Genomic DNA, 56,629 nt, shown 5'->3' with positions numbered 1-56,629 from the left:
GGGCCGGCCCCGCCCGACCGTGGTCGCGGTCACCGCGAGCGTGCTGCCCCAGGACCGCGCGGCGGCCCTGGAGGCCGGCTGCGACGGCTTCCTTGACAAGCCCTACGCGGCGGCGGACCTGGTGGCGACCGTCGCCGACCACCTGACCCGCCGCCATCAGCCGGGAGCGGCAGGGCAGCCCGAGGCAGGGCCGCCCTAGGCAGGGGCGAGCACGATCTCGGCGCGGGCCTTGCCGCCGCGCTCCGAGACGATCGCCAGCACGTCGCCGGCGGCGTCGAAGACCGCGTAAGGCCCCTCGATGCCCACCGGCTCGAGCGGACCGCCGTGGCTGAGCACGCGGGCCTCCTCGGCGTCGGCCGCGCGCTGCGGGAAGGCCCGGCGCGCCGCGTCGGCCATCGGCAGGGAGATCACGTCGGGGGCGCGCTCCTCGAGCTCCGGCAGCGTGGCCGCCTCGGCGAGCGACAGGCCGCCGACCGCCGTACGCCGCAGAGCGGTGAGGTGGCCGCCGACCCCGAGGGCGCGGCCGAGGTCCCGGGCGATGGCCCGGATGTAGGTGCCGCTGGAGCAGATCACGTCGATGTCGACGTCGACGACGTCACCGGCCCTGCGGACGTCGAGCACGTCGAGCCGCGAGACGGTGACCCGGCGCGCCGCCAGCTCGACCTCCTCGCCGTCGCGGACCCGCTTGTACGCCCGCTGCCCGTTGACCTTGATGGCGCTGACCGCGCTGGGCACCTGATCGATCTCGCCCGTCTGTGCGGCGAGGCCGGCCCGGATCCCCTCGTCGGTGACCCCGGCCGCCGGGACGGTCGCGGTGACGTCGCCCTCGGCGTCGTCGGTGACGGTGGACTGCCCGAGCCGGATCGTGGCGGTGTAGCTCTTCTGCGAGCCGATCACGTAGGTGAGCAGCCGGGTCGCCCGGTTGACGCCGATGATGAGCACCCCGGTGGCCATCGGGTCGAGCGTGCCGCCGTGCCCGACCCGGCGGGTCTTGGCCAGCCGCCGCACCCGCGCGACGACGTCGTGGGAGGTCATCCCGGCCGGCTTGTCCACAACGATGAGCCCGTCTGTGTTGATGGTCTCGCTCCGCTCGACGGGCAGTGCGCCCTTTGACGTCGTTGTCGGGGGCACCGCGACTTTCGTTGCGCTTAAACCTAGTTGGGCGCAGGGCCGATGAGTCAGCGGGTGGCGCCGAGGACGGCCCAGTGGGAGCCGCGCCATCGGATCACGATGAACACCAGCCTGATCAGCATGAACAGCGCCAGGCCGAACCAGACGCCGGCCAGGCCTCGGTCCAGCGCGTAGGCCATCCAGATCGCCGGTAGGAAGCCGAACAGGGCCGCCGCCAGCGTCATCGTGCGCAGGAACCCCACGTCCCCCGCGCCGATCAGCACGCCGTCCAGCGCGTAGACCACGCCCGCGAACGGCAGCATGCCGACGAACCACGGCCAGACGATCGCCGCCTGTTCCAGCACCGCCGGGTCGCCCGTGAACCAGCCCGGCACCGCGTCCGCGCCCGCCGCCGCCAGCGCGGCGAAGGCCAGCCCCGCAACCGCGCCGACCGAGGTCACCCGGCGGGCGACCGCGCGCGCCGAGGACTCGTCGCCCGCGCCCAGCGCCGCGCCGACCAGCGACTGCGCCGCGATCGCCACGGCGTCCAGCGCCAGCGCGCAGAAGAACCAGAGCTGGAGGCCGATCTGGTGGGCGCCGACCGCCGCGACCCCGAAGCGGGCCGCCACCGCCGTCGCCGACAGCCAGCAGGCCTGGAACGCCGCGCCGCGGATCAGCAGGTCCCGGCCCAGCACCAGCTGGCGCACGATGATCGCCGGGCTGGGCCGCAGCGGCGCCCGCTCCCGGAACAGGGCCCACAGGAAGAGACCGCCGGAGAGCGACTGCGCCGCCACGTTCGCGACCGCCGAGCCGGTCAGCCCCCACCCGGCGGTGTAGACGAGCAGCGGACAGAGGGCCGCGGAGAGCACGTTCGCGCCGAGCACGAAGACCAGCGGGCGCCGGGTGTCCTGCACCCCGCGCATCCAGCCGTTGCCGGCCGCCGCCAGCAGCAGGCCCGGCGCACCGAGGACGGCGATGCGCAGCCAGCCGGCGGCGGCCGCCGCGGTCTCCGGATCACCGGCCAGCGCCCGGGCGAGCGGGTCCGCGAAGAGTTGTGCGAGCAGCACCAGCAGCGCCCCGGTGGCCAGGGCCAGCCAGGAGGCCTGCACGCCCTCGGCGACGGCGGAGGTCCGGTCTCCCGCGCCGAAGCGGCGGGCGGCCCGGCCGGTCGTGCCGTACGCCATCAGCGTGCCGAACCAGACGGCGACCGACATCACGGTGCCGCCGACGGCGACGGCGGCCAGCGGTACGCGGCCGAGGTGGCCGACCACGGCCGTGTCGACCAGCACGTACAGCGGCTCGGCGGCCAGTACGACCAGGGCCGGCAGGGCGAGAGCGGCGATCCGTCGCGTCAGCGTGCGCTCGTCAACAGCGGCGGGCGGGCTCATGACTCCACATGATGCCCGCCGAGCCGTAAGGAGCGCAATGCGCTCGGAGACTTACCTACTGACGCGTGTCCATGGACGTCTGCAGCGCGCGGCGGGCCTGCTCGCGGGCGTCGTCGGACGGCTGAGGCTTGGGCTTGGCAGCCATGATCGTGGTCCTTCCACGGCGGGACGGGTGCACGGCACCCATTGATCGATCGAGCGGGGCATCGCGAGAGGCCGGCCCGGGATCACCGGACGGGAACGGGGCGACGCGCCCGGGAGGGTGGGCCCGGGGTGGCTCGAGGCAGCTGCGGCGTGCGGTGGTAGCGCCCGTGCAGAAACCAAATCACCGTTCAATCAAACTATCGTTCAGTCCCGCTTGATGCGATAAGCATCCCGCCGTACGGGACACGAAAGAATGACAAAAGGCCGGCCTGCGGGCCGGCCCTTGACGAGAAACATGACTAAATGAGATGATTGTCCAGTTTGTCGCTTACGGCGATGACGATGTCGCCCGGCGCGCCGTGGCCGGTGAAACCCGCCGCCAGCCGATGCCCGCCGCCGCCCAGCGCGACCGCGACGGCACTCACGTCGACCGCGCCCTTGCTGCGCATCGACACGGCCCACACGCCGTCGGACTGCTGCTTGACCACGATGGACACGTCCACCTCGGCCACGCACCGGACCGGGTCGATGAGGGCGTCCAGCACGTACGGCCGCTGGTCGTGCCGCTCGAGGTCCTCGAGCGTCGCGTAGGTCCACACCATGCCGTGCCCGGCCGCCGCCGCGGGATCGAGCTGCGCACGGCTCAACACATCGGCGAAGAGCTTCATGGCGCCGAACGGCCGGCTGTCGAAGATCCGCCGGGAGATCTCCCCCGGCCGCAGCCCGGTCGCGATCAGCCGGGCGGCCATCTCGTGCACCTGCGGCGTGGTCATGTCGAAGCGGAACGAGCCGGTGTCGGTCGCCAGCGCGACGTAGAGACACTCCGCGATCTCCACGTCCAGCGGCACGTCGAGGCGCTCGAGCAGCTCCTCGACGACCACGGAGGTGGCGGCCGCGGTGGGGTCGACCAGGTTGACCGAGCCGAAACCCGTGTTCGAGGCGTGGTGGTCGAGCACGACCGTCGCCCGCGCGGCCGGCAGCCGGTCGACGAGCGCGCCGAGCCGGGACTCGGCGGCCACGTCGAAGACCAGCACCAGGTCGGGCGCCGGCCAGGCCCGCGCCTCCGGCACCAGCAGGTCGAGGCCGGGCAGCGCGGTGAACGGCTCCGGAATCTCGAACTCACCGGGGAACGTCGCCTGCACCTGCGCGGCGCCCAGCCGGCGCAGCCCCAGCGCGAAGCCGAGCATGCTGCCCAGCGCGTCGCCGTCCGGGTTGACGTGGCAGATCAGCAGCACCCGCCCGGCCGGCGCCAGCTCGCGGATCGTCGAGACGGCCGCCGACCAGTCGGCGGCGGCGGGCTTGGCCGGGGCGGCGACCGCCTCGGTCACCCCTGATCCTCGCGGGCGCCGACCCGCTCGTCGGCCTCCTCCACGTCCTCTTCCTCGACCTTGTACGGGTCCGGGTCGCCGGCGTACTGCTTACCGGCGGCGAGCCGCTGTACCTCCTCGTCGCGGTGCCGGGCCGCGGCCAGCAGATCGTCGATCTCCTTTGCGTGGTCCAGGACGTTGTCCAGCACGAAGGTCAGGCTCGGCGAGTGCCGCAGGCCGAGAGCGTGGCCGACCCGGGAGCGGAGCATGCCCTTGGCGCTCTCCAGCGCCGCCGCGGTGGCGGCCTGCTCGGTCTGGTCGCCGAGCACGGTGTAGTACACGTGCGCGTCACGGAGGTCTCCCGTGATCCGGGCGTCGGTGATCGTCACCATGCCGAGCCGGGGATCCTTGATCTCTCGCACCAGCGATGCCACCAGCTCGCGGATTCGCTCCGCGTGCCGACGCGTCTTGGCCGGATCCGACATATCGCCCACCTCCGACAACTTTCCCTGCGGGTGAACCACCCCGCCCAACGCCTGAAGCCTACCCATGACGACCGCACGCCGAACGTCCCGGCCGTCCGTCACCGCCCCGCCCCACCAGCGCGGATCAGTCCTCGTCGCCGTGTAGCCGTCGCCTCACGGAGAGCAGTTCGATCTCCGGGCGCCCGGCGACCTGGTTCTCACAGGTGTCGATCACCGCATGCGCCTGGTGCGCCTCGGCGGCGACGACGGCCACCCCGATCTGGGCGCGTCCGTGCAGGTCGTGCGCGCCGACCTCGGCGACGCTGACCTCGTATCGGCGCAGCATCGCGATGATCGGACGAAGGTAGGAACGCTTCTGCTTGAGCGAGCGGGAGTCGCCGGGCAGGAGCAGGTCAAAGAGCGCGGATTCGATATACATCAGCGAGCAGGGTACGCCCGTCGCCGGTGAAGATCAGCCGGATTTCCGGGCCACCACGACGTCGCGCTCGATGCCCTGATCGACACGGTGGCTCAGCTCCTCGTGCGCGACGAGTTCGAGGCCGTTGGCGAGCAGGATGTCCTCGGCGAGCTCCCGCTTCGCCACCTTGGTGTTCCAGGACAGCCCGATGGCGCCGCCGGGACGCAGCAGCGCCAGCCACTGCGGCACGGCCCGCTCCAGCAGGTCGAGCGGCCGGCGGGACATGCCGCCCTCGTCGTCGTAGCTGCCGTGCGCGACGCCGTACGGCAGGTCCGCGACCAGCACGTCGACGGTGTTGGCCCGGATCAGGCCGTCCAGCGCCGTGGTGTCCGCGTTGAGCACCGTCAGCCGCTGCACCACGCCGGCCTTGTGATCCTCCTTGCTCGCCGCCATCGTGATCTCGAGGCGGCGGGCGGCGCGGCGGCCCTGGCGGCGGACCGGCACCAGCTCGGCGGTGTGCTTGAGGCGCTTGCGCTTGAGCCAGGTCTGCAGGAACAGCTTGTACGCCTCGACGTCCTTGCCGTCGATCTCCACGCCGATGGCGTCGTAGCCGTACATGAGGGCCTGGTTGAGCGTGGTGCCGCGGCCCGCCAGCGGATCACCCACGACGAGGTGGCCGTCGAGCATCCGCGACGCGGAGGCGGAGGCCAGCAGCGTGAGGTTGAGCAGCAGCTTGGTGAACTGCTCGTTGGTCTTGCCGGCGTACTTCGGAATGGTGATCAGGTCGCTGTCGTAGCGGGCCAGCGGCGTGAGCTCGACCGGGCGCAACAGGTCGTCACCGACCCGCTCGAAGAGGGCGTAGGCCGCCGACATGTTCGACAGGTAGGCGACGTCGCGCGGCAGCAGGTCGGCGTCGAAGGTCAGGTACTCCACCCCGCCGATCGCCTCGGCGTCGACGTCCGTGACGTCCCCCGACAGCACCGGCCGGAACGCGGCCAGCTCGGCCCGGGAGAGGCGGCCGGCCTGGTCGGCGTACACACGGTTGGCGGAGGGCGCGAGCAGCATGGCATAGCGAGACATTCCAGTAGTAAAGACAACGGCCCCCGGCGCCGAAGCGCCGGGGGCCGTCAGCCGGGGTTTGTTACGCCCGCGGCTTCTCACGCATCTCGAAGGTCTCGATCACGTCGCCGGCCTGCGGCGAACCGAAACCGGTCAGGGTCAGACCACACTCGAAGCCCTCGCGGACCTCGGTGGCGTCGTCCTTGAACCGCTTCAGCGAGCTGATCGTGACGTTGTCCGCCACCACGGTGCCCTCGCGCAGGATGCGCGCCTTGGCGTTGCGGCGGATGAGACCGGAGCGGACCAGACAGCCGGCGATGAGACCGATCTTGGACGAACGGAACACCTCGCGGATCTCCGCGGTGCCCAGCTCGACCTCCTCGAACTCCGGCTTGAGCAGGCCCTTGAGCGCCGCCTCGATCTCCTCGATGGCCTGGTAGATCACGCTGTAATAGCGGATCTCCACGCCGGCGCGGTCGGCCATCTCCTTGACCTTGTTGCTGGCCCGGACATTGAAGCCGATGATCGTTGCGGTCTGGTCCGAGGAGGCAGACGCCAGGTTGACGTCGCTCTCGGTGATCGCACCGACGCCGCGGTGGATGACCTTGAGCTGCACCTCGTCCGGGATCTCGATCTTGAACAGCGCGTCCTCGAGCGCCTCGACCGAACCCGATCCGTCGCCCTTGAGCACCAGGGTGAGCGACGTCTTGTCGCCCTCCTTGAGCTGCTCCAGGATCGTCTCGAGCGTGGCCTTGCCCTTGGAGTTCGCGAAGCTCGCCGCGCGACGGCGAGCCTGCCGCTGCTCGGCGATCTGCCGGACCGTGCGGTCGTCCTCGGCGGCCAGGAACGTGTCGCCGGCGCCGGGCACCGACGTCAGACCCAGGACGAGCACCGGCCGGGCCGGACCCGCCTCGGTGACCTGCTGACCGTTCTCGTCGAGCATGGCCCGGACGCGACCGTGCGCGCCACCCGCCACGATCGAGTCGCCGGCCCGCAGCGTGCCCCTCTGCACCAGGACGGTCGCGACAGCACCGCGGCCCTTGTCGAGGTGTGCTTCCACCGCGACACCCTGCGCCGGCCCGTCGATCGGAGCGGTGAGCTCCAGCGACGCGTCGGCGGTCAGCAGGACGGCCTCGAGTAGGTCGTCGATGCCGATGCCGGGCTTGGCGGCCACGTTCACGAACATCGTGTCGCCGCCGTACTCCTCGGCGAGCAGGCCGTAGTCCGTCAACTGCTGGCGGACCTTGTCCGGGTTGGCGTCCGGCTTGTCGATCTTGTTGACCGCGACCACGATCGGCACGTCGGCCGCCTTGGCGTGGTTGAGCGCCTCGACCGTCTGCGGCATGACGCCGTCGTCGGCCGCGACCACCAGGATCACGATGTCCGTCACCTGGGCACCACGGGCACGCATGGCGGTGAACGCCTCGTGGCCCGGAGTGTCGATGAAGGTGATGGCCCGGTCCTCGCCCTGATGCGGGACGACGACCTGGTAGGCACCGATGTGCTGGGTGATGCCACCCGCCTCGCCGGCGACCACGTTGGTCTTGCGGATCGCGTCGAGCAGCTTCGTCTTACCGTGGTCGACGTGACCCATGACGGTCACGACCGGCGGACGGGTGACGAGGCGGTCCTCGGCGATCTCGGCGTCGAGGTCGATGTTGAACCGCGACAGGAGCTCGCGGTCCTCGTCCTCGGGGCTGACGATCTGCACGTCGAAGCCCAGGTGCTCGGCGAGCAGCAGCAGCGTGTCGTCGGAGCACGACTGCGTCGCCGTCACCATCTCGCCCAGGTTGAACATCTCCTGGACCAGCGAACCCGGGTTGGCGTTGATCTTGTCGGCGAAGTCGGAGAGCGACGCACCACGCGACAGCCGGACCTCCTGGCCCTGGCCGCGGGGCGCACCCGACGACATCTGCGGAGCCGACAGGTTGTCGAACTCCTGACGCCGCTGCTTCTTCGACTTGCGGCCACGCGTCGGCCGGCCACCGGGACGCCCGAAGGCACCCGCCGCACCGCCGCCGCGACCGCGACCGCCACCACCCGGACGACCGGGAGCACCGGCACCGACCGGGCCGCCGCCGCCGGGACGGAAACCGCCACCGGCACCGCCGCCACCGCCGCCGGGACCGCCGCGGTAGCCACCGCCACCGCCGCCACCACCGGGACCGCCGCGGTAACCGCCACCGCCGGCGCCACCTGCGCCACCGGGACGGAAGCCGCCACCTGCGCCGCCGCCGGGACCGCCACGACCGCCACCGGGACCGCCGGGACGACCTGCGCCGCCGCCGGGACCGCCACGACCGCCGCCGGGACCGGCGGGGCGCTGTGCGGGCATGGACGCGGGGCTGGGACGCGGCGGCATCGAGGCAGGGCTCGGCCGCGGCGGCATGCCGGCCTGGTTGGGCCGGGGCATCGCCGACGGGGTCGGCCGCTGGGCGCCGCCGGAGACGCCGAACGGGTTGTTACCGGGACTGCGGGCCGGCGGGCGCGGCGCGCCACCCGGGCCGGGTCGGCCGGTAGTGGGCGCGCCCGGGGCTCCGGGACGCGTAGCCGCAGGCGAACCGGGACGCGGCGGAACCGTGCCCGGGCCCGGGGGCCGCGGACGGGAGGCCCCGTCGGCCGGGGGCTGCTGCGCCCGGCGCTCGGTGTCGCGCTGGCGGGCGGCCTGTGCCGCCTTGACGGCGGCCTCCTGCTCGGCCTTCAGCGCCGAGGCGCGCGCCTCGGCGGCCGCCACCTCGATGTCGTGGGCACTCGCCGGCTTGGCGACCGGACCGGGCGTGGGGCCCGGACGGCCGGGAACCGGCGGCTTGGGCCGGACCATCGAGCCGGGTGACGGCGCCGGGGACGTGGGCGCGCTGGTGGGCGCTCCCTCGGCCGGGGCGGCGGGCCGGCGCGGCGGCTGCGGCCGCGCGGTCGATGGAGTGGCCCGGGGGGTGCTGGGCGCGCTCGGGGCGCTCGGCGCGGCAGCGGCGGGTGCCGCCGGAGCGCCACCGCCCTGTGCGTCGAGGGCACCACGAAGTCGCCGGGCCACCGGGGCCTCGACCGTGCTGGATGCGGATTTGACGAACTCGCCCATCTCTTTGAGCTTGGCGAGAACGGTCTTGCTGTCGACCCCGAGCTCTTTGGCGAGCTCGTGAACGCGGGCCTTGCCTGGCACTGCACTCCTCACTTCGAGGTCGTGCGAGCAGCGCCCGCCGACCTCACTCGTGCACTAGAAGCCTGGTCATTTCAGGGACTTCATCGTGTGCTCATCTGGGTCGTCCTACCTTGCTGGACATGGATGGGGCACTTACCGCTCCATCATCGGTTGTTCCACGCGGCACGGAGACCGCGCGGATGTGCTCGGCAAGCAATCCGGTGTCAGCAACACCGGTGAGTCGCAGCGCGCGCCCGAAGGCACGACGCCGCTCCGCCTGCGCGAAACAGGCCGGATCAGGATGCAGATGCGCTCCCCGACCCGGCAGTCGACGGCCCGGATCGGGCTGAAGCCGGAGGTCACCCTCCGCTCCGACCGCGACGAACCGCAGTAAATCGGAGGCCGGCACGCGTGAGCGACACCCAACACAGGTTCGTGTCGGACCGGCCACCCGAAAGTCTACCCCCCGTACCGGACGCTCGCGTATCCGGTCAGCTTCCGGTCTCTGCGGCATCGCGCTCCACGGCCGGGTCCGGCTCGTTGTCCGGGCGGATGTCGATGCGCCAGCCGGTCAGCCGGGCGGCCAGCCGGGCGTTCTGCCCTTCCCGCCCGATCGCCAGGGAGAGCTGGAAGTCCGGCACGGTCACCCGGGCGGTCCGGGTGGCCGCGTCGACCACCTCCACCCGCAGCGCCTTGGCCGGCGAGAGCGCGTTTCCGACGAAATGCGCCGGGTTCTCCGAGTAGTCGATGATATCGATCTTCTCGCCGTGCAGCTCGCTCATGACGGCCCGGACGCGCTGGCCCATCGGGCCGATGCAGGCGCCCTTGGCATTGACGCCGGTCACCCGCGAGTGCACCGCGATTTTCGTACGGTGACCTGCCTCACGCGCGATCGCGGCGATCTCCACCGTGCCGTCGGCGATCTCCGGCACCTCGAGGGCGAAGAGCTTCTTCACCAGCGCCGGGTGGGTCCGCGACAGGGTGATCTGCGGGCCGCGGAAACCCTTCGCGACGTGCACCACGACGCAGCGGATCCGGGAACCGTGCTCGTAGGTCTCCCCCGGCACCTGCTCGGCCTGCGGCAGGACCGCCTCGAGCTTGCCCAGGTCGACGATGACGATGCCCTTCTCGGCGCGCGCCGCGTCGGCCTGCACGATGCCGGTGACCAGGTCACCGTCGCGGCCCGCGTACTCGCCGAAGTGCACCTCGTCGGTGGCCTCGCGCAGCCGCTGCAGGATGACCTGCTTGGCGGTCATCGCGGCGATGCGGCCGAAGTCGTGCGGTGTGTCGTCCCACTCGCGCACGATCGTGCCGTCGGCGTCCAGTTCCTGGGCGAAGACCTGGGCGGCACCGTTCTTACGGTCGATCTCCACCCGGGCGTGGCTCTCGGCCCCGTCCGTGTGCCGGTACGCGGTCAGCAGCGCTGTCTCGATCGCCGCGAGGATCGTCTCGAACGGGATCTCCCGCTCGCGCTCCAGGGCGCGCAGCGCCGCGAGGTCGATGTTCATCTCCCCTCGCCCTCCCCATTCTCGTCGTCGTCTTCATCTTCATCTTCGTCAACGGGCTCGTCGTCGTCCGGCTCTTCCTCGTCCGGGAAGACGGCCTCGTCCAGCCGCTTGAACTCGATCTGGACCTTGCCGGGCCCGAGGTCCGCGTACGGGACCTCACTGCTGCTGCCGTCGACGTCCAGCACGATGCCGTTCTCGTCGGCGGAGGTCACGCGGCCGGTCAGCGACCGGCCCGCGACGGTGACCGTCACCAGCCGGCTCACGTTGCGCCGCCAGTGCCGGGGCTGGGTCAGCGGCCGGTCCACGCCGGGCGAGCCGACCTCCAGCTGGTATTCGCCCGCCAGCACCTCGCCGCCGGTCTCCTCGGCCGTGTCGAGGGCCTGGGAGATCTCCCGGGACACCACGGCGACGTCGTCCAGGCTGATGCCGCCGTCGGCGTCGACCAGCACCCGGACCACGTGCCGCCGGCCCGCGCGGGACAGGCTTACGTCCTCGAGGTCGAAACCCGCGGCGACGACGACCGGCTCGATCACCGCGCGCACCCGGGACCTCGCGGCCACCAGGTCGATGCGGGGAGCGGCGGGGGCTCGGGTCTCTGCGACGGCATCGCGGCTGCGGCCGCCACTGCGGCGGTTGGCCGGCCGGGCACCGCCGCGATCACGCTGCGTCATCGGGCCCAACCCTTCTGCTCGAATGCGGCGGGCGGAGAGGGCTCCGCACGCCGAACGCCGGGAACACCGGGATGCCACCGGGGCGAAATCCCCGGCGGCTGACGCAGAGCGTAACGCGCCGCTGGCGCGGCCCGGCCGCCGCCGCTCCGAATCCGCGCCATGCGCAGGTCAGCGGCGTCCGCGCCGGGGCATGGCCACGATGGTGTTGACTTACCGCGTGAAAAGACGTCAGCTGATCCGCCTGGCGGCCGGCACGGCGCTGAGCGCGACGGCGCTGGCGGGCTGTGGGCTCCTCGACGACGACCCGGAGCCCGTCCCGCCGCCGGACGCGCTGCAGCCGGTGCTGGACGAGGCATTGCAGCTCGCAGCGGCGTACGACCGGGCGGTGCTGGCCGAGCCCGGGCTCGCGAAGCGGCTCCAGCCGCTGGCCGAGGACCACCGGGCACACGCGGCCGAGCTGGCCCGGGTGATCGGGGTGACGCTGCCCTCGGGCGCGCCCGCGTCGAGCGCGCCGGTGGCGGGCGGCGACGCGGCCGACTCGGTGGCGACCCTGCGCAAGGCCGAGCTGGCGGCGCTGAAGACGGCGTCCGCGGCCTGCCGCACCGCACCGGCCGCCCGCGCCGGTCTCGCCGGCTCGATCGCCGCCGCCCGCGCCACCCACGCGGAGGCCCTGCGATGAGCGCGGAACTGTCGGCCGCGCTGGCCGCGGAGGAGGCGGCCATCTACGCGTACGGGATCCTCGGTGTGCAGTTGACCGGCGAGGGTGACCTGGCCGAGGCCCGCGCGGCCGAGGCGGCCCACCGGGCTCGGCGGGACGCGCTGGTCAGCCGCCTCTCCGCGTTGCAGGCGAGCGCCGCGCCCGCGCCCGCCGGCTACGACCTGCCGTTCGAGGTCACCGACCGGGCCGGCGCGCTGAAGCTGGCCATCCAGGTCGAGGACGGCGTCGCGCAGGCCTGGCGGGCGGTGCTGCCGGCCAGCGAGGGCGCCGACCGGGCGACCGCGCTGAACGCACTGATCGACGCGGCCGTCCGCGCGACCCGGTGGCGACGCCTCGGCGAGGTCACCCCCGCGACGATGGCCTGGCCGGGAAGAGCCTGAGGAGCTTTCACACTTCGGGTTCTTGCCCGAGAATGACGCAGGTGTCGCAGGACGAGTACGACCTGGCCAACCCCCGCTGGCACCTGGCCACCCGGCTCCGTGACGTGATCCTGCGCCGCTGGTCGGCCGAGGTGCGGGCCATCGGCGTGCATGGCTCGATGGCGCACGGCGACGACTCCGACAGCAGCGACCTCAACCTGCACGTCGTCACGTACCGGCCGAACGCCGGGCCGCGCGCCGCCCTGCGCCGGGTCGACGGCATCCTGGTCGATCTCAGCGTCGGCACCGCCGACGAGGGCCTGCGCCGGGCCACGGAGCTGACCCCGCGCTGGCCGCTGGAGGCGGACCGTTACCTGACCACCCGCGACCTGTTCGACCCGCGCGGCTGGTTCGGCGCCCAGCGCGACGCACACCTGGGCAAGCTCGCCGAGACCCGCCCGGGTGAATTCTCCGGGCTCGCCCGGCGCAACTGGTGCGTGGCCTCGGCCGCGCACGCCCGGGCGGTCCGGCTGGCCGAGTGGTACGAGACCGACGCCGCCCTGATCCTGCTGGCCGAGGCGCGGCTGCACGCCGCCATGGTCAGCGGCCTGCTCAGCCGCACGTACTTCCGCAACCGCGCCGACGCGGTCAAGCGCACCGGCCTCGCCGGGGCGGACGCGACCGAGCTGGCCGCCGTCCTGCACGCGCAGGCGGAGGACCTGACCGCCCGGGGCCGCCCGGTCGACGGCCCGCTGGGCGCCCTCTTCGAGTAACGCACGGGAGATCCGCGCCAGCGCGTGTCCTAGGCGATGCCGACGCCGATCAGCGCGCCGACCACATAGGTCGCGCCGGCCGCCGCGGCACCGAGCGTCAGCTGCCACAGGCCGCCGCGCCACCAGGCGCGGCCGGTGAACCGAGCGAACAGGACGCCGGCCCCGAACAGGCCGGCGCCGCCGACCAGCAGAGCGGCGGGCAGGCTGTCGAAGCCCAGCAGGTACGGGAGCAGCGGAACCCCGGCCCCGATCGCGAAGCACACGAAGGATGACGCCGCGGCCGTCAACGGGCTCGGCAGCTCGTCCGGTACGACACCGAGCTCCTCCTGCGCGTGCACCCGCAGCGCCTGCTCCGGATTCGCCTTCAGCACGTCGGCCACCTGGCGCGCGAGCGGCTCGGGCAGGCCCCGGGCGGTCCACAAGCCGACCAGTTCGTCGGCCTCACCCTCCGGGTCGACCCGCAGCTCGTGCAGCTCCTTGTCCAGCTCGGCCGCGACCTGGTCGTTCTGGGTGCGGACGCTTGTGTACTCGCCGATGCCCATGGAGATCGCGCCGGCCACCAGGCCGGCCACGCCGGTGAGGACAAGGGTCTGCCGGCCGACGCCGCCCCCGCCGACGCCGGCGATCAGGGCGATGTTGGTGACCAGGCCGTCCATCGCGCCGAAGGTGGCCGCCCGCAGCCACCCGCCGGAGACGTCATTGTGGTGCTCCGTCGCCGTCACGGGAGGGTCAGAATCTCGTAACCCTCCTCGGTCACCACGAGCGTGTGCTCGAACTGCGCCGTCCACTTGCGGTCCTTGGTGACGACCGTCCAGCCGTCGTCCCAGGTCTCGTAATCGTGGGTGCCGAGGGTGATCATCGGCTCGATGGTGAAGGTCATGCCGGGCTCCATCGCCACGTCGAGCCGCGGGTTGTCGTAGTGCGGGATGTAGAGCCCGCTGTGGAACGTCTCGCCGATGCCGTGTCCGGTGAAGTCGCGGACCACGCCGTAGCCGAAGCGGCGCGCGTAGGCCTCGATGACCCGGCCGATCGCGTTGATCTGCCGCCCGGGTGCCACCGCCCGGATGCCGCGCATCATCGCCTCGTGGGTCCGCTCGACCAGCAGCCGCGCCTCCTCGCTGACGTCGCCGACGCAGAAGGTCGCGTCGGTGTCGCCGTGCACCCCGCCGATGTACGCCGTCACGTCGACGTTGACGATGTCGCCGTCCTCGAGCACCGTCGTGTCCGGGATGCCGTGGCAGATGACCTCGTTGAGCGAGGTGCAGCACGACTTGGGGAACCCCTTGTAGCCCAGCGTCGACGGATACGCACCGTGGTCGCAGAGGAACTCGTGGACCACCCGGTCGATCTCGTCGGTCGTCACGCCCGGCTTGCAGTGCTCCCCGGCGAGCTGGGTGGCCTGCGCGGCGATCCGCCCGGCGACGCGCATCCGCTCGATGGTCTCGGGGGTCTGCACGTGCGAGCCGCGCCACTCCTTCGGACGCTTCTTCCCGACGTATTCAGGGCGGGTGATCTGCGGTGGCACCGCCCGCCACGGCGACTGCTTTCCCGGCACGAGAGGGGCACGAACGGTCATCGGCCCAGCTTATCGCCGCCCGCCTGCGGCACCCCTGCGGTGTGACGGTAGATAACAGCTCGGTTGACCCTGATGACCGGTTGTTGCCGCCCCTGGGCCGCTGTGTAATCGTGTCAGCGTGGATCAAGACAGCGCCGAGACGATCTTCTCGGCCAGCACCTCGACGGACGGCGACCGTGCCACCGTCGTGGTCAGCGGCGAGGTCGACATGTCCACGGCCGACTCCATGTTCGCGGCGGCGACCGGCGAGGGTACCGGCGGCGTCACCCTGGACCTGCGCGCGGTCACCTTCTTCGACTCCGCCGCCATCCACGCGCTGATCAGGCTCGCGGAGCGCTATCCGGGCACCCTCGAGGTGATCCCGTCGCCACAGGTGCACCGGGTGCTCGACATCTCCGGCCTGGCCGGCCAGCCCTGGCTCCGCCGGCGCGGCTGAGCCGGCCCGTCAGGACCGGCTGATCGGCCGCCGCAGGGTCACGGCCGTGCCGGTCTCCGAGCGGTCCACCGACAGCTGCGACAGCGCGCCGATGAGCGCCAGCCCGCGCCCGCGGAAGCCGGCCGAGGTCGCCGGCCGCCAGGTGCCGGTGTCCCGTACGGTCGCCGTCACCGCGTCGTCGCCGACCGACACCTCCACTGTGATCACCGGCTCGGCGGGCTCGATCGGGTGCTCGATCGCGTTCGCCGCCGCCTCCGATACGGCCACCGTCAGATCGAAGACGTCGTTCTCGGGAACGCCGTTCGCCGCCAGGAAGTCCTCGAGCCGGCGCCGCAGCACGCGCAGCCGGGTCGGGTCGGCGGGCAGCCGCAGCGCGAACTCGCGCGGCTCGGTGGCCTGCAGCGCGAGCAGCGCGATGTCGTCGCGGCGGGTCTGCTGCGCGGCACGGGCGAGCAGGCCGTCGAGCAGGTCCTCGACGTGCTCGGTCGGCTTGGCGAGGTCGGTACGCAGCTCGGCGAGGCCCGCGTCGATGCCCCTGCGCCGGTCCTCGATCAGGCCGTCGGTGTAGAGCAGCAGCCGCTGCCCGGGCGCCAGCTCCGCCTCGCGGGTGGGGTAGCTGACGTCGCGGAGCGCCCCGATCGGCGGCCCGAGGGCCTTCGCGTACAGCAGCTCGCCCTCCTCGCCGGGCAAGGCCACCATCGGCGACGGGTGCCCGGCCGAGGAGTAGTGCAGCCGCCGGGTACGCGGGTCGAAGCGGACACAGACGACGGTCGCGAACTGGCGCCCGCCGAGGTTGTCCACCAGCCGGTTGAGCCGGCTCAGCGACTCGCCGCAGTCGAAACCCTCCAGGATGTACGCCCGCAGCGCGTTCCGGAGCTGGCCCATGCCGGCCGCGGCCTGCACGCCCTTGCCGACCACGTCCCCGATCACCAGGAAGAGCTGCTCGTCCGGGGCCAGGAAGACGTCGTACCAGTCGCCGCCGACCTCGGCCTCGGTGCTGCCGGGCAGATAGCGGCTCGCCACGATGGCCCCGGGCACCCGCGGCAGCGTGTGCGGCAGGAGGCTGTGCTGCAGCGTGCTGGCGATGCGGTGCTCCGCCTCGTAGAGCCGGGCGTTCTCCAGCCGCAGGCCGATGAGCCGGGCGAGCTGGGTCAGCAGCACCGGCTCGGGCGGGCCGTCCGCACCGGACCAGACGCTCAGCTCGCCGAGCGTCGCACCGGACGTGTCCGGCAGCGGCAGGACGGCGTCCGCGGCGTCCGCGGCGGCGGCACCGCCGTCCACCTCGGCCCGGGCGCCCGGCGTGGTGACCACCACGCGGCCCGCCGAGGTCATCGCCCGCACATGCCGGGCGGCGACGTCGAGCACCTCGGCGGTGGTGCGGACCGTGTTGACGGCCGCGGCCGCGTCGACCAGGCCGCGCAGCCGGCTGATGATCTGCCTGCGGGCCTGGCCCAGCTCGAGGTTGGCCCGGACCCGGGCGGTCAAGTCACGCACCGAGAACGGCTTGACCAGATAGTCGTCCGCGCCCGCCGAGAGCCCTTCCACCGAGGACTCCTCACCGGCCCGGGCGGAGAGCACCACGATCGGCACGTCCCGGGTGCGCTCGTTGGCCCGCAGCGCCTTGATCAGGGCGAAGCCGTCCAGCCGCGGCATCATCACGTCCGTCAGGACCAGGTCGAAGTGCTCCGTCCGGGCCCGCTCCAGCGCGTCGACGCCGTCGACCGCGGCAGTGACGTCCCAGTGCGGCCGGAGCAGCCGGGCGACGTGATCGCGCAGATCGGCGTTGTCGTCCACGAGCAGCACCCGCCCCCGCCGGGCGTCCTGTACCCCGCCCGGGTCGGCCTGCGCGGGCGCGGACTCGTCCAGCCACCAGTGCGCCTCCTCGACGTAGAGGCGGGCCTGCTCGTCCGGTACGGCCGTCGAGCCGTCGCCGATGACCCGGTCGGCGGGCAGGTGCGCCGTCCCGAGCGGGATCTCGACGGTGAAAGTGCTGCCGACGCCCGGCTCGCTCCGCGCGGTCGCCGTGCCGCCGTGCAGCTCCGCCAGCTCGCGGACCAGGGCCAGCCCGATGCCCGTGCCCTCGTGGCTGCGGGACCAGGCGCCGGTGACCCGGTGGAAGCGGTCGAAGAGCAGGCGCTGCTCGGCGGCGGAGACGCCGACGCCGGTGTCGCTGACCTCGAGCACTGCGGAACCCGCGCGCTCGGCTATGCCGATCGTGATGCCGCCGGCGGGGGTGAACTTCACCGCGTTGGAGAGCAGATTGAAGACGATCTTCTCCCACATCTCGCGGTCGACGTACACCGGCGCGGGCAGCGGCGGGCAGTCGACGTCGAAACTCAGCCCCGCCCGCTCGGCCGCGGACCGGAACGTGCTGGCCAGCCGGGCGGTGTAGTCGGCAAGATCGGTGGGCCGGTACGCGGCGCTGAGCCGGCCGGACTCCAGCCGGGAGAAGTCGAGCACGGTGTTGACCAGCTTGAGCAGCCGCATGCCGTTGCGCTGCATCGGCAGCAGCCGCTCCCGCTGGTCGTCGCTGAGCCCGGAGCCGCCGAGCAGTTCCTCGAGCGGGCCGAGGATCAGCGTCAGCGGGGTGCGGAACTCGTGGCTCACGTTCGAGAAGAAGTTCGTCTTCGCCGAGTCCAGGGCGGCCAGCTCGGCGGCCCGCCGGCGTTCCTGCTCGTAGGCGCGCAGGTTGGCCACCGCGCGGGAGATCTGTGCGGTGGCCAGGTCGAGGAAGTCGCGGTAACCGCGGTCCAGCGCCAGGAACCGGCTGACCCCGACGACCAGCACCCCGACGTCGCTGGTGCCGGCGCCGACCGGCAGCACGAGCGCCTCGGCCGCGGCGGCCGCGGGCGGCGGGTCGGCCGCGTCGGCGACCGGCAGGGTGCCCGGCCGGTGTGAGCGCATGACCTCGTCGACGACCGTGTGCGCGGCGGAACCGATCGGCCAGCAGGCGGACGGCGGCACGCCGCAGACCCCGGCCAGGGCCAGCTCGCCGCCGCCGTCGGGATCATCGAGGTAGAGGGCGGCGAACGGCACGTCCGCGTCGTTCTCGCCGAGGACCTGCGCGACCTGGGTGCCCAGCGCGGCCTGATCGGGCGAGTCGGCCAGGCGGGAGCCCAGGGCGCTGAGCGTACGCACGCGGCGGTCGGCCAGGACCCGTCGCGTGGTGTCGCTGACGATGCAGAAGACGCCGCCGACGCTTCCGTCGCGGAGCCGGATCGGGTCGTAGGAGACGTCGAAGTACGTCTCCTCGAGGAAGCCGTAGCGCTCGAGCATGAACAGGTGGTCGGCCGCGTAGAACGCCTCGTCGCGGGCCACCACGTCGTGGAAGAGCTCCTGCAGAAGCGACCAGGTCTCGGCCCACATCTCCCGGCCCGGGCGGGCCAGGTGGCCGGGGTGCTTGCTGCCCATGGTCGGCAGGTAGGCATCGTTGTAGAGCGCGCAGTGCTCCGGGCCCCAGAAGAGGATGATCTGCGCCCTGGAGGCGAGCATCGTGCAGACGGCGTCGGCCAGCTCCGGCGCCCAGCCGGCCGGCTCGCCGAGCGGTGTCGACGCCCAGTCCAGCTCGTGCATGCGGCGGCCCATCTCGCCACCGCGCTCGAACGCCGTCCGCAGCCGCTCCGGCACGGCGCCGTCCGCGCTCGCCCGCATGCGTCCTCCCGCGGATGGTTCGGCCGTCAAGTTCTGGCACGGTAACACCCGGCCGTCGGCGCTTTCAGCGGTAGCCGGGCCGTGGCTAGCGTTGCGCCGTGATGTCTTCCGTGCTTGATCTCGCTCTGACCGAATCGTCGTTGCGTCCGCTGCCCGGGCCGGCGGCCGAACTGCTGCGCGAGCTGAACGCGCCGCCGCGGCTCGGCGCGCACCTGCGGATCGTGCACGACGTGGCGTGGTCGCTCACGGACACCCTGGGACGCCGCCGGCCGGACCTGGAATTCGACACCACCGCCGTGCTGTTCGGCGCCGCGACGCACGACATCGGCAAGATCATCCACGTCGGGGAGCTCTCCGCTCCGGGGCACGCGCACGAGGAGGCGGGCCGGGACCTGCTCCTGCGGTACGGCGTGCCGGCGCACCTCGCGCGGTTCGCGGGCAGCCACGCCTCCTGGGACGACCCGCACGTCACGCTCGACGATCTGCTGGTCAGCCTCGCGGACAAGGTATGGCGCGCGGCCCGGGTGGAGGAGCTCGAAAGGCTGGTGTGCGCCCTGCTGGGCGGGGCGCCGTGGGAGGCGTTCCTGGAGCTGGACGACGTGCTCCGGCAGCTCGCGGCGGGCGCGGACGCCCGCCTCGCGTTCCAGGCGTCGTACCCGATACTCCCCTGACCCGGCTGGTCCCGGGCCGGCTCAGGCCGCGATCGCGGTCGCGCCCAGCCCCGACCGGCCGGCCGCGGCATCGACCAGGGCCGCGAAGACGCGCAGGTCACCGGTGCGCTCGGGGTGCCACTGCACGCCCAGGGCGAAGTACCGGTCGCGGTCCTCGATGATCTCCACGACCCGGTCCTCCGGGCACCATCCGGCCACGGTGAAGCCGCCCGGGTCGTCGATCGCCTGGTGGTGGAACGAGTTCACGGTCAGCCTCGGCCCGAGCAGCGCCCGGGCGACGGAACCGGACTTGAGCACCACGTCGTGGCGCCCGAAGTCGGAGGAGTCGGCGGCGAGCGGGTCGGTGCCCGGCGCGGCCCGGTGCCGCTCGTGGCCGATCAGGTCGGGCAGGTGCTGGTGCAGGGAGCCGCCGGTGGCCACGGCCATCACCTGCAGGCCGCGGCAGACGCCGAGCACGGGAAGATCCGCTTCGAGGGCGGCGCGCATGAGCATCAGCTCGGAGGTGTCCCGGACCGGGTCGGACTCGGTGGCGGGGTGCGGTTCGGCGCCCCAGTTGGCCGGATCGACGTCGCCGCCGCCGGCGAAGACGATGCCGTCCAGCGACTCGAGCACGTCCGTGCCGGGATCGTCAGGCGTGATCAGTACCGCGCGGCCGCCGGTTGCGTGCACCGCTTTGACGTAAGACATCGGCAGCATGCCGACCAGCTGGTCGTTGGTGCCGTACCTGACCTGCTGGGCGTACGCGGTCAATCCGATCAATGGCCTGCGCATACTCCTGCGATCCTCCTTCGCCTGCAAAACCTGCGTATCGGCGGCCGCCCGGCGTTCCTTAGCCTCCTGCGGCGGCCACCAGGGCGCCGAACAGCCTTTTGTCCCGTATCACCTCCGGGTGCCACTGCACGCCGAGCACGAAGCTCCGCGACGGATCCTCGACCGCCTCCGGCACGCCGTCCTCGGCCCGGCCGGTGATCGTCAGCGAGCCCGGATCGTCGACACCCTGATGGTGGAAGCAGTGCACCCGGTTGTCCTCGCCCATCAGGCCGGCGATCCGGCTGCCCTCGGCGAACCGGGCCTCGTGCATCCCGTAGACGCCCGGCGCGGGGCGGTGGCGCTCGTGCCCGAGCAGGTCCGGCAGGTGCTGGTGCAGCGTGCCGCCCGCGGCGACGGTCAGTAGCTGCATGCCACGGCAGACGCCGAGGATGGGCAGGTCACGGGCGAGCGCGGCGCGGGCGAGCAGCATCTCGGCGGCGTCCCGCTCCGGCCGGACGACGGTCCGGGGCGCCGGTTCGGCGCCGTAGAGCTCGGGACCGAGGTCGGCGCCGCCGCTGAGTACGAGTCCGTCGAGCAGGCGCAGCACGTCGGCGTCGAGGTCGTCGGGCGGGATCAGGACGGCCCGGCCGCCGGCCTGGGTCACGGCGGCGACGTAGTCGTGCGGCACCAGCGTGGTGGGCAGCTCGTGCCACACCCCCCAGGTGGCAGGCTCCACATAGGTGGTGATGCCGATGACAGGTCGCATCTTTCCTACGGTATCCAGGTCCGGTTACGGATCAGGTCGCCCGAGCGGATGATCCGGACGCCGAACCGGACGCAATTCCGCAACGCCCGGATCCGGGTGCGCGGCGCCCGCTCTGGAAGCCGAACGCCGCGCCCGGACCCTCGGACCGCCCGTGCAGCGATTGCAGCGTGCATGAGCGGAGATGCGGCCCCTTCGCCCGGCGCGAGCCGGGCGTACAGGGTCGTTGCCCGATGTAAAGACTTCTTAAACAATTACAGAGGTGTTACGTAGGCACCCGTGATACCGCCGTCGACGACGAACTGCGAAGCGGTCATGAAGGACGCGTCGTCGCTGGCCAGGAACGCCACGGCCGCCGCGATCTCCGCGGGCTCCGCGAAGCGGCCCATCGGTACGTGCACCAGGCGCCGTGCCGCGCGCTCGGGGTCCTTGGCGAAGAGCTCCATCAGCAACGGGGTCGCGACCGGGCCGGGGCAGAGCGCGTTGATCCGGATGCCCTCCCGGGCGAACTGCACGCCCAGTTCGCGGGTCATCGCGAGCACGCCGCCCTTGCTGGCCGTGTACGCGATCTGCGACGTCGCCGCGCCCAGCAGCGCCACGAACGACGCGGTGTTGATGATCGATCCCTTGCCCTGGCGCTGCATGTGCGGGATCGCGTACTTGCAGCAGAAGAAGACGCTTGTGGTGTTCACCCGCAGCACGCGCTCCCACGCGTCCAGGCCGGTGACCAGGATCGAGTCGTCGTCCGGCGGCGAGATGCCGGCGTTGTTGAAGGCGATGTCGACCCGGCCGTGCCGCTCGGCCACCCCGTCGAAGAGCGCCCGGACTGCCGCCTCGTCGCTGACGTCGCAGGCGACGAACTCCCCACCCACCTCATCGGCCGCCGCCTTGCCGGCATCCGCCGAGATGTCGACGCAGACGACCCTGGCACCCTCGGCGGCGAACCGGCGCGCGGTGGCCAGTCCGATGCCGCTGCCGGCGCCGGTGATGACGGCGACCCGATCCTGCAAACGTTCCACAGATGACCTCTCAGCTGTCCGTCGAGATGAAGACGTTCTTGACATCGGTGAACGACAGCAGCGCGTCGGGACCCAACTCGCGGCCGAGACCGGACTGCTTCATGCCGCCGAAGGGCGTCCAGTAGCGCACCGACGAGTGCGAGTTGACGCTGAGGTTTCCGGTCTCGACGCCCCGCGAGACGCGCAGCGCCCGGCCCAGGTCACGGGTCCAGATCGAGCCGGAGAGGCCGTACTCGGTGTCGTTGGCGAGCCGGATGGCCTCGGCCTCGTCGCGGAACGGCAGCACCGACAGGACCGGCCCGAACACCTCCTCGCGCCAGTGCGGGTCGCCGGCCGAGCGGGCGAGCAGCACCGTGGGCGGGAACCACCAGCCGTCGCCGGTGGGCGCCTCGCCGGCGAACGCGATCTCGGCGCCGGCCGTGTAGGAGGCCACCTTGGCGCGGTGCCCGGCGGAGATCAGCGGGCCCATGTCTGCCGTCTCCAGCGCGGGGTCTCGTACCCGGAACGCCTTGACGGCCGGCTCGAGCAGGGCGAGGAAGCGGTCGTACACCGAGTCCTGCACGAGCAGCCGCGACCGGGCGCAGCAGTCCTGCCCGGCGTTGTCGAAGACGCCGGCGGGTGCGCTCGCGGCCGCGCGCTCCAGATCGGCGTCGGCGAACACGACGTTCGCGCTCTTGCCGCCCAGCTCGAGGGTCACCCGTTTCACCTGGTCGGCGCAGCCCGCCATGATCGACTTTCCGACCTCGGTCGAGCCGGTGAAGCAGACCTTGCGCACGGCGGGATGGGTGACGAAGCGCTGCCCGACCACCCGGCCCTTGCCGGGCAGCACCGTGAAGACGTCCTCGGGAAGGCCGGCCTCGAGCGCCAGCTCGGCGAGGCGGATCGCGGTCAGCGGGGTCAGCTCGGCCGGCTTGAGCACCACGGTGTTGCCCGCGGCGAGCGCGGGTGCGAAGCCCCAGCCGGCGATCGGCATCGGGAAGTTCCACGGCACGATGATGCCGACCACGCCGAGCGGCTCGTGGAACGTGACGTCGAGGCCGCCGGCCACCGGGATCTGACGCCCGGACAGCCGCTCCGGCGCCCCCGCGTAGAAGTCGAGCACGTCGCGGACGTTGCCCGCCTCCCAGCGCGCGTTGCCGATGGTGTGGCCCGAGTTGCGCACCTCCAGGCCGGCCAGCTCCTCGATGTGCTCGCCCACCACCGCGGCGAAGCGCCGCAGCAGTCGCGCCCGGTCTCCCGGGGCGACGTGGCGCCACGAGAGGAAGGCGCGCTGCGCCCGCTCGATCGCGGCGTCGGTCTCGGCGAGTCCGTTCGACGGCACGGCCGCGAACACCGCCCCGGTCGCCGGATTGATCACATCGGTGCTGTCCACACGCCACCTCCCACGTTGATCATCACACGCTGCGGGTCACAGGCGCTCGAATCCCCGGCGTAGCTCCCAGTCGGTGACGGCGGCGTCGAAGGCGGCGACCTCGACCTTCGCCATGTTCGTGTAGTGCGCGACCACGTCGGCGCCGAACGCGTCCGCCGCGACCGGGCTCAGGTCCCACAGCTCGAGGGCGTCCCGCAGCGTGCCGGGCACCCGCGGCGCGGCGGCGTCGGAGTAGGCGTTGCCCCGGAACTCCTCCTCGAGCTCCAGCTCGTGCTCCAGCCCGTGCAGCGCCCCCGCGACCAGCGCGGCGATCGCCAGGTACGGGTTGACGTCGCCGCCGGGCACCCGGTTCTCCACCCGCATGCCCTGGCCGTGCCCGGCCATCCGCAGCGCGCAGGTGCGGTTGTCGACGCCCCAGCGCAGCGCGGTCGGTGCGAACGAGCCCGGCTGGTACCGCTTGTAGGAGTTGATGTTCGGCGCGAAGAGCAGGCTGAACTCGCGCATGGTGGCGAGCAGCCCGGCCACGACCCGCTGCCCGGTGACGCTCAGGTGTGCGGGCCCGTCGCCGAGCATCGCCGAGCGGCCGTCGTCGCCGCGCAGCGAGAAGTGGATGTGGCAGGAGTTGCCCTCGCGCTCGTTCGGCTTGGCCATGAAGCTGAGCGCCATGCCCTCCTGCGCGGCGATCTCCTTGGCGCCGTTCTTGTAGATGACGTGGTTGTCGGCGCAGGTCAGCGCGTCGGCGTAGCGGAAGGCGATCTCGTGCTGGCCGAAGTTACACTCGCCCTTGGCGCTCTCCGGCACGAGGCCGGCGCCGTACATCTCGTTGCGGATGCGGCGCAGCAGCGGCTCGACCCGGGCGGTGCCGAGCAGCGAATAGTCCACGTTGTACTGGTTCGCCGGGGTCAGGTTCCGGTAGTTCCGGCTGAAGGCCTGCTCGTAGGTGTCCTTGTAGAGCACGAACTCGAGCTCGGTGCCCGCGTAGGCCGTCAGCCCGTGCTCGGCGAGCCGGTCGAGCTGCCTGCGCAGGATCTGCCGGGGCGACGCGTAGACGGCCTCGCCGTCCGTGGTCGCGAGGTCCGCGAGGACCATTGCCGTGCCGGGCTGCCACGGCACCCGGCGCAGCGTGGCGAAGTCGGGCCTCATCACGAAGTCGCCGTAGCCGCTGCTCCACGACGACATCGCGTAGCCGTCCACCGTGTTCATGTCGACGTCGACCGCGAGCAGGTAGTTGCAGCCCTCGCTGCCGCCCGTCACGACCTCGTCCATGAAGAAGCGGCCGTGCAGCCGCTTGCCCTGGAGCCGCCCCTGCATGTCGGTGAGCGCGAGCAGAACGGTGTCGATGCTGCCGTTCGCGACGGCGACGTCCAGGTCCTCTAGTTCCATGGGAGAAGTCCTATCGCATCGGGCCGGCGTTCGGGGGCCGGACCGGCAGCCCGGCCCCCGCGTACCGATCACTCGGTCGGCTGGATCGGTTCCCCGTGCGCGGCCTTCTCGATCAGGTTCGACCTCGGGCCGGTGAACCACTTCCGGGCACTGGCGAACCACCAGACGGTGGCCGCGCCGACCACGACCAGCACGGCGACGATCGTGTAGTTGAAGGTGGTCGCCGTGATCGGGCTGGCCGTCGGCAGGATGAACAGGACACAGATGACGACGACCCAGACGATCGCTATCCAGCCGACCGGAGCGCTCCACTTGCCGAGGTTCCACGGCCCGGGCTGGAATTCCGGATTCATCCGGCGCAGCAGCACGGGACCGACGTAGGCGATGTAGAGCCCGATGACGGCGATGGAGGTGGCCGCCAGGTAGGCGGTGGTGTTCCACAGCGACGGCAGCACCAGCAGCGAGGAGATCGCCACGCAGAGCCAGATCGAGTTCGTCGGGGTGCCGGTGCGGGGGTTCACCTTCTTCCAGATCGAGGAGCCCGGCAGCGCGCCGTCGCGGGAGAACGCGTACGCCATCCGCGAGTTGGCGGTGACCGACGCCATGCCGCAGAACCACTGGGCGACCATGCAGATGAAGAGCAGGAAGGTGCCCGAGTTGTGCCCGACCGCGTCGATGAAGATCTGCGCGGGTGGTAGGCCGAGGGCGGTCGTCCGCGCGGTCTCGTAGTCCTGGATCGACCAGGTGATGGCGACGAGCAGGACGAATCCGGCGACCACCGAAACCACCACGGAGAGCACGATGCCCCGGGGAGCCGCCCGCGCGGCGTCGTGGGTCTCCTCCGCCACGTGCGCGGAGGCGTCGTAGCCGGTGTACGTGTACTGAGCCATCAGCAGACCGATGAGGACGGCGTAGACGCCGGCGCCGGCAAAGGTGAAGCCGGTCTCGTTGCGTACCTCGAAGAACACCTCGGAGATCGGCTTGTGCTGGTCGGGCAGCACGGTGAGCATCACCACGATGACCGCGACGCCGATCAGGTGCCACCAGGCGCTGACGTCGGAGAGCAGCCGGACCAGGCTCACGCCGAAGGTGTTCAGCAGGCCGTGCACCAGGATGATGATCAGGAAGATCACGAAGGTGCGGGCCTTGGTGACCTCCATGTCGAAGGTCAGGCTGAGGAACGCCGAGGTGGTGATGGCCGCGCCGAAGTCGATGGCCGCGGTGACGGCGACCTCGCCGAGGAAGTTGAACCAGCCGATGAACCAGGCCCAGGCGGCCTTGTTCTTCCTGGCGAGCGCGGCCGCCCACCAGTAGAGGGCGCCGGCGGTCGGGTATGCGGAACAGACCTCCGCCATCGCGAGCGCCACGAAGGTGACCATGATGCCGATGAAGAGCCAGCCGAGGGTGATGGCCATCGGCCCGCCCGCGGTCATCGCGATGCCGTACGACGTGATGGCGCCGGCCAGAATGGAGATGATCGAGAAGGAGACCGCGAAGTTGGAGAAGCCGGACAGTCGGCGGTGCAGTTCCTGCTGGTAGCCGAGCTGGGCGAGTCGTTCTTCGTCGGTGCTGGGTGCAGGGTTAACGCTCATTGCGACTCCCTTGACCGAGGGGCAGCTGTGACCTGGGCCACTGCTGTTCGGTGATGATCTACCCGGAGTGTTACGGCCGTCAATGAGCCGCGTTAATTGAGTTGTCCGGCGCGAAGGGCAACCCGCACACTCGTAGACATGTCAGGGCATCGAATCGCGGAGCGCGGCTCATCGCGCCGAATCTCCCGCGCGGCCCTGCCGGTGTTCTGAGCGCTGCGGAGCAGCGACCGGGCCCTCGGCAGGCCCGGCGAACACCCGGGGCGCCTCCGGCGCCCCACACCCGCGGCGACGCGGGGCGCGGTCACCTCTCTCTCGACGCGGCATCGCGCTGCGCCATGCGCCCGCCCCGCGTCGCCGCCCCATTCGCCCTAAAAATCTACAGCGGCGAGGCTAGAAATTCGCAGGTGACCGACCTAACATGGGGAGGGTCGGCAACGCACAGCCGACACGCAACTGGCAAGGACGCTGAGTTGGTTAAGGAGGACGAGATACCGCAGCAACGCGTAATCGCAACGTCCCCGACCCGACAAGAGGTGATCGCAGCCGATGCCCATCACTCAGCCCGTCCGCTAGCGGCACGCAGGCGGATGGACGGCGCCGACGACGGTCGGCCGCAGAATTGAACAGCCAGGGCCCCGGTAACCCGCCGGGGCCTTGGACTGTGTCCCGACGTTGACGAAAGGAAGCATGGGCACCGCGTTCGACGACGCCGACTTCCCGGCGTACACGATGGGTCGCGCCGCCGACATCATCGGCGTGACGCCGGCGTTCCTGCGCAGCCTGGGCGCGGCCGGCCTGATCGAGCCCGAACGCTCCCTCGGCGGACACCGCAGGTACTCCCGGCACCAGTTGCAGCTGGCCGTCCGGGTCCGGCAGCTGCTCGACGAGGGCATCCTGCTGACCGCGGCGTGCCGCATCGTGATGCTCGAGGATCGGCTGGCGGCGGCCCACCGCCGCATCGTCGCCCTGGGCGGCGTCCTCACGGCCGACGACGACGCCGACCTGCCCACGCAGACCCATCCGGACATCGCGATGACGAGGTATTACCCGTCGCCCCGCCCGGACCGCTCCGTGGCGCCCTGATCGCGCCGCCTGACTCCTCGGCGCGCGCCCGGACGGCCGCCGCGGTCGCCGGGTGCGCGAGCCTCGTGGGCGTACTGATCATGATCCTCGCACTGGTCGCCGCGCCCGGGTCGTGGCTGCGGGGATACATCAGCGAGGCCGGCGCCCCCGGGCTGCCGCTGGCCGCGCCGTACCGCCTCGGGCTGGTGCTGCTCGCCGCCGGCGCCGGGCTCCTCGGGCTCGCCCTGCGGCGCCGGTCCCGCCTCGTCGCGCTGCTGCTCGGGGGCGCCGCCGCCTTCGCCGCGACCTCCGGCGCCGTGCCCTGCAGCAGCCGCTGCCCGTTGCCGCCCTTCGAGCCGACGACCGCCGGCGACGTGGTGCACGCGGCGGCCACCATCGTCGCGTCGATGCTGCTTGCCGGCGCGATGGTCGCGGTCGCGGCCTGCCCGGCCCTGCGTCCCGCGCTCCGCCGGCCAGCCGCCGTCGCCGCGGCGCTCATCGTGCCGCTGGGTGGCGCGCTGGGCCTGATCATGCTGCTGGTCGGCCGCGGCCCGGTCGGCGCCGCCCTGGAACGGCTCGTCCTGCTCGTCGGCGTCGGCTGGCTCGTCGGCACGTCGCTGCTGACGGCGCTGCCGCGCACCCGCGGGCGCACGTCCCCGGCGCCGGCGCGGCGCGACGGGTCCGCGGTCCGCTGAGGTCAGACGACCCGGCGGACGAGGCCCAGCAGGGAACGCTCGACGTCCTCGATCGGGCGCTCCGGCTGGAACACCAGCCAGTCGACCGCCACGACCAGGCCCACCCCGAACAGCGCGGAGGCGGCCACCCGGACGTCGAGGTCCGCCGGCAGGTCCCCCGAGTCGACGCCCGCCCGGACGGTCTCGGCGATGGCCCCGATCGCCTCCTCCCGCAGCAGCACCAGGGTCTGCTGCCACTCCCGGTTGGTGCGCCACATCTCCGAGAGCAGCAGCTGCGCGAACGCCCGGTAGCGGCGGATGTACTCGAGCTGCGCCCGGATCAGGGCCGCCACCGCCTCCCGGGGCGGCAGGCCCTTTACCGCGGCGCGGAAGTCGTCGGTCAGCAGGCCGATGCCGTGCCGGAGCAGCTCCTCGAAGAGCGCCGTCTTCGAGGCGAAGTTGTAGTAGACGGTGCCCTTGGCGACCTTGGCCCGCAGGGCGATGTCGTCCACCGTGGTCGCGGAGAAGCCCTGCTCCGCGATCAGCTCAACCGCCGCCTCGAACAGGCGCTGCCGGGTGTCCTCGCGCCTGCGGGTCCTACCGTCCACGTTGTCAGATCACCAGCTCCGGATGCAGGGCGGACGGGGTCAGGCGGCGTGCCCGCCTGGCGACCGCCACGGTCAGGGCCAGCGCCCCGAGGCCGTAGCCCAGCAGCACCAGCATGCCCGTGATTACCGTACCGGCCGAGCCTCCATCGATCGCGTGCCGGAGGGCCCCGACGACGTAGGTCATGGGCAGCACCGGATGGATCGCCTGGAAGAAGCCCGGCGTGGTCTGCACCGGATAGGTGCCACCCGACGAGGTCAGCTGCAACATCAGCAGCGCCAGCGCGACGATCCGGCCGGCCGGGCCGAGCGCGGCGCCGAGCAGCTGCATGATCGCCGCGAATACCGCCGCGGTCATCAGCATCAGCGCGAGGGTGACCACCGGGTTCACCGGGCTCAGGCCGAGCCCGAACACCACAACGACGAAGAGCAGCAGGGCCTGCGCCAGCCCGACCGCCACCGCCGGCAGCAGGCCGGCGAGGGCGACCCGGTACGCGGGAGCGGCCGAGACGATGTACCGCCGGTTCAGCGGGCGCAGCACCATGAAGCTGATCATCGCGCCGACCCAGAGGGCCAGGGCCAGGAAGTACGGTGCGAAGCCGACGCCGTAGGTCGCGGCCGGGTGGCGCACCGTCCGGTCGAGACCGACGGGCTCGCTCAGCGCTTCCGCCCGTTCCGATGTGTCCTCGCCGTAACCGGGGATCTCCTCCGCGCCGTCCGACAGCCCGTCGGCCAGCTCGGCGGCGCCACCCTGCAGGTCGCCGAGGCCCGTGGCGAGCTGGTGACCGCCGGTGGACAGCTGACCGAGTCCACCGTTGAGCTGACGCGCGCCGGAGGCCAGCCGGTAGATGCCGCCGCGCAGGTCCGTGGCACCGGCCGCGGCGTCGGCGGCGCCGTTGTTCAGCCGCTGCGCGCCCGTCGCGAGCTCGCCGAGCCCGGTGGCCAGGTCGTCGATCTTCTTGCGGGCGGTGGCGACGTCGTCGGCCAGGCGCGGTGCGGCGTCCGCGACCTTGCGCGCCGTCACGGCGACATCGTGCAGCCGCTCGCTCAGGCCGTCCAGGTCGGCGCTGCGGATGATGGACTGCACCCGCTTCGCGGCGGCGACCAGTTCCCCGGCGGTCGCGCGCGCCTCGCCGATCCCGGGCGTCTCGTCGGGCAGGCCGTCCAGGTACGCCTTCAGCCGCTCGGAGCGCTCCACCGCGTCATCGGCGGCCGCGCTCAGCTTGCCGACGTTGCGGGCGAGCAGGTCGGCGCCGTCCGCGGCCTTGTTCGCGGCGTCCTCGATGCGCTTGGCGTTGTTGCGCAGCATCGGCTCGATCCGGTCGGCCGCGGTGTCGACCGCGCTAGCCAGCCGCTTGCCACCGGCCGCGGCCTGCTTCGTGCCCGAGGCGAGCTGTGCCGCGCCGGACCGCAGCGTGGCCAGCCCGTCGGCGAGGTCACCGGCGCCGCGCGCGGCGCTGCCGAGTCCGCCGGAGAGCTGCCCGGCGCCCCTGCTGGCGTCGTTGAGTCCACCCTCGAGCTTGTCGGCGCCCGAGCTCGCGTCGGTCAGGCCGTCGTCGAGCTTCCCGGCACCGTCGGCGGCCTCCCGCGTCTGCTTCTTGAGATCGGTGAAGCCGATCAGCATCTTGTCGAAGTAGCCGGTCTGCGCGCTCTTCGCGGCGGCGACCCGCACCTCCTCGAAGGCGGTACGGGCGAAGACGCCGGAGAGATAGTTCGTGGCGTCGTCGCTGAGCACGATGAGCTGCGCGGACTTCGGTACGGCGTCGGCGTCGGGCCCGGTGGTCAGGTTGGTGGAGAAGTCCCGCGGGATGCGGAGCGCGAGCTGGTAGCTGCCGTCGGCCAGGCCGGCCTCGGCGCCGCGCTCGTCGGTCACGTGCCAGTCGAAGACCTCGCGCTCGATCAGCTCGTCGGCGAGGTCCTGGCCGGCGTGCACCCTGGTGCCGTCGGTCGCGGTGGCGTGCACGTCCTCGACGACCAGGGCGGCGGGGATGTGGTTGAGGCGGCCGTAGGGATCCCAGAAGGCGTAGAGGTAGAGCGCGCCGTAGAGCAGCGGGATGACGGCGACGACCACGAGGGCGGCCGCGGGCAGGCGGCCGCGGAGGAAGCGGCGCAGCTCGAAACCGGCGAGCCGCACGCTGGACAACCTGGTCATGACTTCTCCTCGCCCCGCGCGTCTTCGTCTTCCGCGGTCTCTTCGTCTTCCGCGGTCTCTTCGTCTGTCGCGGCCGCCTCGTCTTCCGCGGCCGCTTCGGGCTCCGCGGCTGACTCGCCCTGAGCGGCCGGCTCGTCCTGCACGGCGGCTTCGGTCGGCTCGCCTTCGGCCTCCGGGTCCGGTGGCGGCGGCTCATCGCCACCGCCGGCCGGCGCGAGGAGTTCCGCGGCGGCACGGGCCACCCGCCGCTCGCGGAGCCGCGCGTCGTCGGCCTGTTCGAGCGCCGGGCCCGGCGGTTGCTCCGCGGCCCCGCCGAGGCGCACCGATGTGGACACCCGGGCCGGGTCGACCTCCCGGGCGGTCACCACGACCGCGATGCCGTCGGCGGCGACGTCGGCGAGCAGGCCCCAGAGCGACAGCGACTCGCGCCGGTCCAGTCCCTCGTCCACCCCGTCGAGCGCCACCACCCGCGGGTTCTCCAGCCGGGCCAGCACGAGCCCGAGCACCTGACGCTGATAGGGGCTGAGCTCGAAACCCTTCAGCGTCGGGTCGAGTCCGAGCAGCGGCACCTCCACGGCCTCGCGCGGCGACCGGCCGACCAGCAGCAGCCGCTCCCGGACGTGCTCGAGCACCGTCAGCACGGGCTCGGGCGAGGTCACGTCGGGCACGTAGCCCAGCGCGGCCGAGCCGACCACGCTGCCCGCCGACAGCTTGAAGCGCCGGGCGAGTGCGAGCAGGACCGTCGTCCGGCCGCTGCCCGGCGGGCCCACGACCGCGACGATCTCGCCCGGTTCAGCGGTGACGTCGAGATTGCGGAAGAGCCATCGGCGGCGGCGACGTACGCCCGCCCCGGTCGCGGTCAGCACCGGCATCAGACACCCAACTTTTCAAACTGACTGGTCAGTTCAAAAAACTTACCGGCGGACGCCGGTCGATGGCTGCCCCGGTGGTGGACCTCACGGACAAGACAGGGCAGTATCGGGACATGTCGACGCGCTGGGGCATGACCGTACCGCTGGGCGGGGTTCCGCTGGCCGATCACGCCGCGGTCTTCGCAGCCCTCACCGATGCGGGCTTCACCGACCTGTGGTCCTCCGAGGTCGCCGGCACCGACGCCTTCACCCCGCTGACGCTCGCGGCCGCCTGGCAGCCGCGGGCACGGCTCGGCACGGCGATCACCCCCGTCTTCACCCGCGGCCCCGGGCTGCTGGCGATGACCGCCGCCGCGCTGGCCGAGGCCGCGCCCGGCCGCTTCCAGCTGGGCATCGGCGCGTCCTCACCGGTCGTGGTCGGCGACTGGAACGCCGCCGACTTCACCAGGCCGTTCGCCCGCAGCCGCGACATGCTGCGCTTCCTGCGCGCCGCCCTGGCCGGCGAGCTGGTCGACCGCGAGTTCGAGACCTTCCGGGTGCGCCGCTTCCGGCTCGAGCGGCCGCCGGCCGCGCCGCCGGGCCTGCTGCTCGCGGCGCTGCGGCCCGGCATGCTCCGGCTGGCGGCGGCCGAGGCCGACGGCGTGATCCTGAACTGGCTGGCCGCCACCGACGTGTCCCGGGCGCTGGCCGAGGCGAAGTCGGACCGGCCGGGCTTCGACGTGGTCGCGCGCATCTTCGTCTGCCCGACGCGGGACGCCGACTACGCGCGCACGATCGGCCGCCGGATGATCGCGGCCTACCTGACGGTTCCGGCCTACGCGGAGTTCCACCGGTGGCTGGGGCGCGAGTCGGGGCTGGGTGCGATGTGGACGGCGTGGGCGGCGGGCGACCGCCGGGGCGCGCTGGCGGCGATCCCGGACGAGGTGGTCGACGAGCTGATCGTGCACGGCTCGCCCGAGGAGTGCCGCGACCACGTGGCCACCTACGCGGAGGCCGGCGTCAAGGTCCCGGTGATGGCCCTGGTCCCCACCCCCGAGCTGGAGAAGGCGGACCCGGCAACGGTCACCCGGCTGCTCACCAGGCTCGGCCGCGGCTAGGGCGTGTCCTAGAACAGCACCGTGGCGAAGCTGCCGTTCGGCACGAAGCCGCAGCGCGCATAGACCCGCCGCGCCGGCGTGTTGTAGTCGTTCACGTAGAGGCTCACGGTGGGCGCGACCCGGCGCAGCGCGTCCCGGACCACCGCAGCCATCGCGCCCGCGGCCAGCCCGCGGCCGCGGAACTCCGGGTCGACCCAGACGCCCTGCACCTGCGTGGTGCGCCGGGTGACGATCGCCAGCTCGGCCTTGAACACGACCCGGTCCCCGACGAACCGCGCGTAGGCGCGCTTGGCGCGCACCAGATCGGCGATCCGCCGCCGGTAGCCCCGGCCGCCGTCGTCCAGCAGCGGCGAGACGCCGACCTCTTCGGTGTACATCGCGACGGCCGCCGGGAAGAGCTGGTCGACCTCGCCGAGCTTCACCAGGCGCACGTCGGGATCCGGCATGATCGGCGCCTCGCGGTCGGCGACCAGCAGCGGCTGGTGCGGCCGCACGTCGCGCGCCGGCCCCCAATGGCCGCCGAGCCGGTCCCACAGCTCGAGCACCGCGTCCGCCCGCCCGATGATCGACGAACAGATCCGCGGTTCGGCGCCGAGCAGGTCCGCATAGGCGGCCACCGCCGCGGGAGTCGCGCACACCGGCACGAGATGCGCGCCCGACCAGCACACGGACTCGATCCGGCGACCGGTCCCGTAGCCGTAGATCCGGCCGTCGGACCGCCACCAGTTCAGCCCGTGGGCCGCCACACGCTCGGCGATCTGAGCACCGGCGTATGGGTCTTGGTCGAGGATCCGCTCGACCGCCGCCCGCTCGGACTCGCCGAGCTGGCGAATGGGCACCGTCAGCACAGCTATCAGATTGCCAGATAGCAGCCTTCACACGCCCCACCCGCCCCCTCGAAGAAAAGAAACCTTGCGGGCGACATGTTGCCGATATATCGTCTAACTATCGCCAACAGATCGGAGAAGATCATGCGGTTCGGACACATGCATGACATGCACGAGGGCCGCCGCCGCGGGTTCGGATTTCCGCCCGGCTTCCCCTTCGGACAGGGCGGATCAGGTGGATTCGGCGGATTCGGCGGCTTCGGCCCCGGCGGTCCGGGCGGGCACGGCCACCGCCGCGGCGGCCGCGGCAGCCGCCCCAACGTCCGGCCCGCCCTGCTCGCGCTGCTCCTCGAGCGGCCCATGCACGGCTACGAGATGATTCAGGAGCTGGAGAGCCGCACCGGCGGCATCTGGCGCCCCAGCCCGGGCTCGGTCTACCCGACCCTGCAACTGCTCGAGGACGAGGGCCTGATCGAGGCCGAGGCCACCGGCGGCCGCAAGCGCTTCACGCTCACCGACGCCGGCCGCGCGGAGGCCATCGCCGCGGCGGAGAACCCACCGTGGGCCCAGTTCAGCAACGACACCATGTCCCAGGTGCAGGACTTCCGCGACGCGGCGATCGGCATCATGGACGCCCTGCGCCAGGTGGGCTTCAACGGCACGCCGGAGCAGCGCCAGCGGGCCCTGGAGATCCTGAACGAGACCAAGCGCAAGCTCTACGCCGTCCTCGCCGACGGCGAGTGACCCCTTCTTAGTCGTGGTCCAGGCCCCGTCGTTGGTCCGGCGCCTTCTTCAGTACGGCGCGAGGGCCACCACAACCGCAACACCGTCGCCCGCCCGCACACCAGAACCGGGCGCCGACAGGCCACCGCCCGCCCCGGCCATCCCGCGCCACGACGCCGCGGACGCCCGGGCCGGGTGGGGTGCCGTCACCTCACCGCAACCCATCGACCCAACCCGGCAGCCGGACCGAACCGCCGTCGAGCCATTCGAGCGACCGGCCGGTTCAGCCCGGCGGCTGGGCCACGGCCCGGACCGGCGACTGGCCCTGAGCCTGGAGGCGGTTGCCGGTGTTGCGGTTGGGCACGGCCGTAGCCGTACCGGATGATCGGTTCGGTCAGGGTGGTCAGTGGACCGTGACGGTCGCGCCTGGGAGGAGTTCGCGGAGTTCGTCCGGGAGTTCCGCGCCCATCTCGTCGGCGAGGCGCAGGGCCTCCTCGACCAGGGTCTCGACGATGATCGACTCCGGGACCGTCTTGATGACCTGGCCCTTGACGAAGATCTGCCCCTTGCCGTTGCCGGAGGCCACGCCGAGGTCGGCCTCGCGCGCCTCGCCCGGGCCGTTGACGACGCAGCCCATGACCGCCACCCGCAGCGGCACCGGGAACCCTTCGAGCGCCGCCGTGACCTGCTCGGCGAGCGTGTAGACGTCGACCTGCGCGCGGCCGCACGAGGGGCAGGAGACGATCTCGAGGCCGCGCTCACGGAGGCCGAGCGACTCCAGAATCCCCTGGCCGACCTTGATCTCCTCGACCGGCGGCGCGGAGAGCGACACCCGGATGGTGTCGCCGATGCCCTCGGCAAGCAGCGCGCCGAACGCCACCGCGCTCTTGATCGTGCCCTGGAACGCCGGGCCGGCCTCCGTCACGCCGAGGTGCAGCGGGTAGTCGCACTGCTCGGCCAACTGCCGGTACGCCCGGATCATCACGACCGGGTCGTTGTGCTTGACCGAGATCTTGATGTCGCGGAAGCCGTGCTCCTCGAAGAGGGAGCATTCCCAGAGCGCCGACTCGACCAGGGCCTCGGCCGTCGCCTTGCCGTACTTCTCCAGCAGGCGCTTGTCGAGCGAGCCCGCGTTCACGCCGATGCGGATCGGGACGTTCGCGTCCCCCGCGGCCTTGGCGATCTCCTTGACCTTGTCGTCAAACTGGCGGATGTTGCCCGGGTTGACCCGGACCGCCGCGCAGCCGGCGTCGATCGCCGCGAAGACGTACCGCGGCTGGAAGTGGATGTCCGCGATCACGGGGATCTGCGACTTCTTCGCGATCGCCGGCAGCGCCTCGACGTCGTCCTGCGACGGCACCGCGACCCGGACGATCTGGCAGCCCGCGGCGGTGAGCTCGGCGATCTGCTGGAGCGTCGCGTTGACGTCGGAGGTCAGCGTCGTGGTCATCGACTGAACGGAGACCGGCGCGCCACCGCCGACCGGGACGTTGCCGACCATGATCTGGCGGCTCAGCCGACGGACGGCCAGCGGCGGCGGCGGAACGGCCGGCATACCGAGACTGACAGCGGTCATTTACGCACTCTCACTTCGAGAAGATCGTGATCGGGTTGATCACATCGGCCGTGGCGGTCAGCAGCGTGAACGCGCCACCGACCAGGATGACGACGTAGGTCAACGGCATCAGCTTGAAGTAGTCCACGCGGCCCGGATCGGGGCGGTCCAGCTTGGCGTAGAGCCACGAGCGCACCCGCTCGTACCAGGCGATGGCGATGTGGCCGCCGTCCAGCGGCAGCAGCGGGAGCAGGTTGAAGATGCCGATGAAGACGTTGAGCGAGATGAAGATCATCAGGAAGAGCTCCGGCACGCCGCGCTCGATCGCCTCGCCGCCGAGGCGGCTGGCGCCGATGACGCTGATCGGGGTGTTCGGATCGCGCTCGTCGCCGGTGATCGAGCGCCAGAGCGCCGGGATCTTCTCCGGGATCCGCTTCATGGCCACGAACGAGCCCTCGACCAGGCTCCAGTCGTAGCGCAGGCTGGCGCCGATGCCGTCGACCGGGCCGTAGGTGACCATGCCCGGCATGTCGATCTTCTGGGCGATGCCCACCACCGAGACCTTGGCGACCGGGCCCTTCGGGTCGTCGAGCGGCGGGCGCTGCGCCTCGATCAGGGTCACGGTGGTCTTGCCGGCCACGCCGTCGCGGGTGTACTCGAACGTCGTCGGCCCGGCCTTCGCCGCCCGGATCACGTCGGTGAGCTGGCCGTAGCTGGTGATCGGGGTGGTGTCGACCTTGGTGATCACGTCACCGGTACGCAGCCCCGCCGCGGCCGAGGGCGCCGCCACGGCGCCGTTGACGCCGACCTTGCACTCCTGCTTGTCGATGACGATCTGCACGCAGTCGGCCACGTTGATCTGGGCCGGCAGCACCCGCTCCTGCGCGATGGTCGTCGGCCGGTCGGGGTTGGGCAGGCCGACGAAGACCGCGGCGCACCACGCGGCGACGATGGCCAGGGCGAAGTGGGTCGCGGAGCCGGCCGACATCACCACCGTGCGCTTCCACACCGGGTAGCGCCACATGGCCCGCGGCTGGTCCTCCTCCGCGACGTCGTCGTCCTGCGGGGTCATTCCGACGATCTTGCAGAAGCCGCCGAGCGGGATGGCCTTGAGGCCGTACTCGGTCTCGCCGCGGTGGAAGGAGAAGATCGTCGGGCCGAAGCCGACGAAGTACTTGGTCACCTTCATGCCGAACCGCTTGGCCGTGATCATGTGGCCCAGCTCGTGCAGGCTGACCGAGATCAAAATCGCCAGCGCGAAGGCCGCCGTTCCCAACCAGTACAGCATCAGGCTCCTTCAGCCGCCGTCGCGATCATCCGTTGTGCCTGGGCACGCGCCCAGGCCTCCGCGGAAAGCACCTCATCGACGGTACCCGGTTCGTCGAAGTCGGGGGCCGCCGCGAGCACCGCCCCGAGGGTGTCGACGATGCCCAGAAAAGGTAGCCGACCGGAAACGAACGCGGCCACACACTCCTCGTTCGCCGCGTTGTAGATGGCCGGCCGGCAGTGGCCAGCCTCACCTGCCGCCTTGGCCAGCCGCACCGCGGGGAACGCCTCACCGTCGAGCGGGCGCAGCTCCCAGTTGTGCGCCAGGGTCCAGTCGACGGACGCCGCGGCGTCCGGCACCCGGTCCGGCCAGGCCAGCGCGAGGGCGATCGGCAACCGCATGTCGGGCGGGCTGGCCTGCGCCAGCGTCGACCCGTCGACGAACTCGACAAGCGAGTGCAGCACCGACTGCGGGTGGACCATGACCTCGATCGCGGAGTACGGCACGCCGAACAGCTCGTGCGCCTCGATCACCTCGAGCCCCTTGTTCACCATGGTGGCCGAGTTGATCGTGACGACCGGGCCCATGTCCCACGTCGGGTGCTTGAGCGCCTCGTCCGGTGTGACGTTCGTCAGCTCGGACCGCCGCCGGTCTCGGAAGGCGCCCCCGCTGGCCGTCAGGATCAGCCTGCGCACCTCGGCGGCGGACCCGCCGAGCAGGCACTGCGCCAGCGCGGAGTGCTCGGAGTCGACGGGCACGATCTGCCCCGGCCGCGTCATCGCGGCCTTGACCAGCGGGCCGCCGGCGACGAGGGACTCCTTGTTGGCGAGCGCGAGGGTACGCCCGCAGCGCAGCGCCGCCAGCGTTGGCGCGAGCCCGAGACTGCCGACGACCCCGTTGAGCACCACGTCGCAGGGCCACTGCGCGAGCTCGGTCATCGCGTCCGGCCCGGCGACGATCTTCGGCAGCTTGAAGTCGCCGGTGGCCCAGCCCCGCTGCTGCGCCTCGGCGTAGAACGCGAGTTGCAGGTCCTGCACGGCGCTGGAGTACGCGACCCCGACGACGTCGACCTCGAGCTCGAGCGCCTGGGCCGCGAGCAGTTCGACGTTGCCGCCCCCGGCGCCGATCGCCACGACCCGGAACTTGTCCGGATTGCGCCGCACGATGTCGATGGCCTGAGTACCGATGGACCCGGTGGACCCGAGCAGGACTAGCTCACGCATGGACACCATCTTCCTCTGCCGGCGCCAGGAGCCGGCGGGGCGTACCCGGCGTCTGCGCGGGACGCCGCCTGCTAGGCGTGCGCGGCTTCGAGCTCCGGCGCCGGCTGCGGCGCCGGCTCCGTCTCGTGGATCCCGTAGCGGCCGTAGAAGCGGCCGAGCGGGCCCGGCGCCCACCAGTTCCAGCGGCCCAGCAGCCGCATCGTCGCCGGGACCAGCAACGCCCGGACCAGCGTCGCGTCCACGATGATCGCCACGATCATGCCGACGCCGATGGTCTTGATGACCGTCACCTCGCCGGTGGCGAAGCCCGCCACCACCGTGATCAGCAGCAGCGCCGCGGCCGTGATGATGCCGCCGGTGCGTTGCAGCCCGGAGGCGACCGCGACCGGGTTGTCGCCGGTGGCGTCCCACTCCTCGCGGACCCGCGACAGCAGGAACACCTCGTAGTCGGTGGCCAGGCCGAACAGCACGGCGAGCACGAGGATCATGTTGCTGGGCTCGATGTAGCCGGTCGACTCGAAGTTCAGCGGGCCCTCGAGGTGGCCGTCCTGGAAGATCCAGACGACCACGCCGAAGGAGGCGCCGATCGAGACGAGGTTCATCAGCACCGCCTTGATCGGCAGCAGCACCGAGCCGAAGGCCAGGAAGAGCAGCACGATCGTGGCCAGCGCCATGATCAGCGCCATCCAGGGCAGCCGGTCGGCCAGGCTCTCCAGCAGGTCGAGGTCGATCGCCGGCCGGCCGCCGACCAGAACCTCGGTCCCGGCCGGCGGGGTGAGGTCGCGGATCGCCGAGACGATGTCCCGGGACTCGCCGCGCGACAGCGTGCCGGGGTAGGTCACGGTGATCAGCGACGAGTCGCCGCGCTCGGCGGTGACCGCGGCGCCGGTGACGTCCGGGAGGTCCGCGATCCGTCCGGCCAGCGCGTCGGCGGGCCCGCCCGTCACCAGTACGTTGATCGGGTTCTCCCCGCCGCCCGGGAAGCCGGCGTTGAGCCGGTCGCCGACGATGCGCGCCGGGGTGTCGGCGGGTAGCACCCGTTCGTCGAAGCCGCCGAACTCGACCCGCAGGAACGGCGCCGCGAAGGCGGCCAGCACCACGAGCACGCCGACGACGTACGGCGCCGGGCGGCGCATGACGCTGTGCGCGAGCCTCGCCCAGCCCGCGCCGGGCCGGGACCGCCGCGGTAGCGGGATGCGCAGCATGTCGACCCGGTGGCCCAGCAGCGAGAGCGCCGCGGGCAGCACGGTCAGGGCGGCGATCATCGCGACCAGCACGGCGGCCATGCCGCCGATCGCCATGCCGCCGAGGAAGGGCTGCGGAAAGATCAGCAGGCTGGAGAGCGCCAGGACGATGGTGAGTCCCGAGACCACGACGGTGCGGCCGGCGGTCGCGACCGTGGTGCGGATGGCGGCGGGCACGTCCTTGCCGGTCGCCAGCTCCTCGCGGAAGCGGCTCACCACGAACAGCGAGTAGTCCACCGCCATGCCGAGGCCCAGCAGCGTGATCACGTTGATCGCGAAGACCGAGATGTCGGTGACGTAGGTCAGCGCGCGCACCGCCACGAACGCGCCGAGGATCGCGATGCCGCCGATGAGCAGCGGCGACAGGGCGGCGACGAGGCCGCGGAAGATCAGCACTAGCAGCACGAAGAGCACCGGCAGGGAGAAGACCTCCGCCCTGGTGATGTCCTTCTCGGTCTGCGTGTTGGCCTGGTCGGTGAAGGCGACGAGGCCGCCGACCCGCGTGGTCAGCCCGGGCACCGCGAAGTCGGGCTCGATCCGGTGGTATGCCGCCGCCTTGCCGTCCTCGTCCGCCGCAGCGAGGAAGACGGCCGCATAGGTGGCGCGCCGATCGGTGCTGACCAGGGCGGGCGACGAGTTCTCGTCGGTGTACGCGGCCACCTGCGCGACCTCCGGGCGGGCGCGCAGGCTCGTGACCGCGCCGGCGACCGCATCGCGGAGGGCCGCGTCGGTCACCGGGAGGCTGTCGCTGGACCAGAGCACGACCAGATCGGGCTCGCCCCGGCCCAGCCGCTCGGCGACGGCCGCGGCCCGGTTGGACTCGCTGGCCGGGTCGTCGTATCCCCCGCCGGTGAGCGCGCCGAACACCCCGGCGCCCCAGGTCGCGCCCGCGACGACGACCGCGAGCCCGGCCGCGACCACCCACCAGCGAAGCCGGACGACCGCTCTGCCCCACCAGCCGAACATCTGCCTGCTCCCGCGTGGAGGTCGGAGTCGCTTGGAATTTCGGTATTTATCGTGAACGATGTTCACCCTCGCAAACGCCGTTCGCTCACGTCAACGGAGCCCGGCTATGACGACCGCCACGCCCGGCCGGCGGGAACGGCGGCGCGCGGAGACCGTCACCGAGGTCAAGGAGGCGAGCTCGAATTCGCCCGGACCGTAGGCCACTCGGCACGCTAGGCTCGGCGCCCATGAGGTCTCTGCCTGATCGCGCCGATGTGGTGATCATCGGGTCCGGCCACAACGGGCTGGTCTCCGCCGTGCTGCTGGCCCGCGCCGGCCTCGACGTCGTCGTGCTCGAGGCCGCCGACGTCATCGGCGGCGCCACCCGGACCGAGCACCCGTTCCCCAAGGTGCCCGGCCTCGGCCACTCCACCGGCTCCTACCTGCTGGGCCTGATGCCGCCGGAGCTGCTGCGCACGCTGAACGTCGACATCCCGGTGCTGCGCCGCGACCCGCACTACTTCCTGCCGACGCCGGGCGGCCCCGGCTCGCCGTACCTGCTGTTCGGCACGGACCGCGCGGCCACCCGGGCGCAGCTGGAGCGGTTCTTCTCGCCGCGCGACATCGCGGCCGACGAGGCGCTGCAGGTCGAGATCGCGGCGCTGCGCGCCGACCTCGCGCCCGCGTGGCTGCAGGAGCCCGGATCCGTCGAGGCGATCGCCGACCGGCACATCCGGCCGCAGCTGCAGAGCACCTTCATCGATCTCGTACGCGGCTCCGTCGCCGACTACCTCGCCCGGTTCGGCTTCAAGAGCGAACTGCTGGTGAGCATGTACGCGGTGACCGACGGCCTCTCCGGGCTGAACGCGGGCCCCGACGACCCGGGCACGGGCCACAACTTCCTGGTGCACAACATGTGCCGCCTGCCCGACTCGGACGGCACCTGGATGATCGCGGAAGGCGGCATGGGCACGGTGTCGCGCGTCTTCGCCACGGCCGCGCGAGCGGCCGGTGCGGAGATCTTCACCGGCACGCCGGTGTCCGCGGTCACCGTCTCGCAGGGCGCCGCGACCGGGGTCGTCCTGGCCGACGGGCGAGCCGTCTCGTCCCGGGTGGTGCTGGGCGCCTGCGATCCCTACCGGCTCATCAGCCTGGTCCCCGAGGGCTCGCTGCCCGCCGGCCTGACCGACCGGATGGCCGCGGTGCGGCGGCCGGGCACGACCCTGAAGGTCAACCTCGCGCTCAGCGGGCTGCCACGGTTCCCCTGCCTGCCCGAGGACGCCGCCTCGCCGTTCGGGTCGACGATCCACCTGCTGCCCGGCTCCGCGGGCCTGGCCGGGCTGGAGACGGACTCCCCGATGGCCGCGCTGCGCGCGATGTGGGCCGACGTGCAGGCGGGCCGCCTGCCGGCGGAGCCGACCATCGAGTGGTACCTGCACACGACCGTCGACCCGTCTCTGCAGGACCCGGCCGGCCACCACTCGTCGGCCCTGTTCGTCCAGTCGGTGCCCTACACGCTGGACGGCACCACGTGGGACGAGGCGATGCCCGGCTACGTCGCGCGGCTGCTGGACATCGTCGACCGCTACGCCCCGGGCGCCTCGTCCCTGGTGGCGGACATGATGCCGCTGAGCCCGCCCGGGATCGAGAAGCACTTCGGCATCACCGGCGGCCACATCCACCACGTCGACAACACGGTCGCGTTCGACCAGCGCATGCCGTACGCGACGGGGCTCGACGGCCTCTACGCCGGCTCGGCTGGCGCGCACCCGGCCGGCAGCGTGATCGGCGCCGCCGGGCACAACGCCGCGAAGCGCATCCTCGCCGACCTGGGCCTTTAGCCCTCGACGGCGCCCTTCTCGGCGCGGATCTGGTGTCCGACGCTGGTCAGGCAGCGTCCGCTTGGCAGGTCGAACTTCCAGCCGTGCAGCTGGCAGGTCAGGACGTTGCCGTCCACGATGCCGAACCGGCTCAGGTCGGCCTTCAGGTGCGGGCAGCGCCGCTGCACGGTCCAGCCGCCCAGCTCGATGTCCTCCGCGTCGACCGACCGCTCGTGCTCGTCGTACCAGCCCTCGGCGTACTGCAACCGCTCCTCGGAGAGGCACTTGAAGAACGCGTAGACGAACTCGTTGTACTGGCCGATCCGGGCCGCGGAGAAGCGGCAGCTCAGGAACAGCGAGTTCACCCAGTCGCCCTCGTCGATGAAGATCAGGTGCTCGATCAGCTCACGCTGGGTCTTGAAGCGGTAGCGGACCTTCTCGTCGGCGTACGGGCGGACCTGCTTGCCCGGGAAGTCCACGACGATCGACTCGATGGACTCGCCCTCGTAGCCGACCAGGTCGAAGCGGACCGGCCCGCCGACGCCCTTGGCCAGGTAGATCGACTCCTCGAGGAGCGGCTCGATGCGCTTCTTGAGCTCGCCCAGCACGTCGATCTCGGGGTGTCGCCAGGACGCCTTCTCGGCGGCGATGACCGGCGCCTTGCGCTCGCGCATCTCCTCGAGGTGCTGCTTCTTGTTCGCGAAGAACCCGTCCACGTCGGTCGGGTGGCTCGTCTCGATCGACGACGTCGTGAGCTCCGTGACGCTGCCCGGCAGCAGGACCACGGCGTTGGTCCCGCCGACCTTCGCGTACTCGCTCATGAAGACCGACTGGTCCGGGAAGATGTTTCCCTCGTCGCCGAAGATGTCGTTGAACTGCCACAGCTCGTCGTCCAGGAAGCACGGCGGGCCGGCGATCGGGAAGACGTGGTCGGCCTTCAGGTCGTCGATGTAGCGCCAGGTGCGGTCGAACTGGCGGTCACGCTTCTGCTTGCCGAACGCGGTCTTCGCCGCCTGCGGCAGCTCGTAGACCATCGGATACCAGATCGCGCCGGAGAACTGCAGCATGTGCGCGTGCACGTGGCCCAGCTCGGCGAAGGTCGACAGGTCCGTGGGGCGGGCGTCGTTCTGGTTCAGCACCCGTACGCCGTCGTGCTCCACCCAGAGCGACGAGTCGCCGATCGGGCCGTCCGTGGGGCTGATCAGGGCCTGGATCATCACCTTGAGGCCGCCGTCGAGCTCGTGGACCTCGTCGCTCCTGGTCTTGAAGAAGCTGGTGAAGCCGAGCTCGCGCAGCTCGTCCTCGAGCTGGCTGGTCGGATACTCCGGCAGGAGCACCGTCGCCTTCTTGCTGACGAAGCGCTTCAGGTGCTCGGCGTCGAAGTGGTCCCGGTGCAGGTGGGACACGTAGAGGTAGTCGACGTTGCCGAGCGTCTCCCAGTCGAGCAGGGAGTTGTCCGGGAACGGGAACCACGACGCGAAGTACGCCGGGTTGACCCACGGGTCGCACAGAATGCTGCCCGCGCCCGTGTCGATCCGCATGCTGGCGTGGCCAGTGCCCGTGATCCGCACCGTTAAGCTCCCTCGATCCGGAGTAATCCGACGGCATCGAAGGTACCGGGTCCGGGTTGGTGAGCCGCGCGCGGAGCCGTCGTGCGAAAATGATCGGGTCGTAGTCGCCATCGCCGCAGGAGGATCCAGTCGTGGCAGAAGAGCCGGTTTACGCCCCCGACCAGCTCAAGCCGGGCAACCGCAAATGGGCCCGCATCGGCGCGCTGGGCACAGCGGCGATCATTCTCCTGATGCTCTGGGGCAACCACGAGGGCAACACCGAGAACATCTGGCTCATCGGCACCGCCCTGGCGCTCGTCGGCATCGTGGTCGTCGATGTGGTGCTGCGCCGCAGCGGCCTCAGGCCCAACGACCAGTAACCGCGTACGCGAAAGGCCCGCTCCCGGCCGGGAGCGGGCCTTTTCACGTGCTCAGCGGCGGCGCAGCAGGATGTCCTTGACCTCGCGCAGCGCGCCGTCGACCTCGGCTTCGAAGTAGCCACCGGGAACCAGCCCGAACTGCAGCGTGTCGAGCTCGTTCTCCGGTACGGGCATCGGGCCGCGGCCGGTCATGGCCTGCAGGATGCTCTCGAACAGGCGGTCCACCTGCACCGGGTCGTAACCGCTGCCGAAGCGGCGCGGCTGGAAGGTGCGGCGCAGCTGATCCACCCGGTAGAGCTCCGGGCTGCCCCCCTGGCCGCCACCCATCGGCGGGCCGCTCATCGGCGGCCCGCTCATCGGCGGCGCGCTCATCGGGGCCGGGCCGCCGTAGCCGCCGCGGTCACGATCGGGCAGCCGCATCTCCGCCGTCATGTCTGCCTTGCCGTGCCGGCCCGGCTCGAACGCGTCGTAACCGCCCGTGTCGTAGCCGGAGGGCCCCGGCGGAGGCTGCTGTTGCTGCTGGCCGTAACCGCCACCCTCGTAGCGGCCGTACGGGTCCGGAGCGGGCATCTGCGGCCGCTGCGGCGACTGCTGCTGCGGCTGCATCCGGTCGTCGCGCCCGTACGGGTCCTCGCGGGCGTACGGGTCCTCCCGCGCGTACGGGTCGTCGCGGGCGAACTGGCGGTCGTCGCGCACCGGCGCGGGCAGGCGCTCGGTCGGCGGGGCCGAGCGGCCCAGCGCCTGGCTCATCCGGTCGGACTGCATGCCGCCGCGCATCTGCTCCGGCTGCATCCGGTCCGGCGTCATCCGGGCGTCGGGGCCACGCCCGCCACGGTCCTCGAACTCGGCCAGCTGGCGCTCGACCCGGTCCAGGTGCAGGTCGACCTGCCACTCGTCGTAGCCGCCGAAGCGCACGCGGAACACCACGTCGTGCACCTCCTGCGCGCCGACGGGAGCGCCGGACTGCTCGCCGGCCAGGGTCGCCTCGACCCGGTCCAGGAAGGCATCGACCTCGTCGACCTTGTAACCGCGGCGCAGCGCGCGCCGCCGGAAACGCTGTCCCTGACTCGTCACAACGTCTCCCAAATCAGCGTCCGCAGGGAACTGAGCCCCGTCATCGTTCCACCTCCGCGTCGGCGGTGGCGCCCCCAGCGTCCACCACCGTCAGCTCACTCGCGGCCAATTGGCCGCACGCACCGTCGATCTCCCGCCCGCGGGTGTCCCGGACAGTGGTCGCCACTCCCGCCTCGCGCAGCCGGCGGACGAACTCCCGCTCGACCGGCTTGGGGCTGGCGTCCCACTTGCTGCCCGGCGTCGGGTTGAGTGGGATCAGATTCACATGCGCCAGCTTGCCGTGCAACAGCCTGCCGAGCAGGTCGGCACGCCAGGGCTGATCGTTTACGTCCCTGATCAGGGCGTATTCGATGGAGATCCGACGACCGGTCTGCGCCGCGTAGTCGAACGCGGCATCGAGCACCTCGGCCACCTTCCAACGCTGGTTGACGGGCACAAGCTCATCGCGCAGATCATCATCGGGGGCGTGCAGTGACAGCGCAAGAGTCACGGACAGCTCTTCGGTGATCAATCGCCGCATTGCCGGCACGAGGCCCACGGTGGAGACTGTGATGTGCCGTTGTGAGAGACCCAGACCCTCCGGTGCGGGTGCGACCAGGCGGCGCACGGCCTGGATCACCCGGGGATAGTTGGCCATCGGCTCGCCCATGCCCATGAACACGACCCGGGACAACCGGGGCGGCGAGCCGGTGACCGCGCCCGAGGCGGCGACGCCCGCGAGGTAGACGACCTGGTCGACGATCTCGGCCACCGAGAGGTTGCGGGTGAGCCCGGCCTGGCCGGTGGCGCAGAACGGGCAGGCCATGCCGCAGCCGGCCTGGCTGGACACGCACGCGGTGATGCGGTCGGGGTAGCCCATCAGGACGCTCTCGACCATCGCGTCGTCGTGCAGCCGCCACAGCGTCTTACGGGTGGCGCCGTCGTCGCAGGCCATCTCGCGCTGCGGGGTGAGCAGCGTGGGCAGCAGGTCCTCGGCGAGCCGGGCGCGCGAGGCCGCGGGCAGGTCGGTCATCGCGGCGGGGTCGCGCACCAGCCGCCCGAAGTAGTGGGTGGAGAGCTGCTTGGCGCGGAACGCGGGCTCGCCGAGGTCCGTGACGGCCGCGCGGCGGCCGGCCAGGTCCAGGTCCGCGAGATGGCGTGGGGGCATCGCCGGGCGACGTCGGGTGACCACCGCGTCGGGGGTGTCGGGGCTGGTGGGGATGAGCGGAAGAATCGTCATGGCCTCTCCAGTCTCCCACGTCGCGAGCACATGCCTACCCCGGCGGCGCGATGAGCGAGAGCAGCAGGAACGCCGTCGGCACCGCGAAGAGGATCGAATCTAGCCGGTCCATCAGCCCGCCGTGCCCGGGCAGCAGGTTGCTCATGTCCTTGATCCCGATGTCCCGCTTGAGCATCGACTCGGCCAGATCGCCGATCACGGCGACGACCGAGATCACCGCGCCGAACAGTAGACCCCAGTAGAACGGGACGTCGAGCAGGAGGTACGCGAGCACGGAGCTGCCGACGGCCGCCGCGGCGACCGAGCCGGCGAAGCCCTCCCAGGACTTCTTGGGGCTGATCGTGGGAGCCATCGGGTGCTTGCCGAAGAAGACGCCCGCCGCGTAGCCGCCCGTGTCGGAGAACACCACGGCGATCAGCGCGATGAACACCCGCTGCAGGCCGTCGTCGGGCCGGGCCAGCAGCACGCCGAAGCTCAGCAGGAACGGCACGTACACGGAGATCAGGGCGGCCGCCGCCACGTCGCGTTTCAGATCGGCGACGCCGTCGGCCAGGCGCCACAGCAGGGCGGCGAGGACCGTGACCAGCAGGCCGAGCTCGAGTGCGTCGGTGCTGCCGTACCAGGCCAGGCCCGTCATCAGCACGCCGCCGGCGAGCAGCGGGGGCAGCGGCGGCTTGGCGCCGGTGGTCCGCAGCGCCCGGACCATCTCCCAGATGCCGACGCACGAGGCCAGCGCGACGACGCCGACGAAGGCGGGCTTCCAGAACAGCGAGGCCAGGACGACCAGGACCAGGCCGACGCCGACCCCGATCGCGGCCGGCAGGTTGCGACCCGCCCGGTTGGCCGGGGGCTTGCCGTCGCGTCCGGCCCGGCGCCGGCCCGGCCCGCGGCGGCGTTCTGCCTCAGTCAACTCCCACTCCGCCTGTGAGGTCGAGGTGGCGGCGACGGGTGCGCTCCAGGCCGGCTCGGACGGCTGCGCCGGGCCGGGCGCGAACGCGTCCCAGTTCGGGCCGGTGTCGGCCGCCCGCTGGGCGTTCTCCTGGCGCCGGTAGGCCGCGTACGGATCGGGCTCCTCGGCGGGCACGCCGGAGACATACGGGGCCGGGACGCCGGATTGCCCGGACGCCCGGCCGCCGGAAGGGGTCTGCCCACCGCGGGGCTCGAGGTACGACATCAGACCTCGAGCAGCTCTGCTTCCTTGTTCTTGACCAGCTCGTCGACCACCGTGACGTACCGGTGGGTGACGTCGTCGAGCTCTTTCTCGGCGCGGCGGCCGTCGTCCTCGCCGGCCTCACCGTCCTTGACGAAACGGTCGAGCTGCTCCTTGGCCTTGCGGCGCACGTTGCGGATCGCGACGCGGCCCTCCTCGGCCTTGGTACGCGCCACCTTGATCATTTCGCGGCGCCGCTCCTCCGTCATCTGCGGGAGGTGGATGCGCAGCTGGGTGCCCTCGTTGTTGGGGTTGACCCCGAGGTCCGAGTCGCGGATGGCGCGCTCGATCGGGCCGAGCTGCGACGCGTCGTACGGCTTGACGATCACCATGCGGGGCTCCGGCACGCCGACCGAAGCCATCTGGGTCACCGGGGTCGGAGCGCCGTAGTAGTCGACGACGATCTTGGAGAACATCGCCGGCGTGGCACGTCCCGTACGGATCGCGGCGAACTCCTCCTTGGCGTGCTCGACCGCGCTCTCCATCTTCTCTTCGGCCTCGAAGAGGGTCTCGTCGATCACCGCTCCGTCGCCTCCTTGATCCTTCTGGTCGTTCGCAAAAATGGTGGGTGGAGCGGATCACGTGGTGATCAGGGTGCCGATCTTCTCGCCGCTGACCGCCCGGACGATCGTGTCATCGCCCTGGGCGCCGAAGACCAGCATCGGCAGGCCGTTCTCCTCGCAGAGGCTGAACGCGGCCTGGTCGGCCACCCGCAGGCCCTGCTGGAGCACGCTGGCGAAGGTGATGTGGTCGATCTTGCGGGCGTCCGGGTCCGTGCGCGGGTCGGCGGTGTAGACGCCGTCGACGCCGTTCTTGCTCATCAGCACGAGGTCGGCGTGGATCTCCAGGGCGCGCTGCGCCGTGACCGTGTCGGTGGAGAAGTACGGCATGCCGGCGCCGGCGCCGAAGATCACGACGCGGCCCTTCTCGAGGTGCCGGATGGCGCGCAGCGGGATGTAGGGCTCCGCGACCTGGGCCATCGTGATCGCGGTCTGCACCCGCGTCTCGATGCCCTCCTTCTCGAGGAAGTCCTGCAGGGCCAGGCAGTTCATGACCGTGCCGAGCATGCCCATGTAGTCGGCCCGGTTGCGGTCCATGCCGCGCTTCTGCAGCTCGGCGCCGCGGAAGAAGTTGCCGCCGCCGACGACGACGGCGATCTGCACGCCGCGCCGGGTGGCCGTGGCGATCTGCCGCGCGATGCCCTGCACCACGTCGGGGTCGACACCCACCGCACCGCCGCCGAAGACCTCGCCGGAGAGCTTCAGCACCACCCGCCGGGGCCGCTCGGAACGCGGCGCCGCAACCTCGTCGACCACGACAGCCTGCTCGGTCACCATCGTCATGCCGGTCCGCCCTTTCCTTCGCTAACCCGAGACCCTATGTGACGGGGAGGCCGGGCGCTTGTCTCGCGTCCCGGCCTCCCGCGCAGTGCGCTGGTGCCTGGATTACTCCTGGCCGACCTCGAAACGGACGAAGCGGGTGACCTCGATGCCGGAATCGGCGGTGACCTGCTTGACCGTCTTCTTGTTGTCGGTGACCGAGGGCTGCTCCAGCAGGACGAAGTCCTTGAAGAACGAGTTCACCCGACCCTCGACGATCTTGGGCAGGGCCTGCTCGGGCTTGCCCTCCTCGCGCGCGGTCTCCTCGGCGATGCGGCGCTCCGACTCGACGGTCTCGGCGGGCACCTCGTCGCGGGTGAGGTACTTCGGCCGCATGGCGGCGATCTGCATGCCGACCGCGCGGGCGTCGTCGTCGCCGGCCTCGTCGGTCTTGCCGGTGTACTCCACCAGGACGCCGACCTGCGGCGGCAGGTCCTGCGCCTTGCGGTGCAGGTAGACCGCGACGTTGCCGTCGAGCAGGGCGAACCGGTTGACGACGATCTTCTCGCCGATCTTGGCCGAGAACTCCTGCACCACGTCGGCGACGGCGCGGCCGTCGGCCAGCGTGGAGGCCGCGACGGCGGCGGCGTCGGCGAGCTTGTTCTGCTCGCCGTGCTCGACCAGGGTCTGACCCAGCGCGACGAAGTCGGGGGTCTTGGCGACGAAGTCGGTCTCGCAGTTGAGCTCGAGCAGCGCCTTGCCGGAGTGGCTGACGATGCCGTTGGCGGCCGTACGGCCGGCCCGCTTGCCGACGTCCTTGACGCCCTTGATGCGCAGGAACTCGACGGCCTTGTCGAAGTCACCGTCCGACTCGTCGAGCGCCTTCTTGCAGTCCATCATGCCGGCGCCGGTGAGGTCGCGGATCTTCTTCACGTCCGCGGCGGTGTAGTTGGCCATGACTCTCTCTCGATGCTTGAGGTCCGGTATCGGGAGGTGCCGGCCGCCGTTGCCGGCGGCCGGCTTCCTGAGGATTTACTCCGCGGCGGCAGCGACCGGCTCGGCGGCCGGGGCGGCGGGCTCGGCGGCCGGAGCGGCAGCCTCGGCGGCGGGCTCGGCGTCGGCGGCCTTCTTGTCGGCGCCCTCGTAGAGGTCGCGCTCCCACTCGGGCAGCGGCTCGCCGGCGGCGACGGTGCCCGGCTCGGGCTTGTCGTCGGCGTTGCCGCGGTTACGGCCGGAGCGCTTGATCAGACCGTCCGCGACGGCGGCCGCGATGACCCGGGTCAGCAGCTCGGCCGAGCGGATCGCGTCGTCGTTGCCCGGGATCGGGAAGTCGACCTCGTCCGGGTCGCAGTTGGTGTCGAGCACCGCGATGACCGGAATGCCCAGCTTACGGGCCTCGTCGACGGCGATGTGCTCCTTCTTGGTGTCGACGACCCAGATCGCCGACGGCACCTTCGTCATGTCCCGCAGACCACCGAGGGTCTTGGTGAGCTTGGTCTGCTCACGGAACAGCTGAAGGGTCTCCTTCTTGGTGTAGCCGGCGGCGGTGCCGGTGAGGTCACCGATCGCCTCGAGCTCCTTCATGCGCTGGAGCCGCTTGTACACCGTCTGGAAGTTGGTGAGCATGCCACCCAGCCAGCGGTGGTTGACGTACGGCTGGCCGACGCGGGTCGCCTGCTCGGCGATCGCCTCCTGGGCCTGCTTCTTGGTGCCGACGAAGAGGATGTGGCCACCCTCGGCGACGGTGTCGCGGACGTACGCGTAGGCCTTCTCGATGTAGTCGAGGGTCTGGCGCAGGTCGATGATGTAGATACCGTTGCGCTCGGTGAAGATGAAGCGCTTCATCTTCGGGTTCCAGCGCCGGGTCTGGTGCCCGAAGTGGACACCGCTCTCCAGCAGCTGGCGCATGGTCACGACGGCCATGGTGAATTGCTCCCTGTTTTCCCTGGTTGTCACGCTCACCGGCGGTGGGCGTCCTGGCGCCCGGTCGCCGGCCCTGGTGGCGCCCGAAGAAATCGGGACCAGGGAGGGCCGTCGCTGACGGCTCATGACCAGGCCGGCTGATCCGACCTGACGGGGCACGTGCAGAGGGCGCGCGAGGTCGACCGCACAGGGCGGTCGCCGTCGACAAGCATACGCCGTTCGGAGCACGGCCTGCTGGCGGGGCTTTGGTCGGGAATACCCGGCCTCCCCGGCAGGGTCAGGCGACGCCCAGACCGGCGGCCAGGAGCAGGACCAGGCCGATCGGCAGGTAGGCGACCGGCGGGCGCAGCCAGGCGTCGCGGCCACCCGCCCGGCCGGTGCCGGCCAGCGAGAAGAGACCGAGGCCGGTGAGCGGCAGCCCGAGGGTCAGGAGCACGGCGGGCACGACGCCCCGGGCGGTCGGCTCGTCGACGAACGTCGCCCGCACCAGCAGCATGACGGCGGGGATCGACAGGACGGCGACGACGACCGCGAACACCATGGCGGAAACCGGGCGGCGGGCGCCGTAGACGCTCTCCGGCGGCGCCTGGCGTCCGGGGGCCGCGCTCATCGGCACCATGCTTGTCGGCTCGTTGTAGGCCGGCGCGGGTGGGCTCTCCGGCATCGCCCCCGAGCCGTACGTGGTGGCGGCCGGGGGCTCGGCCATCGGAGAGGCACCGCTCGGCCGGACGGCCGGGTACTCGGGTCCGCGCACTGGTAGCCGGATCGAGCCCGAGTCGGCCGACGACAGGCCATGGCTGCCCGACGTCGTGACCGGGTCGGCCGGCCCGTATCCGGCCGGGGCCGCGTACGGGTCGGCGGGTCGCTGCTCCGGGAGCCGGTATGCGCTGCTGGGACGCTCGTAGACGCCCGAGTCGTAGGCGTTGGCGTCCGCGGCGTCGGGCGATCGCTGGCCCGTGTACCAGCTGGGTTCCGGCTCTTCGGCGTACCGGCGATGTCCTTCCACGATTTCGCACCGTAGGTGACGCGAGGTCCGGATGCCACCGCTGAGGCCGTATCACATGAACTCGGTCACCCTGTGGATATCCACAATCGCACTCCGTCCACAGCTGGGGACCATTCGCGGCACCCGACCCCGCAGAGGTACGCCACCGTCCCCGTCATGACGACGGAGCGAAAGGCGGTCGGCGCCTACGGCGAGCGCATGGCCGAGCGACACCTGCGCGCGCAGGGACTGGTGGTGCTCGCCCGCAACTGGCGGCGCGCCGAGGGCGAGGTCGACCTGATCCTCCGCGACGGCGACGACGTGGTGTTCTGCGAGGTCAAGACCAGGCGCGGCGACCACTACGGCACCCCGGCGGAGGCGATCGGCCCGGCGAAGGTCCGCCGCCTGCGCCGGCTCGCGGCCCGATGGCTGGCGGAGACCTCGGTACGCCCGCACGAGATCCGCTTCGACGTGGTGTCGGTGCTGCCCCAGCGGCGCGGTGCGACCGTGGTGGAGCACGTGCGGGCGGCGTTCTAGGTGAGCTACGCACGAGTGCTGTGCGTGGGCCTCGTCGGCCTCGCCGGCCACCTGATCGAGGTCGAGGCCGACCTGTCGCCGGGCCTGCCGGCGGTGGTGCTGACCGGGCTGCCGGACACCGCGCTGCACGAGGCCCGCGACCGGGTCCGGGCGGCGGTGGTGAACTCGGGCCAGACCTGGCCCAACCGGCGGATCACGGTGAACCTGCTGCCGGCGACCCTGCCGAAGCACGGCAGCGCGTTCGATCTCGCGATCGCCTGCGCGCTGCTGGCCGGCGCCGGTGAGCTGCCGCCGGCGCCACTCGCGGGCGTGGTGCTCCTGGGCGAGCTGGGGCTGGACGGGGCGGTGCGCCCGGTCCGCGGGGTGCTGCCGATGGTGGCGGCGGCCGCGCGGGCCGGAATGACCCGGGTGATCGTCCCGCTGGGCAACGCCCGGGAGGCGACGGTGGTGCCCGGCGTGACCGTGCGGGCGGTCGACTCCCTGCACCGGCTGGTCGCGTACGTCCGCGGCGAGGACCGCCTGCTCGACCCGCCGCCCGCCGACCCGCAGCCCCCGGCGACCGGCCCCGACCTGGCCGACGTGGCAGGCCAGGAGTTGGGCCGCTACGCCCTCGAGGTGGCCGCGGCGGGCGGCCACCACCTGGCGATGCTCGGGCCACCGGGCGCCGGCAAGACGATGCTGGCCGAGCGCCTGCCGTCGATCCTGCCGCCGCTGGACGACACGTCGGCGCTCGAGGTGACGGCGCTGCACTCGATCGCGGGCCTCCTGCCACAGGACGGCCGGCTGGTGCGCCGGCCACCGTTCCAGGCACCGCACCACAGCGCGAGCCTGGCGGCGCTGGTGGGCGGCGGCCCGGGGCTGGCCCGCCCGGGCGCGTTGTCCCTGGCACACCGCGGCGTCCTGTTCCTCGACGAGGCCCCGGAATTCGCGAACGCGGCACTCCAGGCGCTCCGGCAGCCGCTGGAGAGCGGGCGGGTGCTGCTGGCCCGGGCCCGCGGCAACACCGAATACCCGGCCCGGGTGCAGGTGGTGCTGGCGGCGAACCCGTGCCCGTGCGCGAACCCGGCGGGTGACCAGTGGTGCGAGTGCACGGCCGCGGCGCGGCGGCGCTATCTCGGCAAGCTGTCCGGCCCGCTGCTCGACCGGATCGACATCCAGATCCGGATCCAGCCGCTGACCGCGGCCATGTTGATGACGGCCTCGACGGCGGCCGAGGACTCCGCGGCCGTCGCGGCACGCGTGGCCCGGGCCCGCGCGGCGGCCGCGGCGCGCTGGTCGGCGGGCGGCTGGCAGGTCAACGCGGAGGTACCGGGCCCACGGCTGCGCCGCCCGCCGTGGCGGTTGCCGGCCAGGGACACGGCGGCACTGCGGACGGGGCTGGACCGCGGCGTGCTGTCGGCGCGGGGATTCGACCGGATCCTGCGCCTGGCCTGGTCGATCGCGGATCTGGACGGGCGGGAACGACCGTCGGGCGCGGATGTGGACGAGGCGGCACAACTACGAATGGGAGAGGCCCATGACCGGACAGATCAAGCTTCCTGAGATTCACCCGCCAACCGACGCAATCGGAATCGGGCCCTCCCACCAGGCGCCCGTCCTCTCCGCAGCCTCCCACCGGGTGACCCGCGGCGCGGTCGCCCAGCACTCGGCGACCAACTGCTCGGCACACCCACACCCACACCCACACCCACACCCACCTTGCCGCGACACCATCGACCGGCACCCAGCCCGCCACTCGACAGACCCGCCCTCGGCCACCCGCAACTCGCCACACGCGCTCTCGGCGGCTCACCGCTCGGCCGACCTGCAATCGCCGGACCACGGTTTCGTGGACCGGCACCCGGCGGAGGTCGACCCGGCGGATCCATCCTCAGCCACACCCCGCTCGGCAGATCCGCACTCCGCGGCCCACTACATGGCGGAACCGCACCGGGCGAACCTCGGCCCAGCGGACCTGGGCGGGTGGGCGGCGTGAGCGGGTCGACGGGCGGCGACGGTGCGGACCGGATGGCTCGGGTGGCGTTGACCTGCCTCGCCGAGCCGGGCAACCGCGCCGTGTGGCAGTTGGTGCAGGCGGACGGCGCCGACGCGACGCTGGAACGGCTCTTGCAGGGCGACATCCCCGAGTCGACGCTGCGCGCGGCCGTGATCTCTCGCTCCACGGCCGGCGACCCGCGACGCCAGGCCGAAGCCGCTCTGCGCCGCGGGGAACGTCTCGGAGCGCGAGTCGTCGTGCCCGCGGACCCCGAATGGCCCACCGCCGTGAACACCCTGGCCACCCTCGAGGTGGAGGGCGGCGGGCGGGTGAACCGGGACGTCCGCCCGCCGCTGTGCCTCTGGGTTCGCGGCGGCTGGCCGCTGGACGAGGCGTTCGCCCGCTCCGTCGCGGTGGTGGGTGCCCGCGCGGCGACGAACTACGGGACACACGTGACCAACGATCTGGCGTTCGGGCTGGCAGAGCGCGAGTGGACGGTGGTGTCGGGCGGGGCGTTCGGCATCGACGCGACGGCGCACCGGGCCGCGCTCTCCGCCGGCGGCCTAACGGTGGCGATCCTGGCCTGCGGGGTCGACCGGCCGTACCCGATGGGAAACACGGCCATGTTCGAGCAGATCGCGGACAGCGGGGTGCTGATGAGCGAATGGCCGCCGGGCGCGGAACCGCTGCGGCACAGGTTCCTGATCCGCAACCGGGTGATCGCGGCGGCGACCGCGGGAACGGTGATCGTCGAGGCCGCGGCCCGCAGCGGCGCAGTGCAGACGATGGGCAGAACGATCGCCCTCAACCGGCGTGCGATGGTCGTGCCCGGCCCGGTCACGTCCGCGATGTCGGTCGGCTGCCACGAACTGCTTCGCAAGCATCCGGAGGCGACGGTCGTGACAGGGCTGGCACACGTGCTGGACGAGGTCGGAAAGATCGGCGAGTACCTGGCGGAGGTGCCGCGCGGCAGGGACCGGCCGCACGACGGCCTGGACGAGGAGTCCGCGCTGGTGCTGGAGGCGATGCCGCGGCGCGGCACCGCCGGGCCACAGGAACTGGCGGCGAAGGCCGGCCTGGGAGTGCGCACCGTCCTGCGCTGCCTGTCCTTCTTGGAGTTGGCAGGCATGGTGGTGCGGAGGAGCAACGGGGTGGCGCTGGTGCGCTCACCGAGATGACGGCTGATAGCGCCGGCCCGGATCGGACGCCGGCCCGGATCGGACGCCGGCCCGCGATCCGCGCCGGACCGCGATCCGCGCCGGCCCGCGAATCTCCTGGCTACCGGGTCCGCTACGGCCGCCGGGCTACGGTGCGGCCGGTGTCAGGCTTCGGAGTCGTCGATGTCGCGGCGATGGACCTTCATCCAGGCCTCGACGTCCTCGGTCAGCCAGACCTTGCCCTGTGCAAGGTCGGCGACGGGCGTGGGAAAGTCCGCCCTGCTCGTGATCTGGTATGCGCGCTGGCGACTCACCCCGCCCAGGCGGACGCGGATCTCGTGCGCACCCATCAGTCGGATCGGCTTAGCTGCCACATGATCGACCGTAGGCGCATGACTATTAGTCATGGGTCAACTTGGTAAAAGACACCTAGTCACAAGTAAACTACGGTGGTCGCATGACTATCCCTCGTAGACGGTGCCCGAGACCGGTACCGCACGAGCCGTCCCACAGGCGCATGTGGCGCTCGCTGTGGCGGCAATGCTCGTGCGGTTTGCCGGCCCCGTGCGTGGACCGGCTGGTCCCGGCGCCGACACTCCCCTTCCCTCCGAACAGGGCCGCTCCCGCCGGCGACCGGTCGATCGCGAGCGACGCAGCCCCACCGGTGTCCACGAGCGCAAGGGCCCCGGTGCCGCGGGCGACTCCCATCCGCCCGGCTCGACCGGACAACGACACGACCCGGACCGTCAGGATCAGCCCGAGCGCCTATCTCGAGGCCATCAGGGCCGCCAATGCGCGAAATCCGGCCTGGCCTGTCGCCGGCCGCGCCGACACCGCGAGCGGACGCCACCGGCTCCACACCCACACCCACGGAACAGCCTGCGCTCGGGGCCCCGCCACGCGGAACGCCGGCCACACCGACACAGCGAGCGGGCCCTACCGACCACACCTCGATACCGACAGAAC

General features: G+C 72.0%; 52 protein-coding genes (1 of these 52 cut by a window edge). 15 read left to right on the top strand and 37 right to left on the bottom strand.

Features of this window, described 5'->3' with window-relative positions; genetic code table 11:
- A protein-coding gene (locus AB0B58_RS03950; protein WP_360217017.1) for a response regulator crosses the window boundary here: on the top strand, positions 1–199 show its end. 251 nt of this gene lie to the left of the window's left edge; only the last 199 of its 450 coding nucleotides appear in the window; its start codon lies beyond the left edge, outside the window; its stop codon occupies positions 197–199.
- On the opposite strand, the gene truB is transcribed toward AB0B58_RS03950, so the two are convergent.
- From truB to rimP, 10 genes are all read right to left on the bottom strand, one after another.
- The gene (truB, locus tag AB0B58_RS03945; protein ID WP_360217488.1) at positions 196–1,077 is read right to left on the bottom strand and encodes a tRNA pseudouridine(55) synthase TruB; all 882 of its coding nucleotides are present in this window, start codon (positions 1,075–1,077) and stop codon (positions 196–198) included. The two genes, AB0B58_RS03950 and truB, sit on opposite strands and share 4 nt — an antisense overlap.
- 101 nt (positions 1,078–1,178) lie before the next feature.
- Positions 1,179–2,498: an MATE family efflux transporter gene (locus AB0B58_RS03940; protein WP_360217014.1), complete on the bottom strand. Its 1,320-nt coding sequence runs from the start codon at positions 2,496–2,498 to the stop codon at positions 1,179–1,181.
- A gap of 443 nt (positions 2,499–2,941) precedes the next feature.
- Positions 2,942–3,970, bottom strand: a complete 1,029-nt coding sequence (locus tag AB0B58_RS03935; RefSeq protein ID WP_360217011.1) for a bifunctional oligoribonuclease/PAP phosphatase NrnA — start codon at positions 3,968–3,970, stop codon at positions 2,942–2,944.
- Positions 3,967–4,434: a 30S ribosome-binding factor RbfA gene (rbfA, locus tag AB0B58_RS03930; RefSeq protein ID WP_360217008.1), complete on the bottom strand. Its 468-nt coding sequence runs from the start codon at positions 4,432–4,434 to the stop codon at positions 3,967–3,969. Before rbfA ends, AB0B58_RS03935 begins: the two co-directional genes overlap by 4 nt.
- Positions 4,435–4,558: 124 nt before the next feature.
- Positions 4,559–4,852: a DUF503 domain-containing protein gene (locus AB0B58_RS03925; RefSeq protein ID WP_360217005.1), complete on the bottom strand. Its 294-nt coding sequence runs from the start codon at positions 4,850–4,852 to the stop codon at positions 4,559–4,561.
- A gap of 33 nt (positions 4,853–4,885) precedes the next feature.
- Positions 4,886–5,911 carry an SAM-dependent methyltransferase gene (locus AB0B58_RS03920; protein WP_360217002.1) on the bottom strand — a complete coding sequence of 342 codons (1,026 nt, stop codon included), beginning with the start codon at positions 5,909–5,911 and terminating at the stop codon, positions 4,886–4,888.
- Positions 5,912–5,972: 61 nt separating this feature from the next.
- On the bottom strand, positions 5,973–9,047 hold the full coding sequence (gene infB / locus AB0B58_RS03915; RefSeq protein ID WP_360216999.1) for a translation initiation factor IF-2: 3,075 nt from the start codon (positions 9,045–9,047) through the stop codon (positions 5,973–5,975).
- 91 nt (positions 9,048–9,138) lie between these two features.
- On the bottom strand, positions 9,139–9,540 hold the full coding sequence (locus AB0B58_RS03910; RefSeq protein ID WP_360216996.1) for a YlxR family protein: 402 nt from the start codon (positions 9,538–9,540) through the stop codon (positions 9,139–9,141).
- Positions 9,518–10,534 (bottom strand): transcription termination factor NusA, encoded by a 1,017-nt coding sequence (gene nusA, locus AB0B58_RS03905; protein WP_360216993.1) that lies wholly within the window; start codon positions 10,532–10,534, stop codon positions 9,518–9,520. The genes AB0B58_RS03910 and nusA overlap by 23 nt, the downstream gene beginning before the upstream one ends.
- The gene (gene rimP, locus AB0B58_RS03900) at positions 10,531–11,205 is read right to left on the bottom strand and encodes a ribosome maturation factor RimP (RefSeq protein ID WP_360216990.1); all 675 of its coding nucleotides are present in this window, start codon (positions 11,203–11,205) and stop codon (positions 10,531–10,533) included. Before rimP ends, nusA begins: the two co-directional genes overlap by 4 nt.
- Before the next feature lie 217 nt (positions 11,206–11,422).
- Between rimP and AB0B58_RS03895 the strand changes: the two genes are divergently transcribed.
- From AB0B58_RS03895 to AB0B58_RS03885, 3 genes are read left to right on the top strand one after another with little or no spacing between them, the layout of a single operon-like run.
- On the top strand, positions 11,423–11,884 hold the full coding sequence (locus AB0B58_RS03895) for a hypothetical protein (protein WP_360216987.1): 462 nt from the start codon (positions 11,423–11,425) through the stop codon (positions 11,882–11,884).
- The gene (locus AB0B58_RS03890) at positions 11,881–12,303 is read left to right on the top strand and encodes a DUF4439 domain-containing protein (protein WP_360216984.1); all 423 of its coding nucleotides are present in this window, start codon (positions 11,881–11,883) and stop codon (positions 12,301–12,303) included. The genes AB0B58_RS03895 and AB0B58_RS03890 overlap by 4 nt, the downstream gene beginning before the upstream one ends.
- Positions 12,304–12,344: 41 nt before the next feature.
- Complete coding sequence (locus AB0B58_RS03885) at positions 12,345–13,055, top strand: nucleotidyltransferase domain-containing protein (RefSeq protein WP_360216981.1); 711 nt, start codon at positions 12,345–12,347, stop codon at positions 13,053–13,055.
- Positions 13,056–13,084: 29 nt separating this feature from the next.
- On the opposite strand, the gene AB0B58_RS03880 is transcribed toward AB0B58_RS03885, so the two are convergent.
- Both AB0B58_RS03880 and map read right to left on the bottom strand, forming a co-directional pair.
- A complete protein-coding gene (locus AB0B58_RS03880) occupies positions 13,085–13,777 on the bottom strand; it encodes a VIT1/CCC1 transporter family protein (protein ID WP_360216978.1) in 693 nt (230 codons plus the stop codon).
- A complete protein-coding gene (gene map, locus AB0B58_RS03875; RefSeq protein WP_360216974.1) occupies positions 13,774–14,631 on the bottom strand; it encodes a type I methionyl aminopeptidase in 858 nt (285 codons plus the stop codon). Before map ends, AB0B58_RS03880 begins: the two co-directional genes overlap by 4 nt.
- 118 nt (positions 14,632–14,749) lie before the next feature.
- On the opposite strand from map, the gene AB0B58_RS03870 reads away from it, so the two are divergent.
- On the top strand, positions 14,750–15,067 hold the full coding sequence (locus tag AB0B58_RS03870) for an STAS domain-containing protein (RefSeq protein WP_360216971.1): 318 nt from the start codon (positions 14,750–14,752) through the stop codon (positions 15,065–15,067).
- A 9-nt stretch (positions 15,068–15,076) separates the two neighbouring features.
- Here the strand turns inward: AB0B58_RS03870 and AB0B58_RS03865 are convergent, their stop codons facing one another.
- Positions 15,077–18,718 carry a SpoIIE family protein phosphatase gene (locus AB0B58_RS03865; protein ID WP_360216968.1) on the bottom strand — a complete coding sequence of 1,214 codons (3,642 nt, stop codon included), beginning with the start codon at positions 18,716–18,718 and terminating at the stop codon, positions 15,077–15,079.
- Between the two features lie 101 nt (positions 18,719–18,819).
- Between AB0B58_RS03865 and AB0B58_RS03860 the strand changes: the two genes are divergently transcribed.
- Positions 18,820–19,389, top strand: a complete 570-nt coding sequence (locus tag AB0B58_RS03860) for an HD domain-containing protein (RefSeq protein ID WP_360217485.1) — start codon at positions 18,820–18,822, stop codon at positions 19,387–19,389.
- Between the two features lie 21 nt (positions 19,390–19,410).
- On the opposite strand, the gene AB0B58_RS03855 is transcribed toward AB0B58_RS03860, so the two are convergent.
- The 6 genes from AB0B58_RS03855 to AB0B58_RS03830 all read right to left on the bottom strand — a co-directional run bounded on the left by AB0B58_RS03855 (position 19,411) and on the right by AB0B58_RS03830 (position 26,268).
- Positions 19,411–20,160: a gamma-glutamyl-gamma-aminobutyrate hydrolase family protein gene (locus AB0B58_RS03855; RefSeq protein WP_360216965.1), complete on the bottom strand. Its 750-nt coding sequence runs from the start codon at positions 20,158–20,160 to the stop codon at positions 19,411–19,413.
- A 58-nt stretch (positions 20,161–20,218) separates the two neighbouring features.
- Positions 20,219–20,905 carry a gamma-glutamyl-gamma-aminobutyrate hydrolase family protein gene (locus AB0B58_RS03850; protein ID WP_360216960.1) on the bottom strand — a complete coding sequence of 229 codons (687 nt, stop codon included), beginning with the start codon at positions 20,903–20,905 and terminating at the stop codon, positions 20,219–20,221.
- A 251-nt stretch (positions 20,906–21,156) separates the two neighbouring features.
- The gene (locus tag AB0B58_RS03845; protein WP_360216957.1) at positions 21,157–21,966 is read right to left on the bottom strand and encodes a 3-oxoacyl-ACP reductase; all 810 of its coding nucleotides are present in this window, start codon (positions 21,964–21,966) and stop codon (positions 21,157–21,159) included.
- Positions 21,932–23,293 carry an aldehyde dehydrogenase family protein gene (locus AB0B58_RS03840; protein ID WP_360216954.1) on the bottom strand — a complete coding sequence of 454 codons (1,362 nt, stop codon included), beginning with the start codon at positions 23,291–23,293 and terminating at the stop codon, positions 21,932–21,934. The genes AB0B58_RS03845 and AB0B58_RS03840 overlap by 35 nt, the downstream gene beginning before the upstream one ends.
- Before the next feature lie 36 nt (positions 23,294–23,329).
- Complete coding sequence (locus tag AB0B58_RS03835; protein WP_360216951.1) at positions 23,330–24,676, bottom strand: glutamine synthetase family protein; 1,347 nt, start codon at positions 24,674–24,676, stop codon at positions 23,330–23,332.
- A gap of 68 nt (positions 24,677–24,744) precedes the next feature.
- Complete coding sequence (locus AB0B58_RS03830; RefSeq protein WP_360216948.1) at positions 24,745–26,268, bottom strand: amino acid permease; 1,524 nt, start codon at positions 26,266–26,268, stop codon at positions 24,745–24,747.
- 687 nt (positions 26,269–26,955) lie between these two features.
- Between AB0B58_RS03830 and AB0B58_RS03825 the strand changes: the two genes are divergently transcribed.
- A complete protein-coding gene (locus tag AB0B58_RS03825) occupies positions 26,956–27,351 on the top strand; it encodes a MerR family transcriptional regulator (RefSeq protein WP_360216945.1) in 396 nt (131 codons plus the stop codon).
- A gap of 65 nt (positions 27,352–27,416) precedes the next feature.
- On the top strand, positions 27,417–28,025 hold the full coding sequence (locus tag AB0B58_RS03820) for a DUF998 domain-containing protein (protein WP_360216942.1): 609 nt from the start codon (positions 27,417–27,419) through the stop codon (positions 28,023–28,025).
- A 2-nt stretch (positions 28,026–28,027) separates the two neighbouring features.
- Here AB0B58_RS03820 and AB0B58_RS03815 read toward each other — a convergent pair whose 3' ends face one another.
- Genes AB0B58_RS03815 through AB0B58_RS03805 form a run of 3 tightly spaced genes read right to left on the bottom strand, consistent with a single transcriptional unit; the run spans position 28,028 to position 31,633 of the window.
- Positions 28,028–28,612, bottom strand: coding sequence for a TetR family transcriptional regulator (locus tag AB0B58_RS03815; RefSeq protein ID WP_360216939.1), 585 nt, complete (start codon positions 28,610–28,612; stop codon positions 28,028–28,030).
- A gap of 4 nt (positions 28,613–28,616) precedes the next feature.
- The gene (locus AB0B58_RS03810; protein WP_360216936.1) at positions 28,617–30,761 is read right to left on the bottom strand and encodes a YhgE/Pip domain-containing protein; all 2,145 of its coding nucleotides are present in this window, start codon (positions 30,759–30,761) and stop codon (positions 28,617–28,619) included.
- Positions 30,758–31,633, bottom strand: a complete 876-nt coding sequence (locus AB0B58_RS03805; RefSeq protein ID WP_360216933.1) for an ATP-binding cassette domain-containing protein — start codon at positions 31,631–31,633, stop codon at positions 30,758–30,760. Before AB0B58_RS03805 ends, AB0B58_RS03810 begins: the two co-directional genes overlap by 4 nt.
- A 113-nt stretch (positions 31,634–31,746) precedes the next feature.
- Here AB0B58_RS03805 and AB0B58_RS03800 point away from each other — a divergent pair, with 113 nt between their 5' ends.
- Positions 31,747–32,730 (top strand): LLM class F420-dependent oxidoreductase, encoded by a 984-nt coding sequence (locus AB0B58_RS03800; RefSeq protein ID WP_360216930.1) that lies wholly within the window; start codon positions 31,747–31,749, stop codon positions 32,728–32,730.
- 8 nt (positions 32,731–32,738) lie between these two features.
- Here AB0B58_RS03800 and AB0B58_RS03795 read toward each other — a convergent pair whose 3' ends face one another.
- Positions 32,739–33,578 carry a GNAT family N-acetyltransferase gene (locus AB0B58_RS03795; protein WP_360216927.1) on the bottom strand — a complete coding sequence of 280 codons (840 nt, stop codon included), beginning with the start codon at positions 33,576–33,578 and terminating at the stop codon, positions 32,739–32,741.
- A 138-nt stretch (positions 33,579–33,716) separates the two neighbouring features.
- Between AB0B58_RS03795 and AB0B58_RS03790 the strand changes: the two genes are divergently transcribed.
- A complete protein-coding gene (locus AB0B58_RS03790) occupies positions 33,717–34,301 on the top strand; it encodes a PadR family transcriptional regulator (RefSeq protein ID WP_360216922.1) in 585 nt (194 codons plus the stop codon).
- Between the two features lie 382 nt (positions 34,302–34,683).
- On the opposite strand, the gene ispG is transcribed toward AB0B58_RS03790, so the two are convergent.
- The 4 genes from ispG to AB0B58_RS03770 form a co-directional block, all read right to left on the bottom strand.
- Positions 34,684–35,856, bottom strand: coding sequence for a flavodoxin-dependent (E)-4-hydroxy-3-methylbut-2-enyl-diphosphate synthase (ispG, locus tag AB0B58_RS03785; protein WP_360216919.1), 1,173 nt, complete (start codon positions 35,854–35,856; stop codon positions 34,684–34,686).
- A gap of 10 nt (positions 35,857–35,866) precedes the next feature.
- The gene (locus AB0B58_RS03780; RefSeq protein ID WP_360216917.1) at positions 35,867–37,123 is read right to left on the bottom strand and encodes a site-2 protease family protein; all 1,257 of its coding nucleotides are present in this window, start codon (positions 37,121–37,123) and stop codon (positions 35,867–35,869) included.
- Positions 37,123–38,334 carry a 1-deoxy-D-xylulose-5-phosphate reductoisomerase gene (gene dxr, locus AB0B58_RS03775; RefSeq protein WP_360216914.1) on the bottom strand — a complete coding sequence of 404 codons (1,212 nt, stop codon included), beginning with the start codon at positions 38,332–38,334 and terminating at the stop codon, positions 37,123–37,125. Before dxr ends, AB0B58_RS03780 begins: the two co-directional genes overlap by 1 nt.
- Before the next feature lie 62 nt (positions 38,335–38,396).
- Positions 38,397–40,535: an MMPL family transporter gene (locus AB0B58_RS03770; RefSeq protein WP_360216910.1), complete on the bottom strand. Its 2,139-nt coding sequence runs from the start codon at positions 40,533–40,535 to the stop codon at positions 38,397–38,399.
- Between the two features lie 227 nt (positions 40,536–40,762).
- On the opposite strand from AB0B58_RS03770, the gene AB0B58_RS03765 reads away from it, so the two are divergent.
- The gene (locus AB0B58_RS03765) at positions 40,763–42,355 is read left to right on the top strand and encodes an NAD(P)/FAD-dependent oxidoreductase (RefSeq protein ID WP_360216907.1); all 1,593 of its coding nucleotides are present in this window, start codon (positions 40,763–40,765) and stop codon (positions 42,353–42,355) included.
- Here the strand turns inward: AB0B58_RS03765 and AB0B58_RS03760 are convergent.
- Positions 42,352–43,905, bottom strand: a complete 1,554-nt coding sequence (locus AB0B58_RS03760) for a Rieske 2Fe-2S domain-containing protein (protein WP_360216904.1) — start codon at positions 43,903–43,905, stop codon at positions 42,352–42,354. The genes AB0B58_RS03765 and AB0B58_RS03760 overlap by 4 nt on opposite strands.
- A gap of 131 nt (positions 43,906–44,036) precedes the next feature.
- On the opposite strand from AB0B58_RS03760, the gene AB0B58_RS03755 reads away from it, so the two are divergent.
- Positions 44,037–44,264, top strand: coding sequence for a DUF2631 domain-containing protein (locus tag AB0B58_RS03755; RefSeq protein WP_360216901.1), 228 nt, complete (start codon positions 44,037–44,039; stop codon positions 44,262–44,264).
- 51 nt (positions 44,265–44,315) lie between these two features.
- Here AB0B58_RS03755 and AB0B58_RS03750 read toward each other — a convergent pair whose 3' ends face one another.
- The 8 genes from AB0B58_RS03750 to AB0B58_RS03715 all read right to left on the bottom strand — a co-directional run bounded on the left by AB0B58_RS03750 (position 44,316) and on the right by AB0B58_RS03715 (position 52,015).
- A complete protein-coding gene (locus AB0B58_RS03750; protein ID WP_360216898.1) occupies positions 44,316–45,338 on the bottom strand; it encodes a DivIVA domain-containing protein in 1,023 nt (340 codons plus the stop codon).
- Positions 45,339–45,378: 40 nt separating this feature from the next.
- On the bottom strand, positions 45,379–46,557 hold the full coding sequence (gene rlmN / locus AB0B58_RS03745) for a 23S rRNA (adenine(2503)-C(2))-methyltransferase RlmN (protein WP_360216895.1): 1,179 nt from the start codon (positions 46,555–46,557) through the stop codon (positions 45,379–45,381).
- 34 nt (positions 46,558–46,591) lie between these two features.
- The gene (locus tag AB0B58_RS03740; RefSeq protein WP_360216891.1) at positions 46,592–47,731 is read right to left on the bottom strand and encodes a phosphatidate cytidylyltransferase; all 1,140 of its coding nucleotides are present in this window, start codon (positions 47,729–47,731) and stop codon (positions 46,592–46,594) included.
- Entirely contained in the window at positions 47,731–48,288 is a 558-nt protein-coding gene (gene frr / locus AB0B58_RS03735) for a ribosome recycling factor (protein ID WP_354719520.1), read from the bottom strand. Before frr ends, AB0B58_RS03740 begins: the two co-directional genes overlap by 1 nt.
- Positions 48,289–48,345: 57 nt before the next feature.
- Entirely contained in the window at positions 48,346–49,110 is a 765-nt protein-coding gene (gene pyrH, locus AB0B58_RS03730; RefSeq protein ID WP_360216886.1) for a UMP kinase, read from the bottom strand.
- A 102-nt stretch (positions 49,111–49,212) separates the two neighbouring features.
- On the bottom strand, positions 49,213–50,043 hold the full coding sequence (tsf, locus tag AB0B58_RS03725) for a translation elongation factor Ts (protein ID WP_360216883.1): 831 nt from the start codon (positions 50,041–50,043) through the stop codon (positions 49,213–49,215).
- A gap of 75 nt (positions 50,044–50,118) precedes the next feature.
- The gene (gene rpsB, locus AB0B58_RS03720; RefSeq protein WP_360216880.1) at positions 50,119–51,009 is read right to left on the bottom strand and encodes a 30S ribosomal protein S2; all 891 of its coding nucleotides are present in this window, start codon (positions 51,007–51,009) and stop codon (positions 50,119–50,121) included.
- Between the two features lie 277 nt (positions 51,010–51,286).
- Positions 51,287–52,015, bottom strand: a complete 729-nt coding sequence (locus AB0B58_RS03715) for a hypothetical protein (protein ID WP_360216877.1) — start codon at positions 52,013–52,015, stop codon at positions 51,287–51,289.
- A gap of 156 nt (positions 52,016–52,171) precedes the next feature.
- Between AB0B58_RS03715 and AB0B58_RS03710 the strand changes: the two genes are divergently transcribed.
- The 3 genes from AB0B58_RS03710 to dprA all read left to right on the top strand — a co-directional run bounded on the left by AB0B58_RS03710 (position 52,172) and on the right by dprA (position 55,684).
- The gene (locus AB0B58_RS03710) at positions 52,172–52,531 is read left to right on the top strand and encodes a YraN family protein (protein ID WP_360216874.1); all 360 of its coding nucleotides are present in this window, start codon (positions 52,172–52,174) and stop codon (positions 52,529–52,531) included.
- The gene (locus AB0B58_RS03705) at positions 52,532–54,073 is read left to right on the top strand and encodes a YifB family Mg chelatase-like AAA ATPase (RefSeq protein ID WP_360216871.1); all 1,542 of its coding nucleotides are present in this window, start codon (positions 52,532–52,534) and stop codon (positions 54,071–54,073) included.
- A gap of 465 nt (positions 54,074–54,538) precedes the next feature.
- Entirely contained in the window at positions 54,539–55,684 is a 1,146-nt protein-coding gene (gene dprA, locus AB0B58_RS03700) for a DNA-processing protein DprA (RefSeq protein ID WP_360217482.1), read from the top strand.
- Positions 55,685–55,827: 143 nt separating this feature from the next.
- On the opposite strand, the gene AB0B58_RS03695 is transcribed toward dprA, so the two are convergent.
- Complete coding sequence (locus tag AB0B58_RS03695) at positions 55,828–56,013, bottom strand: DNA-binding protein (protein ID WP_360217479.1); 186 nt, start codon at positions 56,011–56,013, stop codon at positions 55,828–55,830.
- Positions 56,014–56,629: the final 616 nt, after the last annotated feature.

Origin of the sequence: Actinoplanes sp. NPDC049118, from assembly GCF_040648555.1 — a bacterium.
GTDB lineage: Bacteria > Actinomycetota > Actinomycetes > Mycobacteriales > Micromonosporaceae > Actinoplanes.
This window is presented reverse-complemented; position numbering and strand designations above follow the sequence as displayed.

Coding starts and splice junctions, on each gene's coding strand:
- AB0B58_RS03805 (WP_360216933.1), bottom strand. CDS start 31,633: ATGCCGGTGCTGACCGCGACCGGGGCGGGCGTACGTCGCCGCCGCCGA.
- AB0B58_RS03940 (WP_360217014.1), bottom strand. CDS start 2,498: ATGAGCCCGCCCGCCGCTGTTGACGAGCGCACGCTGACGCGACGGATC.
- AB0B58_RS03770 (WP_360216910.1), bottom strand. CDS start 40,535: ATGTTCGGCTGGTGGGGCAGAGCGGTCGTCCGGCTTCGCTGGTGGGTG.
- AB0B58_RS03780 (WP_360216917.1), bottom strand. CDS start 37,123: ATGCTGTACTGGTTGGGAACGGCGGCCTTCGCGCTGGCGATTTTGATC.
- tsf (WP_360216883.1), bottom strand. CDS start 50,043: ATGGCCAACTACACCGCCGCGGACGTGAAGAAGATCCGCGACCTCACC.
- AB0B58_RS03695 (WP_360217479.1), bottom strand. CDS start 56,013: ATGGGTGCGCACGAGATCCGCGTCCGCCTGGGCGGGGTGAGTCGCCAG.
- AB0B58_RS03835 (WP_360216951.1), bottom strand. CDS start 24,676: ATGGAACTAGAGGACCTGGACGTCGCCGTCGCGAACGGCAGCATCGAC.
- AB0B58_RS03925 (WP_360217005.1), bottom strand. CDS start 4,852: ATGTATATCGAATCCGCGCTCTTTGACCTGCTCCTGCCCGGCGACTCC.
- dprA (WP_360217482.1), top strand. CDS start 54,539: ATGGCTCGGGTGGCGTTGACCTGCCTCGCCGAGCCGGGCAACCGCGCC.
- pyrH (WP_360216886.1), bottom strand. CDS start 49,110: ATGACGATGGTGACCGAGCAGGCTGTCGTGGTCGACGAGGTTGCGGCG.
- AB0B58_RS03850 (WP_360216960.1), bottom strand. CDS start 20,905: ATGCGACCTGTCATCGGCATCACCACCTATGTGGAGCCTGCCACCTGG.
- AB0B58_RS03810 (WP_360216936.1), bottom strand. CDS start 30,761: ATGACCAGGTTGTCCAGCGTGCGGCTCGCCGGTTTCGAGCTGCGCCGC.
- map (WP_360216974.1), bottom strand. CDS start 14,631: ATGACCGTTCGTGCCCCTCTCGTGCCGGGAAAGCAGTCGCCGTGGCGG.
- nusA (WP_360216993.1), bottom strand. CDS start 10,534: ATGAACATCGACCTCGCGGCGCTGCGCGCCCTGGAGCGCGAGCGGGAG.
- AB0B58_RS03790 (WP_360216922.1), top strand. CDS start 33,717: ATGCATGACATGCACGAGGGCCGCCGCCGCGGGTTCGGATTTCCGCCC.
- AB0B58_RS03855 (WP_360216965.1), bottom strand. CDS start 20,160: ATGCGCAGGCCATTGATCGGATTGACCGCGTACGCCCAGCAGGTCAGG.
- AB0B58_RS03830 (WP_360216948.1), bottom strand. CDS start 26,268: ATGAGCGTTAACCCTGCACCCAGCACCGACGAAGAACGACTCGCCCAG.
- AB0B58_RS03865 (WP_360216968.1), bottom strand. CDS start 18,718: ATGCGGGCGAGCGCGGACGGCGCCGTGCCGGAGCGGCTGCGGACGGCG.
- AB0B58_RS03710 (WP_360216874.1), top strand. CDS start 52,172: ATGACGACGGAGCGAAAGGCGGTCGGCGCCTACGGCGAGCGCATGGCC.
- AB0B58_RS03920 (WP_360217002.1), bottom strand. CDS start 5,911: ATGTCTCGCTATGCCATGCTGCTCGCGCCCTCCGCCAACCGTGTGTAC.
- rpsB (WP_360216880.1), bottom strand. CDS start 51,009: ATGGCCGTCGTGACCATGCGCCAGCTGCTGGAGAGCGGTGTCCACTTC.
- ispG (WP_360216919.1), bottom strand. CDS start 35,856: ATGACCGCTGTCAGTCTCGGTATGCCGGCCGTTCCGCCGCCGCCGCTG.
- AB0B58_RS03740 (WP_360216891.1), bottom strand. CDS start 47,731: ATGTCGTACCTCGAGCCCCGCGGTGGGCAGACCCCTTCCGGCGGCCGG.
- AB0B58_RS03845 (WP_360216957.1), bottom strand. CDS start 21,966: ATGTCAAGAACGTCTTCATCTCGACGGACAGCTGAGAGGTCATCTGTG.
- AB0B58_RS03890 (WP_360216984.1), top strand. CDS start 11,881: ATGAGCGCGGAACTGTCGGCCGCGCTGGCCGCGGAGGAGGCGGCCATC.
- rimP (WP_360216990.1), bottom strand. CDS start 11,205: ATGACGCAGCGTGATCGCGGCGGTGCCCGGCCGGCCAACCGCCGCAGT.
- AB0B58_RS03765 (WP_360216907.1), top strand. CDS start 40,763: ATGAGGTCTCTGCCTGATCGCGCCGATGTGGTGATCATCGGGTCCGGC.
- dxr (WP_360216914.1), bottom strand. CDS start 38,334: ATGGTGTCCATGCGTGAGCTAGTCCTGCTCGGGTCCACCGGGTCCATC.
- rbfA (WP_360217008.1), bottom strand. CDS start 4,434: ATGTCGGATCCGGCCAAGACGCGTCGGCACGCGGAGCGAATCCGCGAG.
- rlmN (WP_360216895.1), bottom strand. CDS start 46,557: ATGACGATTCTTCCGCTCATCCCCACCAGCCCCGACACCCCCGACGCG.
- AB0B58_RS03800 (WP_360216930.1), top strand. CDS start 31,747: ATGTCGACGCGCTGGGGCATGACCGTACCGCTGGGCGGGGTTCCGCTG.
- AB0B58_RS03825 (WP_360216945.1), top strand. CDS start 26,956: ATGGGCACCGCGTTCGACGACGCCGACTTCCCGGCGTACACGATGGGT.
- AB0B58_RS03910 (WP_360216996.1), bottom strand. CDS start 9,540: ATGCCGCAGAGACCGGAAGCTGACCGGATACGCGAGCGTCCGGTACGG.
- AB0B58_RS03860 (WP_360217485.1), top strand. CDS start 18,820: ATGTCTTCCGTGCTTGATCTCGCTCTGACCGAATCGTCGTTGCGTCCG.